Genomic DNA, 51,825 nt, shown 5'->3' with positions numbered 1-51,825 from the left:
CAGAAGGAACGCCCCCCTTTTTGCAGGCGACGGTCGCCAAACCGTCCCAGTCCAGTCTCCATGCTGTCCTCCTAGCCAGTCGGACAACACGGAATCAGACATCCTTCCCGTCTTCAACCTCGATGTGTGAATGCCGTAGCCCGCAAGGGGAGAGGGTAAGACAGCGCTACACCCGCGGCATGCTCGCCGGGCGCACTTCGCGGGCTTGCGCGGCGAGCCTGATGCCGGCATTGGCCGCGCCGAATCCCTGATAATTCCTCCGCTCGACGATCTCGAAGAAGAACCGCTCATCGAAAATGTGCGTGTAGACCTGGAAGAATTCGCCGTCGCCCTCGCGGTCGTAGAGGATGTGGTTGGTGCGCAGCTGTGCCATCAGCTCCGGCGCGAGGTCGTATTTGGCTTCAATGTCGTCGTAGTAATTATCAGGGATATCCAGGAAATCCGCGCCGCGCTTGCGCATCTCGGCGACGGTCGCGAAGATGTCGCTGCAGGAGAACGCGACGTGCTGCACGCCTGAGCCGAAGAACTCCGAGATGAAGCGCGCCGGCAGCGTGCGGTTGGCGGAGGAGCCGTTGAGCACGAAGCGGAGGCTCTGGTCGGCGTTGATGATGGCCTGGCTCTGCACGAGGCCTCTGGGATCGGCGATCTCCATCTGCGGCAGGCGGTTCAGATCGAGGATGCCGGTGTAGAACAACAGCCAGGACAGCATCTCGTCATAGGGCATCGACTGCGCGATGTGATCGACGGCGAGCAGCGCGTCGTTGCCGGCATTGCTCGCCACAGGCTCGAAATCGGTGTCCCAGTTCTTGCCGGCCTGGTCGAGGAAATACAGCAGGCTGCCGCCGACGCCGTGGATCGCGGGAATCTCCAGCTCGCCCGGTCCGACCGGCTGGTAGAAGGTGCGCGCCTTCAGCGTCTCGGCGCGCTGCATGGCAAGGCCGGCATTGTCGACGTCGAGCGCGATGGCGCAGACGCCGGGGCCGTGGGTGACGTAGTGCGAATGCGCAAAGCCGTCGGTCTCGCAATTGATGACGAGCTCGACCTTGCCTTGCGACCAGCGTTCCACCGCCTTGCTGCGATGCTTGCCGGTCTTGCGGAAACCGAGCTGTGCGAACAGCCGGGCGAGCTCGCCCGCCTTGGTCTCGTTGACGGCGAACTCGATGAAGCCGGTGCCGCGGCTTTTGGCCTTCGGCGCCAGCGGCTCGCCGGCGAATTTTGGCCAATCCGGCGCGAGCTGGTCCTCCAGCAGGATCAGCGAGCGCAGGCCGTCGACCGCGGTCTGCGCGGCCGAGCCGGCGCGGAACTGGTCGTTGAAGATTTCCAGCGACAGCGGCCCGGCATAACCGGTCGCCGCGATCGCCGTCATGAACTCGCCGACCGGCAGGTCGCCCTGGCCGGGGAAGGAGCGGAAGTGCCGGCTCCACGACAAAATATCGAGCTCGAGCTTCGGTGCGTCGGCAAGCTGCACCAGGAAGATCTTGTCGCCGGGGATCGAGGCCATCGCGCGGACCGGAAAGCCGGGTGCCAGCGCATGAAAGCTGTCGAGGATGACGCCGATAGCGGGATGATCGGCGCGCCGCACGATCTCCCAGGCATCGCGATAGTCGTTGACGTGGCGGCCCCAGGCCAGCGCCTCGTAGCCGACGCGCAAGCCCCGCTTGGCGGCGCGTTCGCCGAGCTCGCGAAAATCGTCGGCGGCGCGGTCGGTGCCGCCGAGCGAGGCCGGCGAGACGTTGGAGCAGATCAGCAGCAGGTCGGTGCCGAGTTCCTGCATCAGGTCGAACTTGCGCTCGGCGCGGGCGAAGTTGCGCGCGCGCTGCGGCTCCGGCATGCCCTCGAAATCGCGGAACGGCTGGAACGCGCAGATCTCGAGCTTGAGGTCCTTGCAGAGCTGCGCCACCTCGCGCGGCCCCGAACCGAACGAGAGCAGATCGTTCTCGAAGATCTCGACGGCATCGAAGCCGGCGGTTGCGATGGCGCGGAGCTTTTCGTCCAGCGCCCCCGAGAGAGAGACGGTCGCGATCGATCGCTTGTTCATGCTGCCTGCTCCATGATGTGGCCCGGCGATATCTTTTGGCTCGTGCGCGCGGCCTCGCTGACGGCTTCGACGACAGCGAGCGTCCCCATCGCATCTTCGACTGAGATGAGTGGTTGTTCACGACCGGCGATTACGGCAAGGAAATGCCGGAGCTGCTCGACCAGCGGATCGAAGGCAGGCGGCGCAACGGTCTGGCGCGACAGTGGCGCGTACCAGCCGGGCTGCTCTGTATAGGACCACAGCTCCATGGTCGGCACCGACAGCGATCCCGCCGTGCCGGAGAAGATGTAGCAGGGCTGATCCTGCTTCGGATACGCAACGTTCTCGCCGGAGGCGAGCTCCCAGCTCCACGGCGCCGGCGTCGCATCCGACACGGTCACCGTTCCCAGCGCGCCATTGCCGAAGCGCAGCAGCAACGCTGCGGTGTCCTCGACGGCAAAGCCGCGCGCCTTGTTCGAGGTCAGCGCCTGCACCTCGGTGATCTCGCCGCAGATGAAGCGGAGGTTGTCGATGTCGTGGATCAGGTTGATCAGCAGCGGCCCGCCGCCCTGCTCACGCCGCCAGGACACCTCGAAATAGTCGTCGGGCTTCTTGAGCAGCCACAGCCCGACCACGGCGGTGAGCTGGCCGAGCCTGCCGTTCGCCACCGCCTCGCGCGCGGCCCTGATGATGGGATTGTGCCGGCGGTGATGACCGACCAGCATCGGCACACCGGTTCGCTTGACCGCGGCGCAAAGGCGCTGCGCATTGGCAACCGTATCGGTCACCGGCTTTTCGATCAGCGCGGGCACGCCCGCCGCCGCGCAGTCGAGCGCCATCGGCAGGTGCAGATTGTTGGGGGAGGCGATGATGAGGCCGTCGGGCTTGTCCTGCGCCAGCAGCACGCGATGGTCGGCATAGCAGGGCACACCGAGCGACTCCGCATAGTCCTTCGCGGCGGGCGAGGGGTCGGCAATGCCTGATAATGCGCAATCCGGCGATGCCGCGATCAATTCGCTATGGCGGCGGCCGATCAGGCCGGCACCGGCAACACCGATGCGCATTCGCGCGCTCATGCCGCGGTCTCCTCCATGGCGCCGCCGAGGAAGAGTTGGCCGATGCGCGGATCGTTCAGGATGCTCTCCGCCTTGTCGACGATGCGGGTCTGGCCGAGCTCGAGCACGATGCCGAAATCGGAGATCTCCAGCGCCGAGCGCGCGTTCTGCTCGATCATCAGGATGGTGACGCCGCGGTCGCGCAGGCTCTTGAGGATATCGAAGGTCTGCTGCACCATCAGCGGCGACAGGCCGATCGAGGGCTCGTCGATCAGCACGAGCTTTGGCTCCAGCAGCAGCGAGCGGGCGATCTCGAGCTGCTTCTGCTCGCCGCCGGAGAGCGTCGAGGCCTGCTGGGTGGATTTGCGGCGCAGCGCCGGGAACAGGTCGAGCGCGGCCTCGATCCGCGTCGGCAGGTCGATGCCCTTGCCGGCGGAAACGCCGCCGAGCTCGATGTTGCTGCGGACTGAGAGCTCGGGAAAGATGTTGCGGCCCTGCGGCACATAGCAGATTCCGGCGTTGAGCAACGCGCGCTGGCTCAGATTGGTGACGTCGCGGCCGGCAAAGCTGATCTTGCCTTCGCGCAGCTTGAGCAGGCCGAAGATCGCCTTGAACACGGTGGACTTGCCGGCACCGTTGGGGCCGATGATGGTGGTGATGGTCGCCGGCGGTACCGAGAACGTGGTGCCGTTCAAAATCGTCATCTTGCCGTAGCCGCCGACGAGATTGTGAACCGAGAGGATCGGGTCGCTCATCGCTTCCTCCTCAATGTCCGAGATAGGCTTCGATCACGGCGGGGTCTTTGCGGACCTCGTCGGGACGCCCCATCGCCAGCACCTTGCCTTCCGCCATCACCATCACGCGCGAGCACAGCGACATCACGAATTCCATGTTGTGCTCGATCACGACGAAGGTCGCGTTCTTCTCGCGGTTGATCGCGACCAGCCGCTCCTTCAGATCCGCCAGCATCGACGGGTTGACGCCACCGGCGGGCTCGTCGAGCAGCACCAGGCGCGGTCCGCCCATGAAGGCCATGGCGGCGTCGAGCAGCTTCTGCTGGCCGTAGGACAGGCCGCCGGCGGGCTCGGCGGCGAGATGATCGAGCTTGAAAAAGCCGATCATCTGGTTGGCGGCATCCGTCAGTCCGGCATCGGAGCGGCCGACCAGGCGCGAGGCCATGTTGCCCTGGTGCTCCTGGCCCGCGAGGATCAGGTTCTCGCGCACCGAGAGTTTCGGGAACACCTGCAGGAGCTGGAAGGTGCGGCTGACGCCGAGCTTGTTGAGCTCGGCGGGGCGCAGGCCCGTGACCACCTGGCCGTCGAGCCTGACCTCGCCGCCAGATGGCGTGAGCTGGCCGAGGATGCAGTTGAACAGCGTGGACTTGCCGCAGCCGTTCGGGCCGATCAGGCCGAGGATCTCGCCCTCGCGGACGTCGAAGGAGACGCCGTTGACCGCGTGGATGCCGCCAAAGCTCTTCTTGATGTCAGTGACCTCGAGGACCGCGCTCATTGCACCGTCTCCAGCCGGGACTTTGCGACGGCACGCAATGCAGATGCCGCCTTGGTTCGCCGCGCCGCCATATAGCGATCGAGGATTCCCAGAATGCCGGTCGGCGACCAGATCAGCAGCAGCATCACCGCGACCGCATAGAGCATCAGATAATAGCCTTCGGTGAAGCGCAGCCATTCCGGCAGCAGCACCGCGATCATCGCGCCGAGGAACGGGCCGAAATAGAAGCCGGCGCCGCCGACGATCACCATCATCAGGAGATCGAGCGAGAGCGACAGGTTGAACGGCACGGGGTCGATATATTGCGTCAGCGGTGCATAGAGCGCGCCGGCGATGCCGCCGAGCGCCGAGCCGATCGCAAAGGCCATCAGCGTGTAGCGCCGCGTGTCGATGCCGAGCGATTGCGCGCGCAGCGGATTCTCGCGCAGCGCCATGAAGGCGCGGCCCCAGGGCGAGCGGATCAGCCACCACACCGCAACCGAGACGATCGCGAGCGAGCCGAGGCAGACATAGTAGAACGGCAGCGGCTTGTTGGTTGCGATCCCGAAGACATGCGGGCGCGGAATGTTGGAGATGCCGTAGATGCCGCCGGTGAGCCAGCTCTCGTTGCGGAACACGAGGAAGGCGAGGGTCGAGAAAGCCAGCGTGACGAAGGCGAGGTAATGGTGCTGCACGCGCAGCGCGGGATAGCCGAGTACCCAGCCGACGCCGAAGCTCAGGACGATCGCAACCACGATCGCGGCCGGCAGCGGCCAGCCATGCGTCGTCATGATCGCAGCCGCATAGGCGCCGATGCCGACGAACGCGCCCTGCGCCAGCGAGACCTGTCCGGCGTAGCCGAGCGTGAGGTTGAGGCCCATTGCGGCGATGGTCATCACCGCCCACTGGCTCAGGATGAACAGGCCGTAGCGGTTGAAGTTCATGGGAACGACGATCAGGCCGGCGATGACGACGAGGCCGAGCGCGATCTTCAGGGGTTTGGCAAAACCGCTCATACCGTGCGCTCCTCGGCGCGGCCGAGCAGTCCCTGCGGCCGGAACAGGATGACGATGATCAGGAAGATCAGCGGCACGGCGGCGCGATATTGCGTCGAGACGTAGGAGGCCGCGAGATTGTCGAGCACGCCGATCAAGAGGCCACCGGCGATGGCGCCACGGACCTGGTTGAAGCCGCCGACGATCGCCGCGATGAAGGCGGCCTGGCCCAGCACCTCGCCGGAGGAGAATTTGGCCAGATAAATCGGCGTGATCAGCAGCGAGGCCAGCGCGACCAGGAAGGCGTTGATCAGGAAGGTCAGCAGGATCATGCGCTCGACCGGCACGCCGATGATGCGCGCGACCGTCGGGTTCTGAGCTGCCGCCTGCATCTGGTGGCCGAGCGAGGTGCGGTTGAGCAGCGTGGTCAGGCCGAAGACGGCAAGGATGGCGACGACGAGCACGCCGATGCTCTGCAGCGAGACGGCGTGGCCGAGGATGGAGATGTCACCGGTCGGCACGATCGAGGGAAAGGGCGAGGCCTCGGCGCTGAAGAACTGCTTCACGGCCTCCTTGATGCCGATGGCGAGCGCCATGGTCGCGATCGCGAGCGGCAGCACGCCGTGGCGCATCATCGGATCGACCAGCAGCATCTTGAAGGCGAGGCCGAGCAGGATCATCGAGAGCAGGATGCCGAGGATGATCGCGAGCCAGAACGGCGCGCCGGCATGCATCGCGGCCAACATCAGGAATGCCGGCAGCATCACGAACTCGCCCTGCGCGAAGTTGATGGTCTGCGAGGTCTGCCACAGCAGCGTGAAGCCGACCGCGACCAGCGCATAGATCGCGCCGGTGGCCAGTCCCGCGACCAGAAGATCGAACAGATTGGACATTTTCCCCTCTTGTGTCTCTCAGCCGCTCTATCGTCTCCCTCGCTCCATCTCTCTTTCTTCTCCCTCTCCCCGCGAAGGGCGGGGAGAGGGAGACGAGAGATCTCTCCCCGCGACGAGCGGGGCGAGGGAGAAGGGCGAAGATCACTTCACCTTCGGCAGCACCTGCTTCACCACCTGCTTGCCTTCGACCACCTCGACCAGAAAACTCTGGCGATCGATGTCGCCGGTCTCGTTGAAGGTGACGTCCATCAGGATGCCCGGCTCGTCCGCGGCCTTGATGGTCAGGCCGTGCAGCGTGTCGGCGAAGGCCTTGGAATCGACCTTGCCCATCTTCTCGGTGGTGGCCTTCACCATGTAGACGGCGAGATAGCCCTTCAGGCCGTTATGGTCGGGGACGTAATTGTACTTCTTGGAGAACTTCTCGCGGAACGCCTTGATCAGATCGACCGGCGCATCGGTGGTGAGGCCGACATGGCCGCGCGCGCCGTTGGCGGCATCGCCGGCGAGCTCGATCACCTTCTGGCCGATCAGCGTGGTCTCGCCCATCAGCGGTGCGTTGACGCCCTGGCGCTTCAGCTCTTTCAGGATGCGCGCGCTCTCTTCTTCATTCAAATACACGAACACGGCGTCGGGATTGGCGGCCTTGATCTTGCCGACGTCGGCGGCGAAATCGGCCTGGCCCGCCTCGGTCGAGAGATCGGCGACCACCTTGGAGCCGAGCCGGTCGAGCTCCTTGACCACGACGTCGCGTCCGCCGCGGCCGAAATCGTTGTTGACCCAGACCACCGCGACCGTCTTCGCCTTCATGTCGTCGTGGATGTATTTCGCGACCTTCGGCATCGAGGACTGCTGGCCGAACGAGGTGCGGAACAGGAACTTGTTGCCGGCCTGCGTCAGCTCGGCGGCTTCGCCGCCCATGATCTGCGCGATGCCGGCTTCGGCCGCGAGCGGCGCGGTGACCTTCACCGAGCCGGAATAGCCGGGCCCGAGCAGCACGTAAGGTTCGGCGTCGAGCGCCTTCTGCACCTGGGCGCGGGCAACGCCGGGATTGGACTGCGAGTCGGCGTGGGTGACTTCGAGCTTGCGGCCGAGCACGCCGCCCTTGGCGTTGATCTCCTCGATCGCGAGGTCGATGCCGTTTTTCCAGTTGGTGCCGACGGTGGCACCGCCGCCCGAGAGCTCGGCGACGTCGGCGAGCTTGATCGCCTGGGCGAAGGCGCCCGTGGTCGTGATTGCGGTGAGCAGCGCGCCCACCAGTAGCGTTGATTTCATCGTCCTCTCCTCCCGTTTCAATTTTGCAAGCGGCCTTGTGTCCGGCCGCTTTGCCTCAAGCTGCCCGATAGGCGGCGCTGCGCGCGGCCATCACGGTGTCAAAAGCCTCTCCCATGACTTCGGTCGACGGGGCAAGGCCGGTGAACAGTTCGAAAGCGTCGGCGGCCTGGTAGATCGCAAGCTCGCGCCCGGTCATGATCTGCGCGCCCTTCTCTTGCGCTGCGGCAAGGAGCGGCGTGATCAGTGGCGAATAGACGGCATCGGCGACCCACAGGTTCGCGCGGAGCAGTGGCGGCGGCACCGGCGTGTCGCGGTTCGGCAGCATGCCGACCGGCGTGCCGTTGATGAGGCCGGTCGCGCCATCGAGCGCGGCCTCGACGCTGGTCACGACTTTTGCGCCTGGCGCGTTCAGGAGCGAGGCAAGCTTTTCAGCCCGTGCCGGCTCACTGTCGAAAATGCGGATGTCGGAGACCTTCTTGTCCGCCAGCGCAAAGGCGATGGCCTTGCCGACACCGCCCGCGCCGATCACGGCCACCGCATTGCCTGATGGCGCCAGCAGCGGCGCCACCGCGCGCGCAAAGCCCGTGGTGTCGGTGTTGTGGCCGATCAGACGGCCGTCCCTCACGACCACGGTATTGACCGCGCCCATGGCGGCCGCGCCCGGCGCCAGCTCGTCGAGCAGCGGCACCACGGCCTCCTTGTAGGGAAAGGTCACGTTGACGCCGGCAAAGCCAAGCCGCCGCACGCCTTCCAGCATCATGCTGAGAGCGGCGGCGTCCGCACCGGCGACCTCGATCAGCTGGTAATGGCCGCGCAGGCCAAGCGCCTCGGCGGCGCGCTCATGCATGAAGGGGGAAGCGGAATGCGCGATCGGCGCGCCGATCAGGCCGGTGAGGAGTTTCTTGCTGGCGGCGTATCCGCGCTTCGACATGGTTCGCTATCGTCTCGTTGGAGCGTTCGGTCCCGGCCATTAGCGGAGAAATCCGCCCAAATCCAAGGGGGCTTTCTGGTCCGACGATAGCCTTTCCCTTGCCTAACACAATTACCCATTTATCGGACAAACCTAACATAATGTTATTTTTTCCGGCCGCGCCCGGAAGCGGCCTTGCCGTTGCCGCGCGACGGCTCGACCGCGCGCATCTCCGCGCGCAGGGACTCGATGAAATATTCGACGTGAAGCGACAGCGGAGCGCCGCGCTTCACCGCGATGTAGGTGTCGAACCTTGTCGGCTCGGTGATCTTCAAGAGTTCGATGCCGGGATAGCCGCCATGGGCGACCGTGAACTGGTCGATGATGGCGATGCCGAGCCCCGCCTTCACCAGCGCGCAGACCGTGGTGCCGAAGCGCGCGCGGATGGTGATGTTGTAGTCGAGCCGGTTGCGCGCGAAGATCTCGGCCATGATCCGCCCGTAAGGGTCGTTCGGATCGATGCCGATCAGCGGGTAGCGCGTGATCTCGGCGGCGGAGACCTGTTTGCGCCCGGCGAGCTCGTGGCCGGGCGGCACGATGCAATAGAGTTCGCCCGAGGCGAGCGGCATGAAGTCGAGCCCGGAATGCTCCAGCCGGTAGCTCATCGCCACGCACTCGCCGCGGCCGAGCATCAGATAGTCGATTGCTTCCTCGAGCTTGAGGATGTTGATGTCGATGCCCAAATCTGGATAGCGGCGGCGGACGCGCTCGATCGCGCGCGGCACCATCACCTGCGAGATGCTCGGCACCGAGCCGATGCGCAGCTCCGACAACCCGCCGCGGCCGATCTTGGAGATGATCTCGGAGAGATCGTCGACCTTCTTGTAGACACCGTTGATCTGCTCAAAAATGTTCTCGGCTTCCGGCGTCGGAAAGTAACGGCCGTTCTGGCGCTGGAAGAAGCGGATGCCGAGCGAGCGCTCGGTGTATTTGACGAGCCGGCTGATCCCCGGCGCCGACACGTTGAGCAATTTTGCCGCGCCGCCGATGGTGCCCGTCACCATCACGGCACGGATCACTTCAACCTGGCGCAGCGTCATCATGGTCCTGGCACCCGAAGGATTGGCATCCGAAAGAGATCGTGGCGGCGATCATCTCACGAGAGACGCGCTGTCATCCAGCGGCAAGTGCCTGGCGATGTGGATGGGCCCCGGCGCTGCAGCGCATCGTCGAAGAGACGCTGCGCTGCGTCCGGGCACGAGCGCGGCCGGGTCCGACAACCGTCTCCCACAGGCGGAAAACGGAAGTTAACTTCGCTGTCAGAGTGTTTCGACTAAAATCTGCGCGTTCAAATGGAAGGGTGGCGGGGTCGCGCGATCTGTACCGTCGGCGTCGTTTGCTGCAACCGCGTGCTAGCTCGCCGGTCCTTCGGGCGAGGCGCTCTCCGCGAGCTCGGCGCGCTCGCTCTCCAGCACTGCGCGTGCGAACTCGATGATCTTCTGCTTGTTTGCCGTTTCGTGGACGGCAAAAAACACGCGGTTCAGTTCCAGGCCGAGCACGCTGTTGAGGGCGATGTTCTCGTCGTCCATCGTGGTTTTCCCGCTTTGTACGCCTTGAGGTGTAACTTGACGTTACTTCTTCCACAAGTAGATAAAAGCTTCGGAGTAGGCAGACACCGGAAATCTACGGGAGCAGCGAATTGAGGCAGCCCCCAAATACGTGCTATAGCGGACAGCCAAGGTCAGGAAACGCACCGATGTCCGCCGTCGACTATGGCCGGGAAGCGCTCGACTTCATCGAAGGCCTGGGTACCTATCGCAAGGTACCGGATGCCATGAACGCGCTTGAGGTGGCCTTCGGTCGCTTTGGTTTCGAGACCATCATCGTGACTGGTTTGCCGAATCCCGATCAACGCTTCGCGCAGATGGTGCTCGCCAAACGCTGGCCGGCCGGATGGTTCAGCCTCTACACCCAGAATAATTACGACCGCGTCGACCCCGTGGTGCGATTGTGCAGGCAATCGGTCAATCCGTTCGAATGGTCGGAAGCGCCCTATAATGCCGAGCTCGAGCCTGATGCGGCCGAGGTGATGAACCGCGCCACCGATTTTCGCATGTCGCGCGGCTTCATCGTGCCGATCCACGGGCTCACCGGCTATGAAGCCGCGGTGTCGCTCGGCGGCGTTCATCTGGATCTCAATCCCCGCAGCAAGCCGGCATTGCATCTGATGGCGATGTATGGCTTCGACCACATTCGCCGCCTGCTCGAGCCGACGCCTTATCCGTCGACGCGTCTCACCCCGCGCGAGCGCGAGGTGATCTCCTGGGCTTCACAGGGCAAGTCGGCCTGGGAGATCGGCGAGATCCTGCACATTACGCAGCGCACTGCCGAAGAGCATCTTGCAACCGCCGCGCGCAAGCTCGGCGCCGTCAACCGTACGCATGCGGTTGCGCTCGCGATTCGCCACAAGATCATCGCTCCCTAGGCGACGTACTGGGAAATTTCCCAATATCGAACCCGCCTCTTTTCGAAGATTCTTTCCCCCATTGAGGCTCAATGGGGGTTTTCATGATCCACGCAATTTCCTCGGTCAATCGCCACCTTTACGAAGACGTACTCGAGCAGCACTTCCGGATACGCCACGACATCTTCGTCGAGGAGCGGCACTGGGAGACGCTGCGCAGGCCGGATTGCCGCGAGATCGACTCCTATGACGACGAGGATACCGTCTACCTGCTCGCCCTGGAGGGGCGGCGCGTCGTCGGCGGTCACCGTCTCTACCCGACCACCAAGCCCTCGATGATGAGCGAGGTGTTCCCGCACCTGGCGTCGGTTCGCGGCTGCCCCGCCGATCCGCTGGTCTGGGAATGGTCGCGCTATTTCGTCGTTCGCGATCGCCGCGACGGCGCCCTCAACCTGCAACTGATGGCGGCGGTGCAGGAGTTCTGCCTCGATCAGGGGATCGCGCAGGTCAGCGCGATCATGGAAACCTGGTGGCTGCCCCGCTTTCATGAAGCCGGCTTCGTCGTGACCCCGCTCGGCCTGCCGGCCCTGGTGGAGAACGCCTGGACCATGGCAGCGACGATCGAGATTCGCCAGCAGACGGTCGATGCCCTGCATGATCGCATCGGCACCGCTTCGATCGTTCAACAGGACGGCCCGCGTCTGGACGCCGTCGCCCGTGCCAACCTTTGCGGCCTTGCCGCGCAACGAAAGAGCGCCTGAGATGTCTAACATGATGCGGGACAGCCAGATCATGGCGCAAACCAATGACGAGAATCTCGGCTACATGTCCGACATGGCCCTCGAGCTCGCGCAGATGGCGGAAGACTCCGGCCTGACGACGCTGGCCTACCTGTTCAGGATGGCGGCGCTGGAAGCCTCGACGGCCAACAGCATGCTCGCCGAACCGGACGAGCTTCCCCAGCAGATGACGTCGCACTAGACGCGACGTTCAGCTCTGACGACATTGCCGCCCTCCCTCGGCTTGCCGGGGGAGGGCGATCGTTTGGGTGCGGCAGGTTGCCCCATCTGCTGCGGCAGCCTTCTTGCAAGGTCGCGTCCGACCGCATGCACCCGCATGCAACAAAGTGCATGTTTGGTGTCGAATCGCTCTTGCCTCGGAACGATACTGCCATTACCCATTTTTCCGCTTTGAAGAGGCAGGGGGAGCTCTTTCACTGATGGCGACTGTGTTCGAACATCGGCGCGCGTTCGTATGCGCCTGAAAGAGTCTTGATGCTGCTTGTCGTCGAACAGTTCTTGAACGGATTGCAGTTCGGCCTGCTGCTGTTTCTGCTCGCCGCCGGCCTGACGCTGGTGTTCGGGATCATGGATCTCGTCAACCTCGCGCACGGCTCGCTCTACATGATGGGCGCCTATTTCGCCGCGACCTTCGCGGCGTGGACCGGCAGCTTCCTGCTCGGCGCGCTGCTGGCGCTGGGTGCTACGCTGATCCTTGGCATTGTGCTGGAAATGAGCGCATTGCGGCATCTCTACGGGCGAGACCATCTCGACCACGTGCTCGCGACATTTGGCCTGATCCTGTTCTTCAATGAAGCGGTGCGGCTGATCTGGGGCCCGGCCGGCCTTGCGCTGCCGCTGCCGGCCTGGCTGACCGTGCCGGTGCCGATCCTGCCCGGCATTCACTATCCCGCCTATCGCCTCGCCATCATCGCGGTGGCACTGCTGGTGGCGCTGCTGCTCTATCTCGGCGTGATGCGCACCCGCATCGGCATGCTGATCCGCGCCGGCGCCTCCAACCGCGAGATGATCGGCGCGCTCGGCATCAACATCAAGCTGCTCTACACGCTGGTGTTCGGCCTCGGTGCGGCGCTCGCAGGATTGGCCGGCCTGATGCAGGCGCCGATCCTCACCGTGCAGATCGGCATGGGCGAGAACATCCTGATCCTCGCATTCGTCATCATCGTGATCGGCGGCATCGGCTCGATCCGCGGCGCCTTCCTCGCCGCGATCTTCGTCGGCATGATCGACACGCTCGGCCGCGCCTTCCTGCCCAACCTGCTGCGGCAGGTGCTGAGCGGCGCCGCCGCCTCCACCGCCGCGCCCGCACTCTCGTCCATGCTGATCTACCTCCTGATGGCGATCGTGCTGGTGGTGCGGCCGGAGGGGCTGTTTCCGGCCAACCGTCGATGAAGGCTTTCTCGGTGAGCAAGGCCGTCACGGCCCTGATGCTGGCGGGCCTCGTGCTGCTGCCGCTCTATTCGTCGCTGTCCGGCAACATCTTCATCCTGACGCTGTTCACCCGCATCGTCATCCTGGCGCTGGCCGCGGCGAGCCTCAACCTCATCATGGGCTTTGGCGGCATGATGAGCTTCGGCCACGCCGCCTATCTCGGCATCGGCGGCTATGCGGTCGGCATGCTCGCGCAGGAAGGCGTCGGAAGCGGCTTCATCCAGTTTCCGGTCGCGCTCGCGGCCTCCGCGATCTATGCGCTGGTGATCGGCGCGCTTTCGTTGCGCACCCGCGGCGTCTATTTCATCATGATCACGCTGGCGTTCGCGCAGATGGCCTATTACGTCGCCTCGGGCCTTGCGCGCTACGGCGGCGATGACGGCCTCACCGTCTACAAGCGCAGCGACTTCTCCGGGCTGATCAACCTGTCGAACCGCACGCAGTTCTATTATCTCTGCCTCGCCTGCCTGTTCGCCGTGCTCCTCCTGATCTGGCGCATCGTCAATTCGCGCTTTGGCCTCGTCGTGCAGGGCCTGCGCTCCAACGAGCAGCGCATGCAGGCGATCGGCTTTCCGGCAAAGCGCTACCAGCTCGTCTGCTTCGTCATCTCGGGCACCATGTGCGGCCTCGCCGGCGCGCTGCTCGCCAACAACACCGATTTCGTCAGCCCGGCCGTGATGTACTGGACCCGCTCCGGCGACCTCATGGTGATGGTGATCCTGGGCGGCATGGGCACGCTGTTCGGCCCGGTCATGGGCGCGGTGGTGTTCCTGTTGCTGGAAGAGTTCTTGTCGCAGATCACCGAATATTGGGCGCTGATCATGGGCCCGCTGCTGCTGCTGATCGTGCTGTTCGGGCGCGGCGGCATCATGGGCATGCTGGGGAGGGCTTCTCGTGGCTGAACCCTTGCTCCGCGTCGAAAAGCTGGTGCGCCGCTTCGGCGGCATCATTGCGACGGACAACGTCTCGCTCGACGTCGCCAGCGGCGAACTGCACGCCATCATCGGCCCGAACGGCGCCGGCAAGACCACGCTGATCAGCCAGCTCACCGGACATCTCGAGCCGCATTCCGGCAGCGTCTCGCTGGGCGGTCGCGATATCACCTACCTGCCGGCTTATCGCCGCTGCGCGCTGGGGCTGGCGCGCTCGTTCCAGATCACCTCGCTGCTGCTCGACTTCACCGCAGCCGACAATGTCGCGCTGGCGGCGCAGGCGCATGCCGGCACCTCGTTCCGCTTCTTCGCCAATGCACGGAAGGAGAAGGGCCTGCGCGATGCCGCCCATGCCGCGCTCGATCGCGTCGGTCTCGGCCATCGCGCCGATGTCCTGGTGTCGAAGCTCAGCCATGGCGAGCGGCGGCAGATCGAGCTCGCCGTCGCGCTCGCCAGCAAGCCGAAATTGCTGCTGCTCGACGAGCCCATGGCCGGGCTCGGCGTCACCGAATCCCAGGGAATGGTGAAGCTGCTGCAGGAGCTGCGCAAAGAGGTCTCGATCGTCCTCGTCGAGCACGACATGCCCGCGGTGTTCGCGCTGGCCGACCGCATCTCGGTGCTGGTCTATGGCCGCGTCATCGCGTCCGGCGATCCGGCCGCGATCCGCGCCAATGACGAGGTCAAGCGCGCCTATCTCGGCGACCAGCATGTGGTGACGCACCATGGCTGACACGCTGCTCGACGTCGACGGCATCGAGACCTGCTATGGCCTGAGCCAGGTGCTGTTCGGCCTGTCGCTGTCCATCAGGCCGGGCGAGATGGTCTCGCTGATGGGCCGCAACGGCATGGGCAAGACCACCACCATCCGCTCCATCATGGGCCTGACGCCGGCGCGATCAGGCACGATCCGGTTTGCGGGCACCGAGGTGCGCCAGCTTCCGTCGTACCGGATTGCAAAGCTCGGCGTCGGTCTCGTGCCCGAAGGACGGCAGATATTCCCGAACCTCACCGTGCGCGAAAACCTCGTCGCGGCCGCCGCCGATCGCTTCGGCAGCAGCAATCCCTGGACGCTGGCCGCGATCTACTCCCTGTTCCCGCGACTCGCCGAGCGCGCCGCCAACATGGGCAACCAGCTCTCCGGCGGCGAGCAGCAGATGCTGGCGATCGGCCGCGCGCTGATGACCAACCCGAAGCTGCTGATCCTGGACGAGGCGACCGAAGGCCTCGCCCCGCTGATCCGCGAAGAGATCTGGAGCTGCCTGTCGCTGCTCAAGAGCCGCGGACAGTCGATCCTGGTCGTCGACAAGAACGTCGACCACCTCGCCCGCATCTGCGACCGTCACTTCATCATCGAGCGCGGCAAGACGGTGTGGAGCGGCACGTCGGAGCAGCTAATGGCCGAGCCGGATCTGCAGCACAAATACCTCGGAATTTGAGCCCCGCTCTTTCCTCTCGTCATTGCGAGCGAAGCGACTTGTCCGCCGAAGCCTTGGCGAAGGCGGAAGCAATCCAGAATCCTTCCGCGGAGGGATTCTGGATTGCTTCGTCGCAAGCGCTCCTCGCAATGACGGAAGAGAGACCTGCACCTCTCACCAATAAATCCCGTGCCGATGCAATTCGCGGATCACGCGCGCCTCGGTGGACGGCTGGCGGTGCTTCGGCTTGGCCGTTGCCGCGGCCGGCTGAGCGGACGTCGCGGCCGCTGTCGCGGCTTGCGCTGGTGTGGCCGAAGTCGTTGAAGCAGGCGTGGTCGTCGCCGTCTGCACACTCGCCGGCGGCGTTGCGGTCGGGGCCTGCGTGGCCTGCGGCGGAGCCGTCGCTGCCGGCTGCTCGGTCGTCGGGCTCGCATTCGTGGTGGCCAGGCTCAGACTGCGCGAACCCCCGGCATAGGCTTGGCTGGCCAGCAGCGAAATCGTCGCGATCAGGATGAGCTTGCGCATGGAAGCCTCCTTCACTTGGTCAATCCGTCTTACCTGTATGCCTCCGCGCCATCAGCGGGCGAGGTGGTGGGTCCCGATCTCGATCAGGGTGGTCCGGCAGGACAGGCGATAGATCAGGCTCAATAATTGACCCAACATGATCGAACTCCATTGTTGATCATGGAAGCCGAACATAGCCCTCGCTTCTTTCCGGCCGTTTTCGCGGCGCAGGGAAAAAGGCTTCATCGGAGCACGGAGTGGTGTCGTCGGAACAAACGGGATGAAGTCGCCTCACAGTGCCGTGAGGCTGTTCTCCCTCAAAACACCTCGAAATACTCGCGGTGCTCCCAATCGGTCACTTCAGACAGGAAGCGGTCGATCTCGGCGTTCTTGATGTGGGTGTAGTAGTCCACGAACTCCGCCCCGAGCTTCTCGCGGAAGAACGGATCATCCTTCAGCGCGCTGACCGCATCGCGCAAGCTCTTCGGCAGCAGCGGAGCCTTGGTCTCGTAGGGCGTATCGGCGGACGGGCCGGGATCGAGCTTGCGGTCGACGCCGTCCAGCCCTGAGAGGATCTGCGAGGCCATGTAGAGATAGGGATTGGCGGCGGGCTCGCCGATCCGGTTCTCCAGGCGCGTCGCCGCATCATTGGCGCCGCCGAGCACGCGGATCATCACGCCGCGATTGTCGCGGCCCCAGATCGCGCGGTCCGGCGCCAGCGAATAGGAGCGGTAGCGCTTGTAGCCGTTGATGGTCGGGGTGGTGAACACGGTCGAGGCGCGGGCGTGGTCGAGCAGGCCGGCGAGGTAAGCCTTGCCGAATGCGCTGAGAGGCTCGCCGCCGTCTTTCGCCATGAACAGGTTTTCACCGCTCGCATGCGAGACGATCGACTGGTGTAGGTGCCAGCCGCTCGCGAACACATTCGGCAGCTTCGGCCGGCACATGAAGGTGGCGTGATAGCCGTGACGCCGTGCGATCTGTTTCACGGCCGAGCGGAACAGCACCATGTTGTCGGCGGGCTCGAGGCCCTTCTTCGGCGCGAAGGTGAACTCGCACTGGCTCGGCCCGAACTCGACCTCGACCGAGCGCAACGGCAGCCCGAGCGCGACGATGTCGCGGCGCAAAATCTCCAGCACCGGCTCCATCTGATCGAAGCGCTGCTCGGTCAGGTACTGATAGCCGTGGCTGAGCAGGCTCACCGATGGCGGCGTGCCGGGCTGGCCGGCGTCTTCCGCGCTCATATGCGGGTCGTCGAGCCTGAAGATGTGGAATTCGACCTCGAGCCCGGCGACGAAATCGTGGCCGCGGCCCGCGAGCTCGTCGAGCACCTTGCGATAGAGCCCGCGCGTTGCGAACGGCACGGGACGGCCATCGCCAAAATACAGGTCGCACAGCACCCAGCCGGTCGCCGGGGCCCATGGCAGCACGCGAAACGTGGTGGGATCGGCGACCATCAGCACGTCGGCCGCGCCCTCCATCTCCTTCATGCCGAAACCGCCGCCCGCGGTGAACACCGGAAACACCGTGCGGTGCGAGGTGTCCTTGGCGAGCATGGTGGTGGTGATCGAGCAGCCGCTTTCCAGCGAGGCAATCGCCTCCGTGGCGATGATGGTCTTGCCGCGCAGGATGCCGTGCTGGTCGGGGAAGGCAAGGCGGATGACTTCGAGGTTCTTGTCCTCGACGAACCGGCGCATGCGCGATGCGGCGTCCTTCTGCTCATCCGACCACAGCGCATGACGCGCGACGAAAGTCACTTTGGTTGCTCCTCAATCACCGCTGTCATCGTCCGCCCTGTGCGCAATTGCGCACTGGGGCGGACGATCCAGTATTCCTGAGACGGTCGTGTGTCCACGAGATGCCACGGCGTACTGGATGCCCCGCCTTCGCGGGGCATGACAGCGGAGAATGCGGAGCCGCCGTCGCGGCTCGCCCGCAGCGAATGGCATCGTCACTCCGCCGCCGTCAGCCGGTGCACGTTGTCGGCGATCTCCTTCGGGACCGGTGCGGTCCACGGCGCGCCGCGGCGGCGCTTGACGTCGACTTCCATCCAGTAGGTCTCCCAGCCGCGGGTCGGCCCGATGCCGTCCATGGTCGCCGGGCCCTGGATGCTGCGCGCATTGGCCTCGTCCAGGAACAGCATCGGCTTCTCGCCGCCGCCGACCTTCTCGATTTCGGCCCGCAGCAGGCGGCGATATTGCACGATCGCCTTGTCGCTCGAACCGAGATGCTCCTTGGTGCGGTCCTGGATCGCGCCCATCGATTCCACCGCCCACTGGTCGTGGACGTTGATGTCGTTGCCCATGCCGGTATAGGTCGCGGTCTGCTGCTCGTGCGGATCGAAGCCGTAATCGTTGCTGCGGTTCTTGCGCGACTTGTAGTCGGGCAGCTCGTAGAGCTCGAGCCGCTGGTCGCGCATCTTCTTCTTGTCGACCGGGTTCGAATAGCTGGTGAAGATCGCGTACCAGTAGCAGTTCTCGTCATCGACAGGCACGTGCCACTGCGTGATCGTCATCTCCGTGCTCATGGGGATGACGAAGCCGTGCGGGAAGAGCTGGTTGGTGACGCGCACATGGGTGCGCTCCTCGTCGATCTCGCGCAGCGCGATCAGCCGCAGGCCGTATTCGGTGTGCTCGACATTGATGATCGGGCGGTCGTATTCGCGCAGGATCTTCGTCATCGGCAGGTCGCTTCCGGCCGAAGCGCCGCGGAATTGCTTGCCATAGGCAGTGGACGTGTCCTCGTCCTCGAAGAAGCGGTGCAGATAGGAGGCGTGCGCAGGATCGATGCCGACTTCCAGCGCCTGCAGCCAGTTGCAGGCCATGTGCCCCTTGAACGCGAACGTATGCGTGCCGGGCGCGACGAAGCAGTCGATCTCCGGAAAGGCCGGCGGCTCGCCCTCGCCGAGATAGGCCCAGAGGATGCCGCTCTTCTCCACCACGGGGTAGGAGCGCTGGCGGATGTTCTGGCAGAGTTTTGAATCCTTCGGCTCGGCCGGCGTCTCGATGCACTGGCCGGTGGCGTCGAACAGCCAGCCGTGGAAGGCGCAGCGCAGGCCGCCATGCTCGAGCCGCCCGAAGGCGAGGTCGGCGCCGCGATGCGCACAGTGACGATCGATCAGGCCGTAACGCCCGGTCTCGTCGCGAAACAGCACCAGGTTCTCGCCGAGCAATTTGACGGGACGGATCGGCCGCTCGCCTTCCAGTTCATCGACCAGCGCCGCCGGCTGCCAGTAGCTCCGCATCAGCTTGCCGCACGGATCCTTCGGCCCGGTACGGGTGATCAGGTCGTTCTGCTCCTGGCTCATCATGGCGGTCGCGTCCTTTTTCCGGAGGGCGTTTTCTGTTCGCCTATTGAACGAATGGGCGAATTATGACATGCCTTGGATCGGCAGCAAGCACTATTTTGCAGGATTGTCCCGGGGATCATGCCCAAGCTGAAGCGAAGCGAGACCGACGAGCGTGCGACGGATTTCGTCGAAGCGCTCGATCGCGGCCTGCGCCTGCTGCAATGCTTCGGCACGAACGTGGGCCCGATGACACTGAGCGATCTCGCCCGCGCCGCCGATCTGCCGCGGGCGACCGCCCGGCGCATGCTGTTCACGCTCCAGCGCGGCGGCTACGTCTCCGGCGACGGCAAGCTGTTCTTGCTGACCCCGCATGTGCTGACGCTGGCTGCATCATACCTGCGCTCCAACCAGCTCGTCGCCGTGCTCCAGCCGGTGCTCGATCGCGTCGCGACGGCGGCCAACGAGATCTCCTCGCTCGCCGTGCTCGATGGTGACGACGTCGTGTTCGTCGCACGCAGCAGCCCGGCGCGGATGTTTTCCGGCGGTCTCGAAATCGGCTACCGCCTGCCGGCGTTCTGCACCTCGGTCGGCCGGGCCATGCTCGGCCAGCTCGACGATGCCGATCTCGCCGCCCGCCTCAAGACCATGAAGCGCGAGGCGCTGACGCCGCAGACGGTGACCGATCCCAAGGCACTGCTCGCGCGCATCGCCACCGACCGCGCGCAGGGCTATTCGCTGGTCGACCGCGAGGCCGAGCCGCATTTCCGCTCGATCTCGGTTCCCGTACGCCGCTATGACGGCGTGATCGTCGCCGCCATCAACATGGGCGCCCATGTCGACCGTGTGCCGGCGCAGGAATTGATCGACCGTTTCCTGCCGCTGCTGCGCGACGGCGCCGAGTCGGTGCGTTCGCAATTGCTGTAGGTTTGCAGGGTGGATCAGCCCGCGGCTGCGCGAAGCGCAGTCCGCTGGCGTAATCCACCGCTTCTGTCCTCGCGGAGACCAAAGAGGTGGGTTACGCTTCGCTAACCCACCCTGCTCAGCTATAATCTGCTCCGCACACCAGATCAGGGAGCAAGCCATGCAACACACCATGGTTCCCAGTGATCGTGTCGAGCACGTCGCCGTTTATGGGTGCGACGGCTCGAAGCTCGGCACGATCGAACGATTGATGCTCGACAAGTTGAGCGGAACGGTCGCTTACGCCGTCATCAAGACCGGCAGGCTGCTCGGGACGCATCATCACTATCCCGTGCAATGGAGCGCGCTGAAGTATGATCCGGGACGTCAGGCCTTCCAGGTCGAACTGACGCCGGAGCAATTGAGCAGCGGTCCCTGCGAGTTTGATGGCGATGAATTCGACTGGGGCGACCGCTCGCCGCCGTATCAGCATCCGAATTACTGGTCTATCTGACGGCGCGATGGGCAAGCGTCGCGCGTTGACCCGCGCGCACAGGTCGCGGTGCACGAACGCGCCCGCTGTGTCAAAAGGCAAAAATGCCGCATGACACACCTCTCATCGCCACCATCGTCGTTGGACTTGGACTAGCCTTCGTACTTGGAACAATCGCGCAGCGGTTCCGCATTCCGCCGCTGGTCGGATATCTGCTCGCCGGTGTCGCTGTCGGCCCGTTCACGCCGGGCTTCGTCGCCGACCAGGCGCTTGCCACCGAGCTGTCGGAGCTCGGTATCATCCTGCTGATGTTCGGCGTCGGCCTGCATTTCTCGCTGCAGGATCTGCTCAGCGTCCGCAACATCGCCGTGCCCGGCGCCGTCGTGCAGATCGCGGTCGCGACATTGATGGGGCTCGGCCTTGCGTTGCTGATGGGCTGGAGCGCCAGCGCCGGCCTCGTGTTCGGCCTCGCTTTGTCGGTGGCGAGCACCGTGGTGCTGCTGCGCGCGCTGCAGGAGCGGCGCCTCATGGAGACGGACCGCGGCCGCATCGCCGTCGGCTGGCTGATCGTCGAGGACCTCGCGATGGTGCTCGTGCTGGTGCTGTTTCCGGCGATCGCGAGCCTTCAGGGCGGCCATGGCGGCAAGCCCACGTTCGAGCCGCTGGCCGCGCAGCTCGGCCTCGGGCTTGCCGGCGTGGTGATGCTGACGATCGTCAAGATCGCAGTGTTCATCGGCCTGATGCTGGTGGTGGGCCGCCGGGTGATCCCGTGGATCCTGCATTACATCGCCCACACCGGATCGCGCGAGTTGTTCCGCCTCGCCGTGCTTGCGATTGCGCTGTGCATCGCCTTCGGCGCGACCAAGCTGTTCGACGTCTCGCTGGCGCTGGGCGCGTTCTTTGCCGGCATGATGCTGCGGGAATCGCCGCTCAGCGCACGGGCGGCGCAGGAATCGCTGCCGCTGCGCGATGCTTTCGCGGTGCTGTTCTTCGTCTCGGTCGGCATGATGTTCGATCCGATGAGCGTGGTCCGCGAGCCCTGGCCGCTGCTGGCGACGCTTGCGATCATCATGCTCGGCAAATCGGTCGCCGCGTTCCTGATCGTGGTGCTGTTCCGGCATCCGGTCGCGACCGCCCTGACGATCTCGGCGAGCCTGTCGCAGATCGGCGAGTTCTCCTTCATCCTGGCCGAGCTCGGCGTCGCCTCGCAGATCCTGCCCAGCGACGGCCGCGACCTGATCATGGCCGGTGCGATCCTCTCCATCATGCTCAATCCGCTGATGTTCGCAGCGGTCACCTGGCTCGCGCCGCTGCTCGATCCCAGGCGGGATACGCCGCAGGCCGCGGCCGCCGTGCCCGAGCCGATCCGCACCACCGACCTCACCGACCATACGATCGTGATCGGCTATGGCCGCGTCGGCGCGCTGGTCGGCGATGCGCTGAAGCAGCGGCAATTGCCCTTCCTGGTCGCCGAGGTCGGCGAGAGCGCACTTCAGAAGCTGAAGCAGGGTGGCATCGAGACGATCATGGGCAATGCCGCGCAGCCCGAGATCCTCGGCGCCACAAATCCGTCGCGGGCGCGGCATCTGGTGATCGCGATCCCCGAGGCGTTCGAGGCCGGGCAGATCGTGCAGCAGGCGCGCGCAGCCAATCCCGATATCCGCATCATCGCGCGGGCGCATGCGGATGCCGAGGTCGATCATCTGAAGGGACTGGGGGCTGATGTCGTCATTATGGGCGAGCGGGAAATCGCGCGCGGCATGATCGAGGAGCTGGAGAGGAGAGTCCCGGATGCTGCCCAGCAAGATCCCCGCGCGCTCGTGGTTGGTTGACCCGTCGCACCTCTCGCTGGATGTCGTAGCCCGGGTGAGCGAAGCGATACCCGGGAAAGCGCTCGCGCGGGGTCCCGGATGTCGCTTCGCTCATCCGGGCTACGGCACCGCGCTCTACCGCCCCTCCGCCTCACGCTCCATGTCGCGGCCCGACAGATCCTCGCCCTGCATGTTGGCGTAGTCGCGCGCCATCTCGCGCATCAGGAACTTGGCCGGCACGTCGTGATAGGTGCCGCGGTCGTTGACATATTGCATGTAGGCGCGCCCCTCGCCGTCGAAGGGATGCAGCAGCGCGTCGGTGTGGCCGTCGAAATCGAGCGGCGCAACACCGACCTTGGCGCAGAGCGTGTCGTTGAAGGTCGGCGTCGCCTTGCGCCAGGCGCCGTCGACATGCACCTCGGTAAAGCCGTGCCAGGTGAAAATGTCGGTGCCCATGCTCGCGCGCAGCTTCTCTGTGGTGAGATGGTTCTTCACGTCGGCAAAGCCGACGCGCGCGGGAATGCCGTGGACGCGGCAGGCGGCGGCATAAAGCGAGGCCTTGCCGACGCAATAGCCTTGTCCCGCGGCAAGCACGCTCGAGGCGCGAAACGTGTCGGCGACGCGCATGCTGACGTAAGGGTTGTAGCGGATGCCGTCGCGCACCGCCTTGTAGAGCATGCTCGCCTTCTCGCGGGCGCTTGCATCCGCGCGCACCGTGTCTTGCGCGAATTGCTGCACGGCGGGGTGATCGCTGTCGATGTACTCGCCGGGATCGGTGTAGAGCCGGCGGATGGTGTCGGGGAGGATGTCGGTCATGGCGAGAGATTAGCAGCCGGCTTTGATCTAGCTCAATTTCGTTGGTTGCAGGCCGCCCATGCTCGCTGCACGACCCCATCACCGCTTGCGTCGAGCCGCTATCGCTCTTGCAAGCGACGATGCTGCGCTAGGCTGTGCGGAACCGGGGAGGGGGAATGGCGGCGTGCTGAAATGGTGTGCCCATTGCCAGCAGTTCATGGGCGAGATGCCGCCGCACGCGGATCTCGGCATCACGCACGGGCTGTGCCCGAAATGCGCGGGCGAAGAGCCGGATCTGCTCAGCGGCGATGAATACGCCCATGCGGTGGCGCTGCGGGACCTGTTCCAGTCCTTGTTCGCGGCCGGGCGCAGGAATGATTTTAGTGCGGCTGGGCCGCTGGTCGACGACGCCATCGCCGCCCATTGCCGGCCGGTCGACATTCTCATCGGCATGATCGCGCCGATGCTCTACGAGATCGGCAATGCCTGGGAGCGCGGCACCCTGACCGTCGAAGGCGAGCACGAATTCACCGCCTTCGCCGAGCGGGTGATCGATCTGGTCGAGGCCAGGATGCGGCTGGCCTGGTCACAGCCGACGCACCCCAGCGGGGACGGTTGCTACTTCCTGATGAACGCGCCGGGCAACATTCATGTGGTGGGCATTCGCATCCTCGGTCTCTGGCTGCAGAATCAGGGGTGGCGGACGCGGCACGTCGACGATCGTACGGTTCTCGAGGCCTTGGCCGAGCCTTCGCTCGCGGGTGAGCCCAAGACGCTGCTGGTCTCGATCGCGCTGCCCGAGCAGTGCGATGCGGTCGCAGCGCTGGTCGAACGCGTGCAGGCCTTGCCGGCGCCCAGCCGTCCCAACATCGTGCTCGGCGGCTACGCCGTCAAAACCGGACGGGTGCTGCCGATCCCGGGCGTGAGGCTTGCGAAGGACATCAGCGCGCTCGGTCTCGACTAGCTTCGGTTGCGCATCCAGTCGGCGAGGCCCGAGATCGCCTTGTCGAGCTCCTGCCGTGCGGCGCCATCTGTCACCGTCTCCTCCATCGCACCCCGCATGCAGAGCAGCCACGCGTCGCGCTCGGCATCGCCGATGGCAAAACCGATATGCCGCTGCCGCAGCCGCGGATGGCCCTTCTCGGGCGTATAGAGCTTTGGGCCGCCGGTCCATTCGGTGAGATAGCGCTTCAGCACGTCCCTGATCAGGCCGAGATCATCCGCATGCATCGCGCGGATCGCTTGCGCCTCCGGCAGCGTGTCCATGCGGTCGTAGAAGCGGTCGACGAGGGCATCGATCGTGGCGCTGCCGCCGATCCGCTCGAACATGGAGGTGGTGACGTCGCTGGAGGTCATCGTGGGTCCCAAGGCTGGTTCTTGGGCTCGGATATAGTGACTTTGTGGCGGGCCACAAACTCTGCTGTCGTCCCGGACAAGCGCGCTTAAGCGCGCGCCGATCCGGGACCCATAACCACAGGGAAGTGTTTGGCGAAGATCAGTCGTTCGGGATTGGCCGCGTGCACAATCGATGGATCACGCGGTATGGGTCCCTGCGTTCGCAGGGACGACAGCGCTGTGCTCGGCGAAAGGACCGCCCTACAGCGCCACGCTCCGCAGCCCGAAGCTGCGCGCTTCGTTCTGCAGCACCGGGCGCACCGCATCGATCAGCCTTGCCGCCGCGGCATCGACGCTCAGCCCCGCCGTATCCACCACCGCCGTCGCGCGCGAATACAGCGGCTCGCGGCTCAGCAAAATGTTGCGCAGCTCGGCCATGGCGGAGCGATCATCCGCCATCGGGCGCAGATCGCCCTGGCGGCGGACGCGGGCCATGTGCTCCTCGGGCTCGGCCTTCAGCCAGATCGTGTAGAACGAGGTCAGGATCTGGTCGAAGGTCAAAGGCTCCGAGACGATACCGCCGCCGGTCGCCAGCACCATCAGCTCGTTCCGCGCGAGCAGTTGCTGCAGCGCGGCCTGCTCCATGCGGCGAAAGCCTTCCTGGCCGTACAGCGCGATGATCTCGGCGACCGAGAGGCCGTTCTGCTGCTCGACCTCCTTGTTGAGCTCGACAAAGCTCCAACCGATCTTCTTCGCCAGCATTCGCCCGAGCGTCGATTTGCCGGCGCCGCGCAGGCCGATCAGCGCGATGCCGCAGAACGGCGCGCGTCGCGGCGCGGAAGCGCTGCCGCCGGCGAGCAGATCTTTTGCTTGGGCAATCTGCGCCGGCGTCGCCTTGCGCAGCAGATCGCGAAACATCTGCCAGTCCGGCGTCGGATCGGCTGAGGGAAGCAGGTCTTCGAGATGCGCGCCCATCGCGTCGGAGACGCGGCGCAGCAGCACGATGGAGACGTTGCCCTTGCCGCTCTCGAGCTGCGCGATGTAGCGCTCGGAAATCCCTGATACCTTGGCGAGCACCTTGCGCGACATGCCGCGCAACGCGCGCATGGTGCGCACGCGCTGGCCGAGCTGTTCGAGAAATCGGGATTCGGCGTCGGGACTGTCGGTCATGGACCTTCTTCGGCGGATGCCCTCTTTGACGAAGGCCCTGCGGCGCGTTTTAATGAAACATAGTGCCTGCTGGCATTGACAGCAAGCTGTCACAGTGTCTTTCTATGAATTATAATTCTAAAATCTGGGGAGACGACCGTGAGCGAGGGATCCTACAACGCGGTGACCTGGCTGCTCGACCGTAACGTCGAGGAAGGCCGAGGCAACAAGCTCGCCTTCGACGACACCGTCTCGCGGCTCACCTATGGCGAGCTGCAGCGCGAGACACGGCGCGCCGCCAACATGCTGCGCCGGCTCGGCGTCCGCCGCGAGGAGCGCGTGGCGATGATCATGCTGGATACGGTCGACTTCCCGATCGTGTTCCTGGGCGCGATCCGCGCCGGCATCGTGCCGGTGCCGCTGAATGCGCTGCTGACTGCGGACCAGTACGCCTACATCCTCGCCGACTGCCGCGCCCGTGTGCTGTTCGTCTCCGAGGCGCTTTATCCCGTCATCAAGGACGTCGTCGGCCGCATGCCCGATCTCGAGCATGTCGTGGTCTCCGGCGCCAAGCAGAACGGCCACAAGCAGCTTGCCGAGGAAATCTCCGACGAGAGCGACCAGTTCACCACCGCCGCGACGCATCCGGACGAGCCGGCATTCTGGCTCTATTCGTCCGGCTCGACCGGCATGCCCAAGGGCGTGCGCCACATCCATTCCAACATGCAGGCGACCGCCGACACCTACGCCAAGCAGGTGCTCGGCATTCGCGAGAACGATGTTTGCCTGTCCGCGGCAAAATTGTTCTTCGCCTATGGCCTCGGCAATGCGCTGACCTTCCCGATGTCGGTCGGTGCCACCGTGGTGCTGAACAGCGAGCGCCCGACGCCGGCGCGGATGTTCGACCTGATGAACAGGTTCAACCCGTCGATCTTCTACGGCGTGCCGACGCTGTTCGCGGCGATGCTCAACGACGAAACGATGAAGAGCGAGCGCGGCGGCAAGGCTTTGCGCATCTGCACCTCGGCCGGCGAGGCGCTGCCGGAATCCGTCGGCAACAGCTGGAAGTCGCGCTTCGGCGTCGACATTCTCGACGGCGTCGGCTCGACCGAGCTGCTGCACATCTTCCTGTCGAATGCGCCGGGCGACATCAAATACGGCTCCTCCGGCAAGCCGGTGCCGGGCTATGCGGTGCGGCTTGTCAACGAGGCCGGGCAGGACGTCGCCGACGGCGAGGTCGGTGAGCTGCTGGTCGATGCCCCCTCCGCCGGCGAAGGCTACTGGAACCAGCGCCACAAGAGCCGCCGCACCTTTGAAGGACCGTGGACCCGCACCGGCGACAAATATGTCCGCGACACCGAGGGACGTTACACGTTCTGCGGCCGCGCCGACGACATGTTCAAGGTCTCCGGCATCTGGGTCTCGCCCTTCGAGGTCGAGAGCGCGCTGATCACGCATCCGGCCGTACTGGAAGCCGCCGTCGTACCCGAGGCCGATCCGGAAGGCCTGCTGAAGCCGAAAGCCTTCGTCGTGCTGCGGCCGGGTGCGAAGACCAGCGACCTCCAGGAGATGCTGAAGGACCACGTCAAACAGAAGATCGGCCCGTGGAAATATCCGCGCTGGATCGACGTGGTGGACTCCTTGCCGAAGACAGCGACGGGCAAAATCCAGCGGTTCAAGCTGCGCGAGGGCACGAATTGAGCGGCTCCGTGCGGCGTGTGACTCGCGCTGCCGCGGCAAGCTCCGCTGCGCTCCCTCCCCCCTTGGGGGAGGGAGCGACTGAGCAAGCGGACCTATCTCGTTCTTACGGCGCGATCGAAGAAGAGTGACAGCATGACCAACCTCACCCCCACCGGCTTCCTCAGCATCGGCACGGCGAGCCTCGAATACAAATGGCTCGCGCCCGCATCCGCCGACGCGCCGACCATCGTCATGCTGCATGAAGGCCTCGGCTCGGTCGGCCTCTGGGGCGATTTTCCGGAGAAGCTGCGAGAGGCCACCGGCGCCGGCATCTTCGTCTATTCGCGCGCAGGCTACGGCCAGTCGAGTCCGGCGACGCTGCCGCGCCCGCTCGATTACATGCAGCGCGAGGCGCTCGACGTGCTGCCGAAGATTCTCGACGCGATCGGTTTCAAGCGTGGCCTTTTGCTCGGCCATTCCGACGGCGCCTCGATCGCGACGATCTATGCCGGCGCGCATCAGGATCACCGGCTGCAGGGCCTCGTGCTGATGGCGCCGCATTTCATCGTCGAGGACATCTCGGTGAAATCCATCGCCGCGATCAAGACGACCTTCGAGACCACCGACCTAAAGACAAAACTGGCGCGCTGGCACAAGGACGTCGACAACGCTTTCTATGGCTGGAACCGCGCCTGGCTCGATCCCAAATTCCGCGACTGGGATATTTCGGAATATCTGGCCTATGTCCGCGTTCCCATCCTGGTCGTGCAGGGCGAGGGTGACCAATATGGGACCTTGCGACAGGTCGAAATTGCCCAGGAAGAGTGTTACTGTCCGGTAGATTTGAAAATTATTTCAGACGCGGGCCATTCCCCGCATCGTGAAGCGCCGGGGGCGACGCTTGACGCGATTGAGCAATTTGCAAGAGCGGCCCTGCGCGACGATCAGGGACTCCAGGGACACGCCGCATGACCATGCGGAGGCACACCCATGAATGTGCCTTCACATGCGAATGGCCAATTGCCGTGGCCGCGCTGGGCCTATGTGCCGGGCGAGACCGGCGGGGTCGATGCCGATTACGAGACGCTGGACATGGCCAAGGCGCTGGTGCCCTCGGCCTTCCGCGGCTACGTGCCGGCGCGCCATCCGGCGCTGCGCTACGGCCTGGCGCTCAACGACCGCGGCTATTTCTGGGAATCGCAGGAGGTGCTGGAGGCGGTGTGGGCCGCAGCGCCGCAAGGCGGCCGCGAGCGCATCCTGCTGCGCGCCTGCATTCTCGTCTCCAATGCCAATTTGCGGCTGCGGATGCAGCGGGCGCATTCGGCCGCGCGCCTGTTCGGCGACGCCCAGGCCGAGCTTCGTATCCTGAGCGCGCGCAAGGCGGCGGCCGGCGGCGACGGCTTTGTCGAGAGCTTCCCGATTCCCGCGCTCAACGCGCTGCTCCAGGCCAAGCTCGGCCGTCCCCAGCTCTCCAAGGCCGACTGGATTGCGCTCAGCGCTATTGTGCGGACCCAGCCGTCTGCATGAAACAAAGTGCATGCATGGGCGGTTAAGGGCTAGACTCCTTCCAAAAGATGCACTATTGTGCATCTAACGGTAAACGCCAGAACACTAATCAAGCTCAAGGGTGGCCCATGGCCGGGGAAGATCGGCGCCTCGCAGGCGGCGCGACATTCATCGATTTCCAGACCGAATCGTCCCGCTACCGGCACTGGAAGCTCGCGGTCGAGGGCGATGTCGCGACGCTGACCATGGATGTGGACGAGAACGGCGGCCTGTTCGAGGGCTACCTGCTCAAGCTCAATTCCTACGATCTCGGCGTCGACATCGAGCTCGCCGACGTGATCCAGCGCCTGCGCTTCGAGCACCCGGAAGTGAAGGTCGTGGTGATGCGCTCGGCCAAGAACCGCGTGTTCTGCGCCGGCGCCAACATCCGCATGCTCGCGGGCTCGACGCACGCCCACAAGGTCAATTTCTGCAAGTTCACCAACGAGACCCGCAACGGCATGGAAGACTCCTCCGAGAATTCCGGCCAGCGCTTCATCACCGTGGTGAACGGCTCGGCCGCCGGCGGCGGCTATGAGCTGGCGCTCGCGACCGACCACATCATCCTCGCGGATGACGGCTCCTCTGCCGTGGCGCTGCCCGAAGTGCCGCTGCTCGCGGTGCTGCCGGGCACCGGCGGCCTCACCCGTGTCGTCGACAAGCGCAAGGTGCGCCGCGACCACGCCGACTTCTTCTGCACCATCGAGGAAGGCGTGAAGGGCAAGCGCGCCGTGCAATGGCGTCTCGTCGACGAGATCGCGCCGAACTCGAAGCTCGAGGCCAGGATCGTCGAGCGCGCCAAGGAATTCGCCGGAAAGTCGAAGCGCGCCGCGAGCGGTAAGGGTATCGCGCTGACGCCGCTCAAGCGCGTCATCGGCGAGACCAGCATTCATTACGGCTTCGTCAGCGTCGACATCGATCGCGCCGCCCGCATCGCCACCATCTCGATCAAGGCGCCCGAGGCGGCGCCGCCGGCCGACATCGACGGCATGATGGCGCAAGGCGCCTCGTTCTGGCCGCTGCAGGTGGCGCGCGAGCTGGACGACGCCATCCTGCACCTGCGCATCAACGAGCTCGAGATCGCGATGCTGGTGTTCAAGAGCCACGGCGACCGCGCCCATGTGCTCGCGTCCGACGCCTTCCTCGAAGCCAACAAGGCGCACTGGCTGGTCAACGAAATCAGGCATTACTGGAAGCGTGTGCTCAAGCGCATCGACGTCACCTCGCGCACGCTGGTGACGCTGGTCGAGCCCGGCTCGTGCTTCGCCGGCACGCTCGCCGAGCTCGTCTTCGCCGCCGACCGCTCCTACATGCTGATCGGCACGCGCCAGGGCGACAACCAGCCGCCGCCGTCGATCGAACTCTCCGCGATGAACTTTGGCCCGTACCCGATGAGCCACGGCCTGACGCGGCTGGAATCGCGCTTCCAGGCCGACCCGGCCGATGTCGAGCGCGCAGAAGCCACGCTGGGCACCGCGCTCGATGCCGAGCAGGCCGAAGAGCTCGGCCTCGTCACCTTCGCACTCGACGACATCGACTGGGACGACGAGGTCCGCGTGTTCCTCGAAGAACGCGCCAGCTTCTCGCCCGACAGCCTCACCGGCATGGAAGCGAGCCTGCGCTTCGTCGGCCCCGAGACGATGGAGTCAAAAATCTTCGCGCGCCTCACCGCCTGGCAGAACTGGATCTTCCAGCGCCCCAACGCGGTCGGCGAGGAAGGCGCGCTGCGCCGCTACGGCAGCGGACAGAAGCCGAAATTCGATATGACGCGGGTTTGACGACTTTCTTGTCCCGGGCGCGGCGCAGCGCGAAGCGGTGCGACGCAGAACCGGGACCCAGACGGACCGAACAATAGGTCCCGGCTCAGCAGTGCGGCACTTCGCGCCGCACTGTGTCCGGGACACGAGAGATCGCAAGGAGCACGGCCATGAACATGAACATCATGAACGTCGACTACTCGACCAAGATTCCGAACAACGTGAATCTCGCCGAAGACCGCCAGGTGCTGAAGGCGCTGGAAGGCTGGCATCCCGGCTACATGGACTGGTGGAGCGACATGGGGCCGGAAGGCTTCCAGGAATCGCTCGTCTATCTGCGCACCGCCTACTCCGTCGATCCGCGCGGCTGGGCCAAGTTCGACTATGTCCGCATGCCCGAATATCGCTGGGGCATCCTGCTTGCGCCGCAGGAAGAGAACCGCGTCGTTCCGTTCGGCGAGCACTATGGCGAGCCGGCCTGGCAGGAAGTCCCCGGTGAATATCGCGCCATGCTGCGCCGCCTGATCGTGATCCAGGGCGACACCGAGCCGGCCTCGGTCGAGCAGCAGCGCCATCTCGGCAAGACCGCGCCCTCGCTCTACGACATGCGCAATCTGTTCCAGGTCAACGTCGAGGAAGGCCGCCACCTCTGGGCGATGGTCTATCTGCTGCAGAAATATTTCGGCCGCGACGGCCGCGAGGAAGCCGACGATTTGCTCCGCCGCCGCTCCGGCGATGCCGACGCGCCGCGCATGCTCGGCGCCTTCAACGAGGCGACGCCGGACTGGCTGTCCTTCTTCATGTTCACCTATTTCACCGACCGCGACGGCAAGATGCAGCTGCACTCGCTGGCGCAATCGGGTTTCGATCCGCTGTCGCGCACCTGCCGCTTCATGCTCACGGAAGAAGCGCACCACATGTTCGTCGGCGAGACCGGCATCACCCGCGTCGTGCAGCGCACCTGCGATGCGATGCGCGAGGCCGGCATCACCGATCCCACCGACATCGCCAAGGTTCGCGCGCTCGGCGTGATTGATCTTCCGACCATCCAGAAGAAGCTGAACCTGCACTACACGCTGTCGCTTGATCTGTTCGGCTCGGAAGTCTCGACCAACGCGGCCAACGCCTTCAACACCGGCATCAAGGGCCGCTATCACGAGACCCAGATCGACGACGACCACCAGCTCAAGAACGCCACCTATCCGGTGCTCAAGTTCATCAACGGCGAGATCAAGCTGGTCGACGAGCCGGCGCTGACCGCGCTCAACATGCGCCTGCGCGACGATTACAGCCAGGATTGCGTCAAGGGCATGCTGCGCTGGAACAAGGTGATCTCGACCGCCGGCTATGACTTCCAGCTCAAGCTGCCGAACGTCGCCTTCCACCGCCACATCGGCGAGTTCAAGGACGTGCATGCGACGCCCGACGGCATCCTGATCGACGACGCGACCTGGGCCAAGCGCAGGGACGACTGGCTGCCCTCGACCGCCGACGGCGACTTCATCACCTCGTTGATGCAACCCGTCACCGAAACCGGCAAGTTCGCCTCGTGGATCTCGCCGCCGAAGGTCGGCATCGACAACAAGCCGGGCGATTTCGAGTACGTGAAGATCGAGTCGTAAAGGCTGCCGGCGAGGCGCGACAGCCACGCGACACAAACGGCGTCATCACCCGCGAAAGCGGGTGATCCAGTATTCCAGAGGCCGCAGAGATCAATCGAGACGCCGCGGCGTACTGGATGCCCCGGTCAAGCCGGGGCATGACAGCGAGGGTGGGATGAGCGCCGCGCCGTAGCTTCGTACGCGAGCGCGGCTGTCACGACCCTCCGCCTACCCCGCGATCTCCAGCCCCGCATTCGCGTACACCACGCCGCCATCCACCGCGATGGTGTTGCCCACCACGTAATCGCCGGCCCGCGAGGCGAGGTAGATCGCAACGCCCGCCATGTCCTCGTCGGTGCCGATGCGCCGTGCCGGAATGCGCTTGGCGACCTCGTCGGCGTGGTCGCGGGCGGCGCGGTTCATGTCGGACTTGAACGCGCCCGGCGCGATCGCGGTGACGTTGATGTTGTCCTTGATCAGCTTCGTCGCCATGCGCCGCGTCAGATGGATCACGGCTGCCTTGCTGGCGGCGTAGGAATAGGTCTCGCTCGGATTGACGAAGATGCCGTCGACCGAGGCGATGTTGATGACCTTGGCCGGCCGCTCGTGCGAGGCCGCCGCGCGCAGCGGCTTAGCCAGCGCCTTGGTCAGGAAGAACAGCGACTTGACGTTGAGGTCCATCACCTTGTCCCAGCCGCTTTCGGGGAATTCGTCGAACTCCGCGCCCCAGGCCGCGCCCGCATTGTTGACGAGGATGTCGAGCTTCGGCTCCAGCTTGATGATTTCGGAGGCCAACTTGTCGCAGCCTTCGACCGTCGAGATGTCGATCGGCAGCGCGATGCACTCGCCGCTATACTGGCTCGAAAGCTCTTGCGCCGTCGCCTCGCACGGGCCCGCCTTGCGCGCGGTGATGTAGACCTTCGCCGCGCCCTGCGCGAGGAAACCCGCCGCGATCATCTTGCCGATGCCGCGCGAGCCGCCGGTCACGACCGCGACGCGGCCTTTGAGCGAGAACAGATCGTTGAACATGGTGCCTCCCTTGGTTGGCGCCCGTTGTGAGCGGGGCGGCAGGGGGAGTCAAGGAAGGCGCTGCCAACTCCGCCCTCATCCTGAGGAGCGCGTCAGCGCGTCTCGAAGGATGCGGGCGGCCATCCTTCGAGACGCGCTCCTTTGGAGCGCTCCTCAGGATGAGGACGGAGTGCGCGGATGGATCAGGCCGCCGCGATCCGGCGAAAGCCGTTCCACATCGCAGTCGCCGCGCCCGAGGTCAGCACCGGCAGGATCCGCGCGTCCTGGTAATTGCCGTTGAGCGAAACGCGCGGCAGCGCGGTCATGTGGCCGGCGTTCTCTGCGAACAGCATGCCGGGGCGCGTCGTCACCGCGGTCTTGAATCCGGCGGACGCGGCCAGGGCAAATTCGCGATCGCCGGCGGACTCGCGGTCGCCATAGGGATAGGCCAGATGCATCACCGGACGTTCCAGCGCGGTCTCGATCCGCGCCCGGCTCACCGCCATCTCCTGCGCGGCGGCGTCCTCGCTCTGCTTGGCGAGATTGCAATGGCTGATGGTATGCGCGCCGATCGTCACCAGCGGATCTGCGGCGAGCTGCTTCACGCCGTCCCAGGACAGGCAGAGGCCGCGGCACAGCGCTTCCATGTCGATGCCGTGCCGGGCGCAGAGCGCGGCGATCTCGCGTGCAAGATCATGCTCGCCCGGCAGCGAACGGAGCCAGTCGTGCAGGCGGTCGAATGCCGCCTGCTTTGCGGCCGGCGTCGTCGCATCGAGCCGCAGCTCGGAATTGCCGATCTGCACCTCGACCTGCTCGGCCTTCGCGATCACGGCCTCCAGCGCCGCCCACCACAGCCGCCCGGTGCCTTCGGCGAAATCGCTGGCGACATAGACCGACAGCGGCGCGTCAAATTCGCGCAGCACCGGCAGCGCATAGTCGAGGTTGTCGCGATAGCCGTCGTCGAGCGTGAAGGCGGCGAAGCGGCGGGCGAACCGGCCCTGCACCAGCCGCTCATGCAGCTCGTCCATGCTGACGATGTCGATGGCGCGCGAGCGCAGATGGCTCAGCGTCGCGCGCAGGAATTCGGGGGTGACTTCGAGATGCCGGTTCGGCTGGAACGCACCCTCACGGGCCGGCCGCACGTGGTGCAGCATGAAAATGGCGCCGACGCCCGACAGAAGCGGGCGCAAGAGGTGGTGCGCCCCGCTGAAATAGAGTGCTCCCAGCCCGGCGCGGATGACGTTGTTGCGGAGTTGTTTCATGTCCGGCAGGCCGACCCCTGGCATTCCGCCCCCAACTTACGGACCTACCCTTGAAGAAAAAGTTATTCCAATTGTCCACGCCGGGCCTTTGGAAGGGCGTCATTTCCGGTTTGACAGCCCGCCAAGGGTTTGTTTTGTCTCCGGTTCCAGAGTTCGGGTCGTCGAATGCAGATGCTTTTCAGGTGGGCCAGCAAATGGTGGCCGGGGTTGATCCCCCTGGCCGTCATGTGGGGATTTGCGGCCTGGAATAACACCTTGCCGGTCGAGGCCGACCTGTCCGCCCGCAGCACGGCCGCCCTCAAGGACACCGTCCTGGACAAGACCCGGATCGCCGTGGACGGCCGCGACGTCGGCCTGGCCGCGGAGGCCTTTTCCGAGGAGGGCCGCCGCGACGCCGTCATGGCGGTCGAACTCGTTCCCGGCGTGCGCCTGGTCGATGACCGCACCCGCCTGGTTCCCGAGGCAAAGCCGTTCGTCTGGAACGCCGAGCGCGACGTGGTCCGGGTGACGCTGTCAGGCTCCGCGCCGCTGCCGTCGATGAAGGCCCGCCTGACCGAGGCGGCCCGCAAGGAGGTCGGCGGCGTCGAGGTGGCCGATCAGATGCGTTTGGCCCGCGGCGCGCCGCCGCGTTTCGAGGCGGCTGCGATGCTGCTGCTCGACCAGATCGGCAAGCTCAAGGACGGCAAGATCACGATCTCCGACACCCAGATCAATCTGTCGGGCATGGCGCGCGACCTCGGCGGCCGCGAGGCGATTGCCGCGGCGCTGAAGAATTTGCCGGCGGGTTTCACCATCGCCGCCAATGACATCAAGGCGCCGCCCTACATCTTCCAGGCCTACAAGGATCCCGTCGCCGCCACGGTGACGCTGACCGGCTACGTGCCCGACAACAATGTGCACGCGGCGATCGCAACCAGCGCCTCGCGAAAATTCTTCACCGAGAAGGTGGTCGACAATCTCAAGGCCAGCGTCGGCGCACCCGCCTCCTTCAACACCGCCGTGGTCGCAGCGCTCGGCGGGCTGTCGCGGCTGTCGACCGGCACGCTCGTGGTGTCCGACCGCGAGGTGAAGCTGTCGGGCGATGCGCTCTACGAGGGCGCCGCCAACGACATCCGCGCCGGCCTCGGCAAGGATTTTCCAAAGAACTGGGTGTACAAGCCGGAGATCACGGTGAAGCCCGCGGCGGGTCCAGTCGACGGCACGGTCTGCCAGCAATTGTTCACGGAGCTGCTGAACAAGGGCAAGATCCGCTTCGCCGCCAAGCGCGCCGACATCGATCCGGATTCCGCCGGCATTCTCGATCACCTGATCGAGACGGCGCTGCGTTGCCCCACCACCAATATCGAGGTCGCCGGCCATACCGATGCCGACGGCGAGGATTCCTTCAACCAGGCGCTTTCCGAGAAGCGCGCGCAGGCGGTGATCGATTACCTGGTCAAGGCCGGCCTGCCGGCCAACCGCTTCACCGCGGTCGGCTACGGCGCCACGCAGCCGGTCGCCGGCAACGACACCGACGACGGCAAGGCGCAGAACCGCCGCATCGAATTTCTGGTGAGGTGACGATGCCCTATCTCGTCTCGTTTCACATGGGCTGGCTGATCGGCTCGCTGCTGCTGGGCTTTTGCATGGGCTGGATCTCGGTGGTCCAGCGCGGCAACGGCACCTCGAAGGTCACCGCGCGCTGGCTCGCCTTGCTGGCGGCGGGACTGGTCGCGGCCTCGTTCGCGCATGTGGTGCCGGGCCGGTTCGGCTACTGGCTCGACCTCGGATTGATCATGTTCGCGTGCTACCTCGTCGGCTGTACCATCGGCGCCTGGCTGCGCTATTGGGTGGTGTCGCGGAGCCAGCCCGTCGGCTGAGCCCTTCGCGCGAGTGAGGTGAAGTGAGGCGGCCATCCCGCAAGGGGGGAGGGAACGCACCGCTATCGGGGCGCTAGGCGCGGCTCATCTGCTCAGACTTCAATCCGAAACGGCGATAACGAGCTGATTGGTAAGAAGATCGCCGAGCGATCAGAGTGTGCTTGACAATAATACGTACGTACGTATTATTTCATTCATGCCAAAACCCTCTCTCAAAGACGCCATCCTCGATGCCGGCCTGAAGGTCATGTTCCGCACCGGCTATCACGGCACCAGCGTGCGCGACGTCACCGCTGCCGCTGGCGCGCCGCAGGGGTCCTTCACCAACCATTTCCGCTCCAAGGAGGCGTTCGCCTCCGAGGTGCTCGACCGTTATTTCGACGTCACGCGGGGACTGGTTGCGGAGGCCCTCGAGGACACATCGCTGACGCCGCGCGCGCGGCTGCGGCGCTATCTCGACATCATCACCGGCCGTCTCGAGGCCGATGGCTATGGTCGCGGATGCCTGATCGGCGACCTCAGCCTGGAGGCATCAGGCAGCAGCGAGCTGCTGCGCGCGCGCCTCACCGAGATCTTTGCCGAATGGCGCGTGCCGTTCGCGGCCTGCATCGCGGAAGCACAGGCGCGCGGCGAGATCGCAACCGATTTCGCGCCCGAGGAGCTTGCCGACTTCCTGCTCGCGTCCTGGCAGGGCGCGATCCTGCGCATGAAAGTCGACCGCAATCCCAGCGCGCTCGAACGCTTCAAGACCATCGCCTTCAAAACCGTGTTCAGGGAGCCGACATGACCAGGCAGATCGAGATCCGCAACGCGTTCGTCCTCGGAAGCAGCATGGCTTATCGCGGAACGGGCCCGCAGGAAGCCCCCGTCGCGCTGTTCCTGCACGGCAATCCCACCTCGTCGCACATCTGGCGCAACATCCTGCCGCTGGTCGCACCGGTCGCGCATTGCATCGCGCCCGATCTGATCGGCTTCGGTCAGTCCGGCAAGCCCGACATCGCCTACCGCTTTGGCGATCACGTCCGCTATCTCGATGCATTGATCGACGAGCTCGGCATCCCCTCGGCCTATCTCGTCGCGCAGGACTGGGGTACCGCGCTGGCGTTTCACCTCGCCGCGCGCCGGCCGGACTTCGTGCGCGGCCTCGCCTTCATGGAGTTCATCCGCCCGATGCCGACCTGGCAGGACTTTCACGCCACCGAGGTCGCGGAGGAGCAGGACCACGCCGAGGCGGCGAGGGCCGTATTCCGCAAATTCAGGACGCCGGGCGACGGCGAAGCCATGATCCTCGAGGCCAATGCCTTCGTCGAACGCGTGCTGCCCGGCGGCATCGTGCGCAAGCTCGGCGACGATGAGATGGCGCCTTACCGCGCGCCATTCCCGACACCGGAGAGCCGCCGCCCCGTTCTCGCCCTTCCCCGCGAGCTTCCGATCGCAGGCGAGCCTGCCGATGTCTATGAGACGCTGCAATCCGCACACGACGCACTGGCCGCGTCGTCCTATCCAAAGCTGCTGTTCTCGGGCACGCCGGGTGCGCTCGTCGCCCCGGAATTCGCCCAGCGCTTTGCCGCCTCGCTGAAGCATTGCGCTCTGGTCCGCCTCGGACCCGGGCTGCACTTCCTTCAGGAGGATCACCCCGAGGCGATCGGCCGCTCGGTGGCCGGCTGGATCGCCGGTATCGAGGCGGTGCGTCCGCAACTCGCTGCTTGATGCGAGGACACGACCAGACGGAGGTCGAATGCGAGGCGAGGTGCCCTGACCTTGCGGCCAGGGCACCTCGCGCTGCGATCGGTTCAGCGAAAGCCCGCGCTGAAATTGTGGTCGCGGATGCCGATGGCCTTGGCCTCCGCCGCCGATACCCCGTCCCGACACTGGATATACCGCAGGACCTGTGCGTCGGTGCCGGCCGAGTGCGCGCGCCACATGTCGAGATTGAAGCCGTTCTTGGCCATGCACGCCTGCGAATGAGGACTGTCGTTGCGTTCTCTGGCGCCGGCAGAAGTGGCGGCGAGGACAGTCACGGCAATCAATGCGCCCAGCAGGACCTTCATAGTCTCCCCCCTTTGATAATGAGATTTTTGCGTGAAATGACGGCCGCCGACACGAAATGAGTTATCGGCAGCCGGCAAGGCTCATTCTCCGGAGAAACGCGTCGATTGAAAGCGGCTCGGAGGAAGGGCGAAGAGATAACCACAGGTAGTCTCTGCCGAGGCGCTCAATTATACGGCCCCGAAGCGCGGAGGCCACCGCATCGGCGGCTGGGGGCGCCCGGAAGGCGGCGTCCCGCCCCGGCCTGCCCGCACATCGAGAATCCGCCCCCGAACGATCCGTCTCCCCCCTCTTTCAACAAGCGGGGGCGGCCCATAGATTGATTTCGGCTTAAGGCGTGACGGAACATTGAGCGGCCGAAATCATCAAAACTTCATGGCACTTGCGCAGGATTGCCATGGAGATTCGCGTCAAGTCTTGCCGCCGAAAGCGCCAAACCGTGCTTCAGGAGCCCGCAACCTGCCTAAAACATTGAAGGCACGAGTTTTTGTTCCAATTGGCGAATTCCACTCGGCCCCAAAACGCGCTAGTGGAAGGACGGGGGGCATGCGCGATGCCGGAGCCGACGGCGAGGGTTCGTTGAGTGCCAGTGCGTTGTTCGCCTGTTCGCCGGCCACCCCGGCCGCTGAAGCGTTGTTCGAGGTTTAGATGCTGGAAGCCATACGCAGGGCGATGACGTTTCTGCGCCAGAAGCAAATCCTGCATAAGCTGGGAGTTGTGATCAGCGTCGCGGTCATCGGCATCGCTTGCTATGTGCTCTACCACATGCTGCGCGGCATCGACTTCAACGAAGTCCTCGAAGCGATCAAGAGCACCGAGCCGCGCCAGATCGCGATGGCGGCGCTGTTCGTCGCGGCGGGCTATTTCACCCTGACCTTCTACGATCTGTTCGCCGTGCGTGCGATCGGCCACTCCCATGTGCCCTACCGCATCAACGCGCTCGCCGCCTTCACCAGCTATTCGATCGGCCACAATGTCGGCGCCAGCGTCTTCACCGGCGGCGCGGTGCGCTATCGCATCTATTCGGCCTACGGCCTGAACGCGATCGACGTCGCAAAGATCTGCTTCCTCGCCGGCCTGACCTTCTGGCTCGGCAATGCCGCCGTGCTCGGTCTCGGCATCTCCTATCATCCGGAGGCCGCGGCCTCGATCGACCAACTCCCGCCCTGGCTGAACCGGACGCTGGCGATGATGATCATCGTCGCGCTGGTCGCCTATGTGGTCTGGGTCTGGACCCAGCCGCGGGTGGTCGGCCGCGGTCCCTGGACCGTGGTGCTGCCCGGCGGCCCGCTGACGCTGCTCCAGATCGCGATCGGGATCGTCGATCTCGGCTTCTGCGCGCTGGCGATGTACGTGCTGGTTCCGGACGAGCCCAATCTCGGCTTCGTCGTGGTCGCGGTGATCTTCGTCTCGGCCACCTTGCTCGGCTTTGCCAGCCACTCGCCCGGCGGCCTCGGCGTGTTCGACGCCGCCATGCTGGTCGGCCTCTGGCAGATGGACCGGGAGGAATTGCTCGGCGGCATGCTGCTGTTCCGCGTCCTCTATTATCTGTCCCCCTTCGTCATCTCTGTAATCTTGCTGACGTTTCGCGAGGTTATCATAGGCGCCCGATCGAAGCGTTTGCAGCAGGCGGCGCTCAAGCTCGACCCCGGCCCGGCGCCTGAAGCCGCCTATGTGAGAGAGCGCAGCGACAGCGGCGCCTGACGGCGCAGCCCCTAGGAGAAGCCCGCCCCGATGGCGATCGACGCCCCTTCTTCGGCTACCGCGCAGCCCTGGTCCGACCGGCTGCGGCACTCGACGATCATCCTGATCGCCGCGGCGCTGGCGCTGTCGATCGTGGTCTCGCTCGGCGAATTGTCGGCGCTGCACGCCATCGCCGTGTTCCTCTGCATCGCCGCCGCGGCGCTGATCCCCTGGCGCCTGCATGATGCGGCCGCCTCGCGCGACGATGTCCGGCGCATCAACCCGGTCGAGAGCGCGGCGGTGGCCGCGGTCGTCGCCGGCATGCCGGATCCCGCGGTGCTGCTCGACCGCGCCGGCCGCGTCATCCATCTCAACGCGGCAGCCGCCCAGCTCGCACCGGCGCTGCGGCGGAACGAGCTCGCCCAGTTCGCATTGCGCTCGCCGGAGATCATCACGGCGCTGCGCGAGTCGATCGCGACCACCGAGCCGCGGCGCGCGACCTATCTCGATCATGTTCCGGTCGACCGCTGGATGGAGCTGATCATCACGCCGGTGCCGGTGCCGACCTCGTTCGGCGGCGCCGACAAATGCATGCTGATGACCTTCCACGACCAGACGCCGCTGCGCCGGGTCGAGGAGATGCGCGCCGACTTCGTCGCCAATGCCAGCCACGAGCTGCGCACGCCGCTGGCCGCGCTGTCCGGCTTCATCGACACCCTGCAGGGCCAGGCCAAGGACGATCCGAAGGCGCGCGAGCGCTTCCTCGGCATCATGCACAACCAGGCCACCCGCATGGCGCGCCTGATCGACGACCTGCTCTCGTTGTCGCGCGTCGAACTGTCGGCCCATGTGCGGCCGGACACCCTGGTGGACCTGCTGCCGATCATCCGCCAGGTCGCCGATGGGCTCGAGCCGCTCGCCCGGGAACGCCAGGTCGAGGTCGAGATCCATCTGCCGGAACCGCCGGTGATGATCGCCGGCGACCGCGAGGAGCTGCTCCGCCTGTTCGAAAACCTGATCGAGAACGCGCTTAAATACGGCGCCTCGGGCGGGCGTGTCATCGTGTCGCTGACCACCCCGGCGACTACTGATGGAACTCAGGAAATCCGGGTCATGGTGCGCGATTTCGGTCCCGGCATCGCGCCCGAGCACCTGCCGCGGCTGACCGAGCGGTTCTACCGGGTCGATGTCGGCGACAGCCGCTCGCAGGGGGGAACCGGGCTCGGATTATCGCTGGTGAAACATATCCTTAACCGTCATCGCGGCCGGCTTTTGATCGAAAGCGTGCCGCGGCAGGGCGCCACTTTCACCGCCTGTTTTCCCCAGGCCAAGGCTCCCGTCTCGGGCTAAATTCCAAGCGATTTCAATCGCTTGATGGTGTCATCCGACTGTCACGAAACCTTCGTAAAAGCACAGCCGACCGCTCCTAAAGGGTGCGGCGCGGGGAGCGCGATCGGGCGCGGACGGCGCTTCGTTCCCCTGTATGGAGACCAGCATGAATTTCATCAAAACGATCGTCGCTGCCGGCTTGGTCGCCGCAACGACGACGGCGGCCTTTGCTGCCGACATCACGGGAGCCGGTGCGACCTTCCCGTTCCCGATCTATTCGAAGTGGGCTGACGCCTACAAGAAGGAGACCGGCAACGGTCTGAACTACCAGTCGATCGGTTCCGGCGGCGGCATCAAGCAGATCCAGGCCAAGACCGTGACCTTCGGCGCCAGCGACGCGCCGCTCAAGGCCGAGCAGCTCGAGAAGGACGGCCTCGTCCAGTGGCCGATGGTGATGGGCGCGATCGTCCCCGTCGTCAACATCGAGGGCGTCAAGGCTGGCGAACTGGTGTTCGACGGCGAGACCCTGGCCGGCATCTATCTCGGCAAGATCACCAAGTGGGACGACGCCGCGATCAAGAAGCTCAATCCGAGCGTGAAGCTGCCGTCGGACGCGATCACCGTGGTCCGCCGTTCGGACGGTTCGGGCACCACCTTCAACTTCACCAACTATCTCTCCAAGGCCAGCGCCGACTGGAAGAGCAAGGTCGGTGAGGGTACCGCCGTCGAGTGGCCGGTTGGCGTCGGCGCCAAGGGCAACGAAGGCGTGTCGGGCAACATCAGCCAGACCAAGAACTCGATCGGCTATGTCGAGTACGCCTATGCCAAGCAGAACAAGCTGACCTACACCGGCCTCGTCAACAAGTCCGGCAAGCCGGTCCAGCCGACCGTCGAAGCCTTCCAGGCGGCCGCTTCCAACGCCGACTGGGCCAAGGCTCCCGGCTACTACGTCATCCTGACCGACCAGCCCGGCGACAAGTCCTGGCCGATCACCGCTGCGACCTTCATCCTGATGCACAAGGAGCCGGCTGATAAGGCGGCGTCGAAGGAAGCCCTCAAGTTCTTCACCTGGGCGTTCAAGAACGGCGCCAAGGCTGCCGAAGAGCTCGACTACATCCCGATGCCCGAGAGCGTCGTGAAGCTGATCGAGAAGACCTGGTCGGCCGACATCAAGAGCTAAGCTCTTCTCTCGTGTCCCGGACGCGGTGCAGCACTTGGTGCTGCTCCGCAGGGCCGGGACCCACAAGAACTCTGCCCCGGATCAGCAACGTGCCGCATCCGGGGCATCAGACCAAAAACAAGACAGCGATTTAAAAAGACTTATAGTCAGTACAGGGGATCGGCGTGGCAGAGATGGCCGTTCAGAGCGATATCGTCGACGACGCCGGACCGTATGACCGCGCCAAGGCGTTGAGCGCGTTCAAAGTCGGCGACCTCACATTTTACTGGATCACGCGTCTCAGCGCGATCTCCGTGCTGCTGATCCTCGGCGGCATCATCGTGTCGCTGATCGTCGGTGCCTTCCCGGCGATGAAGGAATACGGGTTCTCCTTCCTGTGGACGCAGCGCTGGGCGCCGTCGGCAGATCCTCCCGTGCTCGGCGCGCTCGGACCGATCTACGGCACGCTGGTGACCTCGTTCATCGCGATGATGATCGCCATTCCGGTTGGTCTCGGCATCGCCATCTTCCTCACCGAGCTCTGCCCGCAATGGGCGCGCCGCCCGATCGGCATGGCGATCGAGCTGCTCGCCGGCATCCCCTCGATCATCTACGGCATGTGGGGCTTCTTCGTGCTGGGTCCGTTCCTCGCCAACACGTTCCAGCCCTTCATGATCAAGATCTTCGACGGCATCCCGGTGCTGGGCGCGATCTTCGCGGGTCCCCCGTCCTATCTCAGCCTGTTCAACGCCGCGCTGATCCTCGCCATCATGGTGCTGCCCTTCATCACCTCGATCTCGGTCGACGTGTTCAAGACGGTGCCGCCGGTGCTGAAGGAAGCCGCCTACGGCGTCGGCTGCACCACCTGGGAAGTCGTCCGCAGCGTGGTGATCCCCTACACCCGCGTCGGCGTCATCGGCGGTGTCATGCTGGCGCTCGGCCGCGCGCTCGGCGAGACCATGGCGGTGACCTTCATCATCGGCAACTCGTTCCGCATCTCGTCGTCGATCTTCGCGCCCGGCACCACGATCTCGGCGGCGATCGCCTCCGAGTTCGCCGAGAGCGACGGCCTGCACCAGTCCGGCCTGATCCTGCTTGGCCTGTTGCTGTTCGTACTGACGTTCTTCGTGCTCGCGGCCGCGCGGCTGATGCTGCTGCGTCTCGAAAAGAAGGCGGGGAAGTGACATGAACCCGATTTACGCACGCCGCCGCCGCATGGACATCGTGATCCGTGCGTTGTGCCTCGCCGCCGCCGCCTTCGGCGTCACCTGGCTGGCGCTGATCCTGCTGACGCTGCTCTACAACGGGCTGGCAGGCCTGAACCTCGATCTGTTCGTCGCTGATACTCCGCCTCCGGGCTCGACCGAAGGCGGCCTGCGCAATGCCATCATCGGCTCGCTGATCATGACCGTGCTCGGCGTCGGCATCGGCGCGCCGCTCGGTCTGTTCGCCGGCACCTATCTCGCCGAGTACGGCCGCAACGACAAGCTGACCTCGGTGATCCGTTTCATCAACGACATCCTGCTGTCGGCGCCTTCGATCATCATCGGCCTGTTCATCTATGGCGCGGTGGTGGTGCCGATGCGTGGTTTCTCGGCGATCGCAGGCTCCCTCGCGCTCGCCGTGATCGTCATCCCGGTGGTGCTGCGCACGACCGAGGACATGCTGCTGCTGGTGCCGAACGCATTGCGCGAGGCCGCCTCCGCCCTCGGCCTGCCGCGCTCGCTGGTGATCAAGCGGATCGCCTATCGTGCGGCCCGCTCGGGCCTCATCACCGGCGTGATGCTGGCCACCGCCCGCGTCGCCGGCGAGACCGCGCCGCTGCTGTTCACCGCGCTGTCGAACCAGTTCTTCAGCCTGAGCCTGAACAAGACGATGGCCAACCTGCCGGTGACCATCAACAACTTCGTCCAGAGCCCCTACGCCTATTGGAAGCAGCTCGCCTGGAGCGGTGCGCTGCTGATCACGTTGACCGTGCTTGCCCTGAACATTGGCGCGCGCATTCTGAGCGCCGAGAGGACTGCAAAATGAGTGAAATGTCTGTTTCCGTCAGTACGCCCGTTCAGCCCGGCTCGCAGCCGTTGCCGGAAGCGCCCGCCAAGGTGACGGTGCGCAACCTCAATTTCTATTACGGCGAGCACCACGCGCTGAAGAACATCAACCTGTCGCTCGGCACCAACCGGGTGACGGCGTTCATCGGTCCGTCGGGCTGCGGCAAGTCGACCCTGCTGCGCATCTTCAACCGCATGTACGACCTCTATCCGGGCCAGCGCGTCACCGGTCAGCTGATGCTCGACCAGACCAACATCCTCGACCCCAAGCTGGATCTCAATTTGCTGCGCGCCCGCGTCGGCATGGTGTTCCAGAAGCCGACGCCGTTCCCGATGACGATCTACGAGAACATCGCCTTCGGCATCCGTCTCTATGAGAAGATCTCGAAGTCGGAGATGGACGATCGCGTCGAGAAGGCGCTGCGCGGCGGCGCGCTTTGGAACGAGGTCAAGGACAAGCTCAACGCCTCCGGCCTGTCGCTCTCCGGCGGCCAGCAGCAGCGCCTCTGTATCGCCCGCACCGTCGCGGTGCGCCCCGAGGTGATCCTGTTCGACGAGCCCTGCTCGGCGCTCGACCCGATCTCGACCGCCAAGGTCGAGGAGCTGATCCAGGAACTGTCCGAGAACTACACGATCGCGATCGTCACCCACAACATGCAGCAGGCGGCGCGCGTCTCCGACAAGACCGCCTTCATGTATCTCGGTGAGCTCATCGAGTTCGACGACACCAGCAAGATCTTCACGTCGCCGACCGACCGGCGCACGCAGGATTACATCACCGGCCGGTTCGGCTGAGGAGACGGGACATGGGTTCTGAACATACCGCAAAGGCCTTCGACACCGACCTCCAGGAACTCACCCGCCTGGTCGCGGAGATGGGCGGCATCGCCGAACGCTTGATCGTCGATTCCGTCGACGCGCTGATCCGCCGCGACGTCCCGCTCGGCCAGCGCGTCGTCACCGCCGACGCCGATATCGACGCGCTGCAGAAGAAGATCGAGGAGCGCGCCGTGCTCACCATCGCGCGCCGCCAGCCGATGGCGGTCGATTTGCGCGAGATCGTCGGCGCCATGCGCGTCGCGACCGATCTCGAGCGGATCGGCGACCTCGCCAAGAACATGGGCAAGCGCGTCGCCGCGCTCGATGCCGACTTCCATCCGCTGAAGCTGTTCCGCGGCCTGGAGCACATGACCGACCTCGTGCAGCAGCAGGTCAAGTCGGTGCTGGACGCCTATGCCGCGCACGATCTGCCGGCGGCGATGGCGGTGTGGAAGGGCGACGAGGAAGTCGACGCCATCTGCACCTCGCTGTTCCGCGAGCTTCTCACTTACATGATGGAGGATCCGCGCAACATCTCGTTCTGCATCCATCTGATGTTCTGCGCCAAGAACATCGAGCGCATCGGCGACCACGCCACCAACATCGCCGAGACCGTGTTCTACATGATCGAGGGCCAGGCGATCACCGACAAGCGGCCGAAGGGCGACATGACGACCTTCGCCACGACGGTCCCGAATACCTGATTACTTAAGGAGCGACGACCCGATGGGCGCACGCATTATGGTGGTTGAGGACGAGGAAGCTCTCACCGAGCTGCTTCGCTACAACCTCGAAGGCGACGGCTATGACGTGGAGACGGTGATGCGCGGCGACGATGCCGACACCCGTCTCAAGGAGCATATCCCCGATCTGATCGTGCTCGACTGGATGCTGCCGGGACTCTCCGGCATCGAGCTGTGCCGGCGTCTTCGGACCCGGCCCGAGACCAAGCAGCTCCCGATCATCATGCTCACCGCGCGCGGCGAGGAGAGCGAGCGGGTGCGCGGTCTTGCGACAGGTGCCGACGACTACATCGTCAAGCCGTTCTCGGTGCCGGAGCTGCTGGCCCGCGTGAAGGGCCTCTTGCGGCGCGCCAGCCCCGAGCGGCTCGCCACCGTCCTGGCTTATGGCGACATCGAGCTCGATCGCGACAAGCGCCGCGTGGCGCGCTCGGGCCGGCCGATCGATCTCGGCCCGACCGAATATCGCCTGCTCGAATTCTTCCTGGAGCATCCCGGCCGCGTGTTCTCGCGCGAGCAGCTGCTCGACAGCGTCTGGGGCCGTGACATCTACATCGACGAACGCACCGTCGACGTGCATATCGGCCGCCTGCGCAAGCTGCTCAATCTCGGCCGCGAGCAGGATCCGATCCGCACCGTCCGCGGCGCCGGCTACGCGCTCGACGACCGCTTTGCCAAGGCCGAGCAGACTTAAAGAGGCTGAGCAGACGTAAAAACAGCTGCAAGCAAGCCAAATAAAAAGCGCGCCAATTGGCGCGCTTTTTTATGTCTCGATCGTCGTCCCAGCCGTGTGCCGGGACGATGTCGTCTGAAGCCGTGCTCAGCGCGTGCCGGGCTTGGCCGGTGCGCGGCGGCGATCCGCCGCGGGCTGATACGCCACGCGTGAGTGCTGGGCGCAATAGGGCAGGCCTGAGAGCGCCTTGCCGCCGCAGAAGAAGAAGTCCGGGCTGGAGGGATCGCCGACCGGCCAGTGGCAGGTCGCCTCGTTCAGCTCCAGCAGCGACAGCCGCTGGCTCATCGGCACCACGTTGTCGTAGGTGACCGGTTCGGCCTCGACCTCGACTTCGAAGGCCTGCGCCAGCGCGGTGTTGCCGCGCGCGATCGGCCGGCTCACCCGCATCATGTGCTGCGCCGGACGCGCCTTGCGGGGCCGGGGAGCCGCCGATGACGGGCTCTTGGCGCGGCCGGACAGGCCGAGCCTGTGCACCTTGCCGATCACGGCATTACGGGTCACGTTGCCGAGCTCGGCCGCAATCTGGCTGGCCGAAAGTCCGGCCTCCCAGAGCTTTTTAAGCTGCTCGACGCGATCGTCGGACCAGGTCAAAACCGTCATTGCACCCTCTCCCTCGCCGCAAGGCTGCCATCCTGGCGCCTGGCGGCGAATGCCTAAGCCTCGAAAAACCCGTGCCGTCAGAATCCCTTAAGGCTCGCCGGGCGCAGCTGGAACGCCCGAACGTTTACGCCGGTACATGAGGACTTAGAGGATCAGAAACACTGCACGAGATGTCGTATCTGACAAGCCAAACGCTACAATATGGCGTGACTCACGCGCAAGAGTCCGCCGACTCGCTTCCACATGTTCCGTGGCAAAAACCACGCTAATTCGGCACCGCAAGACTACGGAATCTGCGTTTCGCGAGGCTTTCGGGCGGCATTGACACCCGTTTCACCAGGCATAAGATAGCGACACGTGCCGCCCTTAAAAGGCGGCACGTTTCGTTTTCCGGGCCGGTTGATGGTGCGTTGCGCAATGCACGCTCACGCCGTCCGCAACATCAAGTGATCGTCATGACTAACAGCGCAGCGCCGCATTTGCTCCCCGTTTTCGCCAGGGCCGACCTCGGTTTCGAGCGCGGCGAAGGCTGCTGGTTGATTGCGACCAACGGCGATCGCTATCTCGATTTTACCTCCGGCGTTGCGGTGAACGCGCTCGGCCATGCCCATCCCGCGCTGGTCAAGGCGTTGCAGGAGCAGGCGACGAAGCTCTGGCACATGTCGAACCTGTTCCAGAGCCCTGACGGCGAGAAGCTCGCCGCGCGCCTGTGCAACGAGAGCTTTGCGGACTTCGTGTTCTTCTGCAATTCCGGCGCCGAAGCGCTCGAGGGCGTGATCAAGCTGGTCCGCCATCATCACTTCTCCAAGGGACATCCGGAGCGCTACCGCATCATCACCTTCGAAGGCGCCTTCCACGGCCGCACGCTGGCAACGCTGGCCGCGACGGGATCGGCAAAATATCTCGAAGGCTTTGGCCCGCCGATGGACGGTTTCGACCAGGTCCCGCATGGTGACATCGAGGCCGTGAAGAAGGCGATCGGTCCGCAGACCGCCGGCATCCTGATCGAGCCGATCCAGGGCGAGGGCGGCGTGCGTTCGGCAACGCCGGCGTTCCTCAAGGCGCTGCGCCAGCTCTGCGACGAGAAGGGCCTGCTGCTCGCCTTCGACGAGGTGCAGACCGGCATGGGTCGCACCGGCGATCTGTTCGCGCATCGGCGCACCGGCGTCACCCCTGACGTGATGTCGCTGGCAAAGGCGCTCGGCGGCGGCTTTCCGATCGGCGCGATCCTCGCGACCGCGGATGCCGCGTCAGGCATGGGCCCCGGCTCGCACGGCTCGACCTTCGGCGGCAATCCGCTGGCGATCTCGGCTGCGAACGCCGTGCTCGACGTCATGCTCAAGCCCGGTTTCTTCGACCACGTGCAGAAGATGTCGCTGCTGCTCAAGCAGAAGCTCGCTTCCGTCATCGACCGCCACCCCGATGTCGTCTGCGAAGTCCGCGGCGAAGGGCTGCTGATCGGCATCAAGGCCGTGGTGCCGTCCGGCGATCTCGTCGCGGCGCTGCGCAACGAAAAGCTGCTCACGGTCGGCGCCGGCGACAATGTCGTGCGTTTCCTGCCGCCCCTGATCGTCAGCGAGGCCGAGATCGAGGACAGCGTCGGGCGGCTGGAGCGCGCCTGCACTGCGCTTGCCGGCAACAAGAGGGCGGCAAGCTGATGAGCAAGTCTCCCAAGCACTTCCTGGACATCAACGAGCTCCCGCTGTCGGAGCTCAAGAGCATGCTCGACGCCTCCTCCGCCATGAAGGCGAAGCAGAAGGCGCATCAGCCGGTCAGGCCCCTCGAAGGCAAGACGCTGGCGATGATCTTCGAGCGTCCCTCGACGCGGACGCGCGTCTCGTTCGACGTCGCCATGCGCCAGCTCGGCGGCGAGCCCATCATGCTCACCGGTGCCGAGATGCAGCTCGGCCGCGGCGAGACCATTGCCGACACCGCGCGCGTGCTGTCGCGCTATGTCGATGCCATCATGATCCGCATCCTCAACCACGATGCGCTGCTCGAGCTCGCGGCCAACGCGACCGTGCCCGTCATCAACGGCCTGACGCGGCGCTCGCATCCCTGCCAGGTGATGGCGGACCTCATGACCTATCAGGAGCATCGCGGCCCGATCGAGGGTCGCACGGTGGCCTGGACCGGCGACGACAACAACGTGCTGGCGTCCTGGGCCCATGCGGCCGAGCGCTTCAAGTTCAACCTCAATGTCGCAACCCCGCCGGAGCTCGCCCCGAAGAAGGTGATGCGCGATTTCATCAAGGCCACCGGCGCATCGATCGTGCTCGGCACCGATCCCGAGGCCGCCGTGAAGGGCGCCGACTGCGTCGTCACCGACACCTGGGTGTCGATGGGCGACAAGGAGGGCGAGCATCGCCACAACGTGCTCAAGCCCTATCAGGTCAATTCCAAGCTGATGTCGCTGGCGAAGCCCGACGCGCTGTTCATGCACTGCCTGCCGGCCCATCGCGGCGAGGAGGTCACCGACGAGGTGATCGACGGCCCGCAATCGGTCGTGTTCGACGAGGCCGAGAACCGCCTGCATGCGCAGAAGGGTATTTTGGCCTGGTGCTTCGACGCGGTGAAGTAGCCGCATCCGGGCTACGCAGCCCGTCGTTCCACGCGCGACGGAATGCGGGCGTGCCTCTTTCATTTTGCATCGACCGACCCCAGATAAAGCGCCATGGTTTTTCAATCCCCTGACATGAAAACCGGGCCCGAAGGCCCGGTTCGCGCGCCATCAGCGGTTCCCATCGATGACGCTGTGCTGCCCTACGAGGTCGACGCGCTCGACGTGCGTGGCCGCCTGGTACGGCTCGGCCCTGCGCTCGACGAGATCCTGACCAAGCACGATTATCCTGCGCCGGTGGGCAAGCTGCTCGGCGAGGCCATCGTGCTGACGACGCTGCTCGGCTCGGCACTGAAATTCGAGGGCCGCTTCATCCTGCAGGCCCAGACCGACGGTCCGGTGTCGTTCCTGGTGGTGGACTACCAGGCGCCCGATCGCCTGCGCGCCTATGCGCGCTTCGATGCTGCGCGTCTCGGTGATGCCAAAGATTCCGGCACGCTGCTCGGCCGCGGCCATCTTGCCATGACGATCGACCAGGGCCCCGACATGAGCCGCTACCAGGGCCTGGTCGCGCTCGATGGCGGCGGACTGGAAGAGGCCGCCCACGAATATTTCCTACGCTCCGAGCAGATCCCGACCAAGGTGCGTCTCGCGGTCGGCGAGGAATGGCGCTCGAGCGACGGCGGCAAGCACCGCTGGCGCGCCGGCGGCATGCTGATGCAATTCCTGCCGAAGGCGCCCGAGCGCGCGCGGCAGGCCGACCTGCATCCCGGCGATGCGCCTGATGGCGTCGAGGTCCATGCCGTCGCGGACGACGACGCCTGGGTCGAGGCACGTTCGCTGATCGAGACCGTCGAGGACGTCGAGCTGATCGATCCGGAGCTGTCCGGCGAGCGGCTGCTCTACCGTCTCTTCCACGAACGCGGCGTGCGCGTGTTCAATCCGCTCTCGTTGAAAGCGCAATGCTCCTGCTCGCGCGATGCGGTCGCCTCCATGCTGAAGAGCTTTTCGCCCGATGACCGCGCCGCCATGGTCAAGGACGACAAGGTCGTCGTGACGTGTGAGTTCTGCAGCTCGGTGTACGATTTCACGCCGGACGAGGCGGGCGTCGAAGACGCATAGGCGGTCCCGTAGCCCGGATGGAGCGAAGCGTAATCCGGGACCGCTCGCCCGGCATCGGGCACTTTCCCGGATTTCGCTTCGCTCCATCCGGGCTACGAGATCGCGTGACCCGTCGGGCAAAACACCCAAAAGGGCGTCAATCAGCCCGTTCAAAAATATTCCACTTTACCGAAATTCGGAAATGTCGTATCCATCGCCCATCCCGGCTCATCCTTGAGGGGCGATCATGTTGTCGTCACGATGCGCGAGCCGGGCTTGCGGTGGACGCGGCAGCGTCGGGCGCGAGAGGTTAAGGGCAGGGCGGATGCTCTCCGTGGGCCCAA

Annotated in this window: 52 protein-coding genes; 31 read left to right on the top strand and 21 right to left on the bottom strand. The window is 65.1% G+C overall.

All coding sequences use genetic code 11. The features are described from left to right. Positions 1-166 precede the first annotated feature (166 nt). From VGR99_RS00325 to VGR99_RS00280, 10 genes are all read right to left on the bottom strand, one after another. The gene (locus VGR99_RS00325; protein ID WP_326896300.1) at positions 167-2,038 is read right to left on the bottom strand and encodes a bifunctional sugar phosphate isomerase/epimerase/4-hydroxyphenylpyruvate dioxygenase family protein; all 1,872 of its coding nucleotides are present in this window, start codon (positions 2,036-2,038) and stop codon (positions 167-169) included. Continuing rightward, a complete protein-coding gene (locus tag VGR99_RS00320; protein ID WP_326896299.1) occupies positions 2,035-3,093 on the bottom strand; it encodes a Gfo/Idh/MocA family oxidoreductase in 1,059 nt (352 codons plus the stop codon). Before VGR99_RS00320 ends, VGR99_RS00325 begins: the two co-directional genes overlap by 4 nt. Continuing rightward, positions 3,090-3,827, bottom strand: a complete 738-nt coding sequence (locus VGR99_RS00315; RefSeq protein WP_326896298.1) for an ABC transporter ATP-binding protein — start codon at positions 3,825-3,827, stop codon at positions 3,090-3,092. Before VGR99_RS00315 ends, VGR99_RS00320 begins: the two co-directional genes overlap by 4 nt. A 10-nt stretch (positions 3,828-3,837) precedes the next feature. After that, the gene (locus VGR99_RS00310) at positions 3,838-4,581 is read right to left on the bottom strand and encodes an ABC transporter ATP-binding protein (protein WP_326896297.1); all 744 of its coding nucleotides are present in this window, start codon (positions 4,579-4,581) and stop codon (positions 3,838-3,840) included. Then, entirely contained in the window at positions 4,578-5,576 is a 999-nt protein-coding gene (locus VGR99_RS00305) for a branched-chain amino acid ABC transporter permease (protein ID WP_326896296.1), read from the bottom strand. Before VGR99_RS00305 ends, VGR99_RS00310 begins: the two co-directional genes overlap by 4 nt. Then, complete coding sequence (locus VGR99_RS00300; RefSeq protein WP_326896295.1) at positions 5,573-6,448, bottom strand: branched-chain amino acid ABC transporter permease; 876 nt, start codon at positions 6,446-6,448, stop codon at positions 5,573-5,575. The genes VGR99_RS00305 and VGR99_RS00300 overlap by 4 nt, the downstream gene beginning before the upstream one ends. A gap of 141 nt (positions 6,449-6,589) precedes the next feature. Beyond that, entirely contained in the window at positions 6,590-7,720 is a 1,131-nt protein-coding gene (locus VGR99_RS00295) for an ABC transporter substrate-binding protein (RefSeq protein WP_326896294.1), read from the bottom strand. Between the two features lie 55 nt (positions 7,721-7,775). Next, positions 7,776-8,651: a shikimate dehydrogenase gene (locus tag VGR99_RS00290; RefSeq protein WP_326896293.1), complete on the bottom strand. Its 876-nt coding sequence runs from the start codon at positions 8,649-8,651 to the stop codon at positions 7,776-7,778. Between the two features lie 143 nt (positions 8,652-8,794). Further along, a complete protein-coding gene (locus VGR99_RS00285) occupies positions 8,795-9,733 on the bottom strand; it encodes a LysR family transcriptional regulator (RefSeq protein WP_326896292.1) in 939 nt (312 codons plus the stop codon). A 309-nt stretch (positions 9,734-10,042) separates the two neighbouring features. Beyond that, the gene (locus VGR99_RS00280) at positions 10,043-10,219 is read right to left on the bottom strand and encodes a hypothetical protein (protein ID WP_326896291.1); all 177 of its coding nucleotides are present in this window, start codon (positions 10,217-10,219) and stop codon (positions 10,043-10,045) included. 167 nt (positions 10,220-10,386) lie between these two features. Between VGR99_RS00280 and VGR99_RS00275 the strand changes: the two genes are divergently transcribed. The 7 genes from VGR99_RS00275 (at position 10,387) to VGR99_RS00245 (ending at position 15,693) form a co-directional block, all read left to right on the top strand. Next, entirely contained in the window at positions 10,387-11,115 is a 729-nt protein-coding gene (locus VGR99_RS00275; protein WP_326896290.1) for a LuxR family transcriptional regulator, read from the top strand. 83 nt (positions 11,116-11,198) lie between these two features. After that, the gene (locus VGR99_RS00270; RefSeq protein WP_326896289.1) at positions 11,199-11,855 is read left to right on the top strand and encodes an acyl-homoserine-lactone synthase; all 657 of its coding nucleotides are present in this window, start codon (positions 11,199-11,201) and stop codon (positions 11,853-11,855) included. 1 nt (position 11,856) lies between these two features. Then, the gene (locus VGR99_RS00265) at positions 11,857-12,075 is read left to right on the top strand and encodes a hypothetical protein (protein ID WP_326896288.1); all 219 of its coding nucleotides are present in this window, start codon (positions 11,857-11,859) and stop codon (positions 12,073-12,075) included. 293 nt (positions 12,076-12,368) lie between these two features. Further along, the gene (locus VGR99_RS00260) at positions 12,369-13,286 is read left to right on the top strand and encodes a branched-chain amino acid ABC transporter permease (RefSeq protein WP_326896287.1); all 918 of its coding nucleotides are present in this window, start codon (positions 12,369-12,371) and stop codon (positions 13,284-13,286) included. Next, positions 13,283-14,227 (top strand): branched-chain amino acid ABC transporter permease, encoded by a 945-nt coding sequence (locus VGR99_RS00255; protein ID WP_326896286.1) that lies wholly within the window; start codon positions 13,283-13,285, stop codon positions 14,225-14,227. The genes VGR99_RS00260 and VGR99_RS00255 overlap by 4 nt, the downstream gene beginning before the upstream one ends. Further along, positions 14,220-14,987 carry an ABC transporter ATP-binding protein gene (locus VGR99_RS00250; protein ID WP_326896285.1) on the top strand — a complete coding sequence of 256 codons (768 nt, stop codon included), beginning with the start codon at positions 14,220-14,222 and terminating at the stop codon, positions 14,985-14,987. The genes VGR99_RS00255 and VGR99_RS00250 overlap by 8 nt, the downstream gene beginning before the upstream one ends. Continuing rightward, positions 14,980-15,693 carry an ABC transporter ATP-binding protein gene (locus VGR99_RS00245; RefSeq protein ID WP_326896284.1) on the top strand — a complete coding sequence of 238 codons (714 nt, stop codon included), beginning with the start codon at positions 14,980-14,982 and terminating at the stop codon, positions 15,691-15,693. The genes VGR99_RS00250 and VGR99_RS00245 overlap by 8 nt, the downstream gene beginning before the upstream one ends. 153 nt (positions 15,694-15,846) lie before the next feature. On the opposite strand, the gene VGR99_RS00240 is transcribed toward VGR99_RS00245, so the two are convergent. The 4 genes from VGR99_RS00240 to VGR99_RS00225 all read right to left on the bottom strand — a co-directional run bounded on the left by VGR99_RS00240 (position 15,847) and on the right by VGR99_RS00225 (position 19,483). Beyond that, positions 15,847-16,197 (bottom strand): hypothetical protein, encoded by a 351-nt coding sequence (locus tag VGR99_RS00240; protein ID WP_326896283.1) that lies wholly within the window; start codon positions 16,195-16,197, stop codon positions 15,847-15,849. A gap of 51 nt (positions 16,198-16,248) precedes the next feature. After that, the gene (locus VGR99_RS00235) at positions 16,249-16,422 is read right to left on the bottom strand and encodes a hypothetical protein (protein ID WP_326896282.1); all 174 of its coding nucleotides are present in this window, start codon (positions 16,420-16,422) and stop codon (positions 16,249-16,251) included. 71 nt (positions 16,423-16,493) lie between these two features. Then, the gene (locus VGR99_RS00230; RefSeq protein WP_326896281.1) at positions 16,494-17,930 is read right to left on the bottom strand and encodes a glutamine synthetase family protein; all 1,437 of its coding nucleotides are present in this window, start codon (positions 17,928-17,930) and stop codon (positions 16,494-16,496) included. Between the two features lie 194 nt (positions 17,931-18,124). Beyond that, positions 18,125-19,483, bottom strand: a complete 1,359-nt coding sequence (locus tag VGR99_RS00225; RefSeq protein WP_326896280.1) for an aromatic ring-hydroxylating dioxygenase subunit alpha — start codon at positions 19,481-19,483, stop codon at positions 18,125-18,127. A 117-nt stretch (positions 19,484-19,600) separates the two neighbouring features. Here VGR99_RS00225 and VGR99_RS00220 point away from each other — a divergent pair, with 117 nt between their 5' ends. The 3 genes from VGR99_RS00220 to ybaL all read left to right on the top strand — a co-directional run bounded on the left by VGR99_RS00220 (position 19,601) and on the right by ybaL (position 22,687). After that, on the top strand, positions 19,601-20,386 hold the full coding sequence (locus VGR99_RS00220; RefSeq protein WP_326896279.1) for an IclR family transcriptional regulator domain-containing protein: 786 nt from the start codon (positions 19,601-19,603) through the stop codon (positions 20,384-20,386). A gap of 157 nt (positions 20,387-20,543) precedes the next feature. Further along, positions 20,544-20,876 carry a PRC-barrel domain-containing protein gene (locus VGR99_RS00215; protein ID WP_326896278.1) on the top strand — a complete coding sequence of 111 codons (333 nt, stop codon included), beginning with the start codon at positions 20,544-20,546 and terminating at the stop codon, positions 20,874-20,876. Positions 20,877-20,959: 83 nt separating this feature from the next. Further along, positions 20,960-22,687, top strand: coding sequence for a YbaL family putative K(+) efflux transporter (gene ybaL / locus VGR99_RS00210; RefSeq protein ID WP_326896277.1), 1,728 nt, complete (start codon positions 20,960-20,962; stop codon positions 22,685-22,687). Positions 22,688-22,801: 114 nt separating this feature from the next. Here ybaL and VGR99_RS00205 read toward each other — a convergent pair whose 3' ends face one another. After that, positions 22,802-23,482, bottom strand: a complete 681-nt coding sequence (locus tag VGR99_RS00205; RefSeq protein WP_326896276.1) for a transglutaminase family protein — start codon at positions 23,480-23,482, stop codon at positions 22,802-22,804. A gap of 196 nt (positions 23,483-23,678) precedes the next feature. On the opposite strand from VGR99_RS00205, the gene VGR99_RS00200 reads away from it, so the two are divergent. Further along, on the top strand, positions 23,679-24,425 hold the full coding sequence (locus VGR99_RS00200) for a B12-binding domain-containing protein (protein WP_326896275.1): 747 nt from the start codon (positions 23,679-23,681) through the stop codon (positions 24,423-24,425). Here the strand turns inward: VGR99_RS00200 and VGR99_RS00195 are convergent. Together VGR99_RS00195 and VGR99_RS00190 are read right to left on the bottom strand one after the other, a co-directional pair. Further along, the gene (locus VGR99_RS00195) at positions 24,422-24,817 is read right to left on the bottom strand and encodes a group II truncated hemoglobin (RefSeq protein WP_326896274.1); all 396 of its coding nucleotides are present in this window, start codon (positions 24,815-24,817) and stop codon (positions 24,422-24,424) included. The two genes, VGR99_RS00200 and VGR99_RS00195, sit on opposite strands and share 4 nt — an antisense overlap. Before the next feature lie 240 nt (positions 24,818-25,057). After that, positions 25,058-25,984, bottom strand: coding sequence for a helix-turn-helix transcriptional regulator (locus VGR99_RS00190; protein WP_326896302.1), 927 nt, complete (start codon positions 25,982-25,984; stop codon positions 25,058-25,060). A 120-nt stretch (positions 25,985-26,104) separates the two neighbouring features. Between VGR99_RS00190 and VGR99_RS00185 the strand changes: the two genes are divergently transcribed. From VGR99_RS00185 to boxB, 5 genes are all read left to right on the top strand, one after another. Continuing rightward, a complete protein-coding gene (locus VGR99_RS00185) occupies positions 26,105-27,646 on the top strand; it encodes a benzoate-CoA ligase family protein (protein WP_326896273.1) in 1,542 nt (513 codons plus the stop codon). A 132-nt stretch (positions 27,647-27,778) separates the two neighbouring features. Continuing rightward, a complete protein-coding gene (locus tag VGR99_RS00180; protein WP_326896272.1) occupies positions 27,779-28,597 on the top strand; it encodes an alpha/beta hydrolase in 819 nt (272 codons plus the stop codon). A gap of 18 nt (positions 28,598-28,615) precedes the next feature. Next, complete coding sequence (locus VGR99_RS00175; RefSeq protein WP_326896271.1) at positions 28,616-29,152, top strand: DUF309 domain-containing protein; 537 nt, start codon at positions 28,616-28,618, stop codon at positions 29,150-29,152. A gap of 107 nt (positions 29,153-29,259) precedes the next feature. Continuing rightward, positions 29,260-30,948, top strand: coding sequence for a 2,3-epoxybenzoyl-CoA dihydrolase (gene boxC, locus VGR99_RS00170; RefSeq protein ID WP_326896270.1), 1,689 nt, complete (start codon positions 29,260-29,262; stop codon positions 30,946-30,948). Between the two features lie 149 nt (positions 30,949-31,097). Continuing rightward, a complete protein-coding gene (gene boxB, locus VGR99_RS00165; protein WP_326896269.1) occupies positions 31,098-32,549 on the top strand; it encodes a benzoyl-CoA 2,3-epoxidase subunit BoxB in 1,452 nt (483 codons plus the stop codon). Between the two features lie 207 nt (positions 32,550-32,756). On the opposite strand, the gene VGR99_RS00160 is transcribed toward boxB, so the two are convergent. After that, the gene (locus VGR99_RS00160; RefSeq protein ID WP_326896268.1) at positions 32,757-33,557 is read right to left on the bottom strand and encodes an SDR family oxidoreductase; all 801 of its coding nucleotides are present in this window, start codon (positions 33,555-33,557) and stop codon (positions 32,757-32,759) included. Between the two features lie 182 nt (positions 33,558-33,739). Continuing rightward, the gene (locus VGR99_RS00155; RefSeq protein ID WP_326896267.1) at positions 33,740-34,798 is read right to left on the bottom strand and encodes a polysaccharide deacetylase family protein; all 1,059 of its coding nucleotides are present in this window, start codon (positions 34,796-34,798) and stop codon (positions 33,740-33,742) included. Positions 34,799-34,963: 165 nt separating this feature from the next. Here VGR99_RS00155 and VGR99_RS00150 point away from each other — a divergent pair, with 165 nt between their 5' ends. The 4 genes from VGR99_RS00150 (at position 34,964) to VGR99_RS00135 (ending at position 38,367) form a co-directional block, all read left to right on the top strand. Then, positions 34,964-36,358, top strand: a complete 1,395-nt coding sequence (locus VGR99_RS00150; RefSeq protein ID WP_326896266.1) for an OmpA family protein — start codon at positions 34,964-34,966, stop codon at positions 36,356-36,358. Positions 36,359-36,360: 2 nt separating this feature from the next. Then, the gene (locus VGR99_RS00145; RefSeq protein WP_326896265.1) at positions 36,361-36,657 is read left to right on the top strand and encodes a hypothetical protein; all 297 of its coding nucleotides are present in this window, start codon (positions 36,361-36,363) and stop codon (positions 36,655-36,657) included. Between the two features lie 196 nt (positions 36,658-36,853). Next, a complete protein-coding gene (locus tag VGR99_RS00140) occupies positions 36,854-37,444 on the top strand; it encodes a TetR/AcrR family transcriptional regulator (RefSeq protein WP_326896264.1) in 591 nt (196 codons plus the stop codon). Next, positions 37,441-38,367: a haloalkane dehalogenase gene (locus tag VGR99_RS00135; protein WP_326896263.1), complete on the top strand. Its 927-nt coding sequence runs from the start codon at positions 37,441-37,443 to the stop codon at positions 38,365-38,367. The genes VGR99_RS00140 and VGR99_RS00135 overlap by 4 nt, the downstream gene beginning before the upstream one ends. 83 nt (positions 38,368-38,450) lie before the next feature. On the opposite strand, the gene VGR99_RS00130 is transcribed toward VGR99_RS00135, so the two are convergent. Continuing rightward, a complete protein-coding gene (locus tag VGR99_RS00130) occupies positions 38,451-38,708 on the bottom strand; it encodes a hypothetical protein (protein ID WP_326896261.1) in 258 nt (85 codons plus the stop codon). A 646-nt stretch (positions 38,709-39,354) separates the two neighbouring features. Here VGR99_RS00130 and VGR99_RS00125 point away from each other — a divergent pair. The 8 genes from VGR99_RS00125 to phoB all read left to right on the top strand — a co-directional run bounded on the left by VGR99_RS00125 (position 39,355) and on the right by phoB (position 47,181). Continuing rightward, positions 39,355-40,410: a lysylphosphatidylglycerol synthase domain-containing protein gene (locus VGR99_RS00125; RefSeq protein ID WP_326896260.1), complete on the top strand. Its 1,056-nt coding sequence runs from the start codon at positions 39,355-39,357 to the stop codon at positions 40,408-40,410. Positions 40,411-40,440: 30 nt separating this feature from the next. Next, positions 40,441-41,739, top strand: a complete 1,299-nt coding sequence (locus tag VGR99_RS00120) for an ATP-binding protein (protein ID WP_326896259.1) — start codon at positions 40,441-40,443, stop codon at positions 41,737-41,739. A 145-nt stretch (positions 41,740-41,884) separates the two neighbouring features. Continuing rightward, entirely contained in the window at positions 41,885-42,898 is a 1,014-nt protein-coding gene (pstS, locus tag VGR99_RS00115) for a phosphate ABC transporter substrate-binding protein PstS (RefSeq protein ID WP_326896258.1), read from the top strand. Between the two features lie 173 nt (positions 42,899-43,071). Continuing rightward, on the top strand, positions 43,072-44,061 hold the full coding sequence (pstC, locus tag VGR99_RS00110) for a phosphate ABC transporter permease subunit PstC (protein ID WP_326896301.1): 990 nt from the start codon (positions 43,072-43,074) through the stop codon (positions 44,059-44,061). A 1-nt stretch (position 44,062) separates the two neighbouring features. Further along, positions 44,063-44,908 (top strand): phosphate ABC transporter permease PstA, encoded by an 846-nt coding sequence (pstA, locus tag VGR99_RS00105; protein ID WP_326896257.1) that lies wholly within the window; start codon positions 44,063-44,065, stop codon positions 44,906-44,908. Then, entirely contained in the window at positions 44,905-45,723 is an 819-nt protein-coding gene (pstB, locus tag VGR99_RS00100) for a phosphate ABC transporter ATP-binding protein PstB (RefSeq protein WP_326896256.1), read from the top strand. Before pstA ends, pstB begins: the two co-directional genes overlap by 4 nt. Positions 45,724-45,734: 11 nt before the next feature. Then, positions 45,735-46,451, top strand: coding sequence for a phosphate signaling complex protein PhoU (phoU, locus tag VGR99_RS00095; RefSeq protein WP_326896254.1), 717 nt, complete (start codon positions 45,735-45,737; stop codon positions 46,449-46,451). A gap of 22 nt (positions 46,452-46,473) precedes the next feature. Then, a complete protein-coding gene (gene phoB / locus VGR99_RS00090; RefSeq protein WP_008143479.1) occupies positions 46,474-47,181 on the top strand; it encodes a phosphate regulon transcriptional regulator PhoB in 708 nt (235 codons plus the stop codon). A gap of 126 nt (positions 47,182-47,307) precedes the next feature. Here the strand turns inward: phoB and VGR99_RS00085 are convergent, their stop codons facing one another. Continuing rightward, a complete protein-coding gene (locus VGR99_RS00085; protein WP_018644522.1) occupies positions 47,308-47,820 on the bottom strand; it encodes a GcrA family cell cycle regulator in 513 nt (170 codons plus the stop codon). 455 nt (positions 47,821-48,275) lie between these two features. On the opposite strand from VGR99_RS00085, the gene VGR99_RS00080 reads away from it, so the two are divergent. The 3 genes from VGR99_RS00080 (at position 48,276) to VGR99_RS00070 (ending at position 51,502) form a co-directional block, all read left to right on the top strand. Beyond that, positions 48,276-49,478 carry an aspartate aminotransferase family protein gene (locus VGR99_RS00080; RefSeq protein ID WP_326896253.1) on the top strand — a complete coding sequence of 401 codons (1,203 nt, stop codon included), beginning with the start codon at positions 48,276-48,278 and terminating at the stop codon, positions 49,476-49,478. Next, positions 49,478-50,401, top strand: a complete 924-nt coding sequence (gene argF, locus VGR99_RS00075; RefSeq protein WP_326896252.1) for an ornithine carbamoyltransferase — start codon at positions 49,478-49,480, stop codon at positions 50,399-50,401. Before VGR99_RS00080 ends, argF begins: the two co-directional genes overlap by 1 nt. Positions 50,402-50,494: 93 nt before the next feature. Beyond that, positions 50,495-51,502 (top strand): Hsp33 family molecular chaperone, encoded by a 1,008-nt coding sequence (locus tag VGR99_RS00070; RefSeq protein ID WP_326896251.1) that lies wholly within the window; start codon positions 50,495-50,497, stop codon positions 51,500-51,502. Positions 51,503-51,825: the final 323 nt, after the last annotated feature.

Origin of the sequence: Bradyrhizobium sp., from assembly GCF_035935975.1 — a bacterium.
Classification (GTDB): domain Bacteria; phylum Pseudomonadota; class Alphaproteobacteria; order Rhizobiales; family Xanthobacteraceae; genus Bradyrhizobium.
The sequence above is the reverse complement of the archived record's forward strand: the minus strand, read 5'-3'. Positions and strand labels throughout refer to the sequence as shown.

Bases quoted from the DNA above. Each gene is read 5' to 3' on its own strand.
- VGR99_RS00200 (WP_326896275.1), top strand. From the start codon at position 23,679: ATGGGCGAGATGCCGCCGCACGCGGATCTCGGCATCACGCACGGGCTG.
- argF (WP_326896252.1), top strand. From the start codon at position 49,478: ATGAGCAAGTCTCCCAAGCACTTCCTGGACATCAACGAGCTCCCGCTG.
- VGR99_RS00160 (WP_326896268.1), bottom strand. From the start codon at position 33,557: ATGTTCAACGATCTGTTCTCGCTCAAAGGCCGCGTCGCGGTCGTGACC.
- boxB (WP_326896269.1), top strand. From the start codon at position 31,098: ATGAACATGAACATCATGAACGTCGACTACTCGACCAAGATTCCGAAC.
- VGR99_RS00325 (WP_326896300.1), bottom strand. From the start codon at position 2,038: ATGAACAAGCGATCGATCGCGACCGTCTCTCTCTCGGGGGCGCTGGAC.
- phoB (WP_008143479.1), top strand. From the start codon at position 46,474: ATGGGCGCACGCATTATGGTGGTTGAGGACGAGGAAGCTCTCACCGAG.
- VGR99_RS00220 (WP_326896279.1), top strand. From the start codon at position 19,601: ATGCCCAAGCTGAAGCGAAGCGAGACCGACGAGCGTGCGACGGATTTC.
- VGR99_RS00255 (WP_326896286.1), top strand. From the start codon at position 13,283: ATGAAGGCTTTCTCGGTGAGCAAGGCCGTCACGGCCCTGATGCTGGCG.
- VGR99_RS00135 (WP_326896263.1), top strand. From the start codon at position 37,441: ATGACCAGGCAGATCGAGATCCGCAACGCGTTCGTCCTCGGAAGCAGC.
- VGR99_RS00260 (WP_326896287.1), top strand. From the start codon at position 12,369: ATGCTGCTTGTCGTCGAACAGTTCTTGAACGGATTGCAGTTCGGCCTG.
- VGR99_RS00240 (WP_326896283.1), bottom strand. From the start codon at position 16,197: ATGCGCAAGCTCATCCTGATCGCGACGATTTCGCTGCTGGCCAGCCAA.
- VGR99_RS00070 (WP_326896251.1), top strand. From the start codon at position 50,495: ATGGTTTTTCAATCCCCTGACATGAAAACCGGGCCCGAAGGCCCGGTT.
- pstC (WP_326896301.1), top strand. From the start codon at position 43,072: ATGGCCGTTCAGAGCGATATCGTCGACGACGCCGGACCGTATGACCGC.
- VGR99_RS00145 (WP_326896265.1), top strand. From the start codon at position 36,361: ATGCCCTATCTCGTCTCGTTTCACATGGGCTGGCTGATCGGCTCGCTG.
- pstB (WP_326896256.1), top strand. From the start codon at position 44,905: ATGAGTGAAATGTCTGTTTCCGTCAGTACGCCCGTTCAGCCCGGCTCG.
- VGR99_RS00085 (WP_018644522.1), bottom strand. From the start codon at position 47,820: ATGACGGTTTTGACCTGGTCCGACGATCGCGTCGAGCAGCTTAAAAAG.
- VGR99_RS00280 (WP_326896291.1), bottom strand. From the start codon at position 10,219: ATGGACGACGAGAACATCGCCCTCAACAGCGTGCTCGGCCTGGAACTG.
- VGR99_RS00265 (WP_326896288.1), top strand. From the start codon at position 11,857: ATGTCTAACATGATGCGGGACAGCCAGATCATGGCGCAAACCAATGAC.
- VGR99_RS00225 (WP_326896280.1), bottom strand. From the start codon at position 19,483: ATGATGAGCCAGGAGCAGAACGACCTGATCACCCGTACCGGGCCGAAG.
- VGR99_RS00205 (WP_326896276.1), bottom strand. From the start codon at position 23,482: ATGACCGACATCCTCCCCGACACCATCCGCCGGCTCTACACCGATCCC.
- VGR99_RS00150 (WP_326896266.1), top strand. From the start codon at position 34,964: ATGCAGATGCTTTTCAGGTGGGCCAGCAAATGGTGGCCGGGGTTGATC.
- phoU (WP_326896254.1), top strand. From the start codon at position 45,735: ATGGGTTCTGAACATACCGCAAAGGCCTTCGACACCGACCTCCAGGAA.
- VGR99_RS00175 (WP_326896271.1), top strand. From the start codon at position 28,616: ATGAATGTGCCTTCACATGCGAATGGCCAATTGCCGTGGCCGCGCTGG.
- VGR99_RS00125 (WP_326896260.1), top strand. From the start codon at position 39,355: ATGCTGGAAGCCATACGCAGGGCGATGACGTTTCTGCGCCAGAAGCAA.
- VGR99_RS00140 (WP_326896264.1), top strand. From the start codon at position 36,854: ATGCCAAAACCCTCTCTCAAAGACGCCATCCTCGATGCCGGCCTGAAG.
- VGR99_RS00290 (WP_326896293.1), bottom strand. From the start codon at position 8,651: ATGTCGAAGCGCGGATACGCCGCCAGCAAGAAACTCCTCACCGGCCTG.
- VGR99_RS00195 (WP_326896274.1), bottom strand. From the start codon at position 24,817: ATGACCTCCAGCGACGTCACCACCTCCATGTTCGAGCGGATCGGCGGC.
- VGR99_RS00305 (WP_326896296.1), bottom strand. From the start codon at position 5,576: ATGAGCGGTTTTGCCAAACCCCTGAAGATCGCGCTCGGCCTCGTCGTC.
- ybaL (WP_326896277.1), top strand. From the start codon at position 20,960: ATGCCGCATGACACACCTCTCATCGCCACCATCGTCGTTGGACTTGGA.
- VGR99_RS00130 (WP_326896261.1), bottom strand. From the start codon at position 38,708: ATGAAGGTCCTGCTGGGCGCATTGATTGCCGTGACTGTCCTCGCCGCC.
- VGR99_RS00270 (WP_326896289.1), top strand. From the start codon at position 11,199: ATGATCCACGCAATTTCCTCGGTCAATCGCCACCTTTACGAAGACGTA.
- VGR99_RS00320 (WP_326896299.1), bottom strand. From the start codon at position 3,093: ATGAGCGCGCGAATGCGCATCGGTGTTGCCGGTGCCGGCCTGATCGGC.
- VGR99_RS00155 (WP_326896267.1), bottom strand. From the start codon at position 34,798: ATGAAACAACTCCGCAACAACGTCATCCGCGCCGGGCTGGGAGCACTC.
- pstA (WP_326896257.1), top strand. From the start codon at position 44,063: ATGAACCCGATTTACGCACGCCGCCGCCGCATGGACATCGTGATCCGT.
- VGR99_RS00310 (WP_326896297.1), bottom strand. From the start codon at position 4,581: ATGAGCGCGGTCCTCGAGGTCACTGACATCAAGAAGAGCTTTGGCGGC.
- VGR99_RS00215 (WP_326896278.1), top strand. From the start codon at position 20,544: ATGCAACACACCATGGTTCCCAGTGATCGTGTCGAGCACGTCGCCGTT.
- VGR99_RS00315 (WP_326896298.1), bottom strand. From the start codon at position 3,827: ATGAGCGACCCGATCCTCTCGGTTCACAATCTCGTCGGCGGCTACGGC.
- VGR99_RS00295 (WP_326896294.1), bottom strand. From the start codon at position 7,720: ATGAAATCAACGCTACTGGTGGGCGCGCTGCTCACCGCAATCACGACC.
- VGR99_RS00245 (WP_326896284.1), top strand. From the start codon at position 14,980: ATGGCTGACACGCTGCTCGACGTCGACGGCATCGAGACCTGCTATGGC.
- VGR99_RS00285 (WP_326896292.1), bottom strand. From the start codon at position 9,733: ATGATGACGCTGCGCCAGGTTGAAGTGATCCGTGCCGTGATGGTGACG.
- VGR99_RS00275 (WP_326896290.1), top strand. From the start codon at position 10,387: ATGTCCGCCGTCGACTATGGCCGGGAAGCGCTCGACTTCATCGAAGGC.
- boxC (WP_326896270.1), top strand. From the start codon at position 29,260: ATGGCCGGGGAAGATCGGCGCCTCGCAGGCGGCGCGACATTCATCGAT.
- pstS (WP_326896258.1), top strand. From the start codon at position 41,885: ATGAATTTCATCAAAACGATCGTCGCTGCCGGCTTGGTCGCCGCAACG.
- VGR99_RS00120 (WP_326896259.1), top strand. From the start codon at position 40,441: ATGGCGATCGACGCCCCTTCTTCGGCTACCGCGCAGCCCTGGTCCGAC.
- VGR99_RS00180 (WP_326896272.1), top strand. From the start codon at position 27,779: ATGACCAACCTCACCCCCACCGGCTTCCTCAGCATCGGCACGGCGAGC.
- VGR99_RS00080 (WP_326896253.1), top strand. From the start codon at position 48,276: ATGACTAACAGCGCAGCGCCGCATTTGCTCCCCGTTTTCGCCAGGGCC.
- VGR99_RS00235 (WP_326896282.1), bottom strand. From the start codon at position 16,422: ATGAAGCCTTTTTCCCTGCGCCGCGAAAACGGCCGGAAAGAAGCGAGG.
- VGR99_RS00300 (WP_326896295.1), bottom strand. From the start codon at position 6,448: ATGTCCAATCTGTTCGATCTTCTGGTCGCGGGACTGGCCACCGGCGCG.